This window comes from Acinetobacter gyllenbergii CIP 110306 = MTCC 11365, assembly GCF_000413855.1.
Lineage (GTDB): Bacteria > Pseudomonadota > Gammaproteobacteria > Pseudomonadales > Moraxellaceae > Acinetobacter > Acinetobacter gyllenbergii.
In genome coordinates, this window is record NZ_ATGG01000019.1 from 57,672 (window position 1) to 115,342 (window position 57,671).

42 protein-coding genes (1 of these 42 only partly in view) are annotated in these 57,671 nt (G+C 42.6%); 13 read left to right on the forward strand and 29 right to left on the reverse strand.

The window, feature by feature from the left end:
- A protein-coding gene (locus F957_RS08160; RefSeq protein WP_016541784.1) for a M15 family metallopeptidase crosses the window boundary here: on the forward strand, nucleotides 1-906 show its 3' portion. 63 nt of this gene lie to the left of the window's left edge; 906 of the gene's 969 nt are visible here — the last part of the coding sequence; the start codon falls outside the window, past its left edge; its stop codon occupies nucleotides 904-906.
- 115 nt (nucleotides 907-1,021) lie between these two features.
- Here the strand turns inward: F957_RS08160 and F957_RS08155 are convergent, their stop codons facing one another.
- A complete protein-coding gene (locus F957_RS08155) occupies nucleotides 1,022-1,582 on the reverse strand; it encodes an undecaprenyl-diphosphatase (RefSeq protein ID WP_016541785.1) in 561 nt (186 codons plus the stop codon).
- Nucleotides 1,583-1,741: 159 nt separating this feature from the next.
- On the opposite strand from F957_RS08155, the gene F957_RS08150 reads away from it, so the two are divergent.
- Nucleotides 1,742-2,506, forward strand: a complete 765-nt coding sequence (locus F957_RS08150) for a COG4705 family protein (RefSeq protein WP_016541786.1) — start codon at nucleotides 1,742-1,744, stop codon at nucleotides 2,504-2,506.
- 97 nt (nucleotides 2,507-2,603) lie between these two features.
- Here F957_RS08150 and posA read toward each other — a convergent pair whose 3' ends face one another.
- From posA to F957_RS08090, 12 genes are all read right to left on the reverse strand, one after another.
- The gene (posA, locus tag F957_RS08145) at nucleotides 2,604-6,602 is read right to left on the reverse strand and encodes a delta-poly-L-ornithine synthetase PosA (protein ID WP_016541787.1); all 3,999 of its coding nucleotides are present in this window, start codon (nucleotides 6,600-6,602) and stop codon (nucleotides 2,604-2,606) included.
- Nucleotides 6,603-6,770: 168 nt separating this feature from the next.
- Nucleotides 6,771-7,457: a PqiC family protein gene (locus F957_RS08140; RefSeq protein ID WP_016541788.1), complete on the reverse strand. Its 687-nt coding sequence runs from the start codon at nucleotides 7,455-7,457 to the stop codon at nucleotides 6,771-6,773.
- A complete protein-coding gene (locus F957_RS08135) occupies nucleotides 7,454-9,115 on the reverse strand; it encodes a PqiB family protein (RefSeq protein ID WP_167539948.1) in 1,662 nt (553 codons plus the stop codon). Before F957_RS08135 ends, F957_RS08140 begins: the two co-directional genes overlap by 4 nt.
- Nucleotides 9,116-9,154: 39 nt before the next feature.
- A complete protein-coding gene (locus F957_RS08130; protein WP_016541790.1) occupies nucleotides 9,155-9,934 on the reverse strand; it encodes a paraquat-inducible protein A in 780 nt (259 codons plus the stop codon).
- Nucleotides 9,931-10,581 carry a paraquat-inducible protein A gene (locus F957_RS08125; RefSeq protein WP_016541791.1) on the reverse strand — a complete coding sequence of 217 codons (651 nt, stop codon included), beginning with the start codon at nucleotides 10,579-10,581 and terminating at the stop codon, nucleotides 9,931-9,933. The genes F957_RS08130 and F957_RS08125 overlap by 4 nt, the downstream gene beginning before the upstream one ends.
- 304 nt (nucleotides 10,582-10,885) lie before the next feature.
- A complete protein-coding gene (locus F957_RS08120) occupies nucleotides 10,886-12,376 on the reverse strand; it encodes an amino acid permease (RefSeq protein ID WP_016541792.1) in 1,491 nt (496 codons plus the stop codon).
- Nucleotides 12,377-12,548: 172 nt separating this feature from the next.
- Nucleotides 12,549-13,523: a succinylglutamate desuccinylase gene (gene astE, locus F957_RS08115; RefSeq protein ID WP_016541793.1), complete on the reverse strand. Its 975-nt coding sequence runs from the start codon at nucleotides 13,521-13,523 to the stop codon at nucleotides 12,549-12,551.
- Nucleotides 13,524-13,555: 32 nt separating this feature from the next.
- Nucleotides 13,556-14,896, reverse strand: coding sequence for an N-succinylarginine dihydrolase (astB, locus tag F957_RS08110; protein WP_016541794.1), 1,341 nt, complete (start codon nucleotides 14,894-14,896; stop codon nucleotides 13,556-13,558).
- Between the two features lie 32 nt (nucleotides 14,897-14,928).
- On the reverse strand, nucleotides 14,929-16,398 hold the full coding sequence (astD, locus tag F957_RS08105) for a succinylglutamate-semialdehyde dehydrogenase (RefSeq protein WP_016541795.1): 1,470 nt from the start codon (nucleotides 16,396-16,398) through the stop codon (nucleotides 14,929-14,931).
- Nucleotides 16,398-17,441 (reverse strand): arginine N-succinyltransferase, encoded by a 1,044-nt coding sequence (astA, locus tag F957_RS08100; RefSeq protein ID WP_016541796.1) that lies wholly within the window; start codon nucleotides 17,439-17,441, stop codon nucleotides 16,398-16,400. The genes astD and astA overlap by 1 nt, the downstream gene beginning before the upstream one ends.
- A 21-nt stretch (nucleotides 17,442-17,462) precedes the next feature.
- A complete protein-coding gene (locus F957_RS08095) occupies nucleotides 17,463-18,668 on the reverse strand; it encodes an aspartate aminotransferase family protein (protein ID WP_016541797.1) in 1,206 nt (401 codons plus the stop codon).
- A gap of 79 nt (nucleotides 18,669-18,747) precedes the next feature.
- Nucleotides 18,748-20,022, reverse strand: coding sequence for a Glu/Leu/Phe/Val family dehydrogenase (locus F957_RS08090; protein ID WP_167539929.1), 1,275 nt, complete (start codon nucleotides 20,020-20,022; stop codon nucleotides 18,748-18,750).
- Nucleotides 20,023-20,247: 225 nt separating this feature from the next.
- Between F957_RS08090 and F957_RS08085 the strand changes: the two genes are divergently transcribed.
- Nucleotides 20,248-20,670: an Lrp/AsnC family transcriptional regulator gene (locus F957_RS08085; RefSeq protein WP_016541799.1), complete on the forward strand. Its 423-nt coding sequence runs from the start codon at nucleotides 20,248-20,250 to the stop codon at nucleotides 20,668-20,670.
- Between the two features lie 42 nt (nucleotides 20,671-20,712).
- Here F957_RS08085 and F957_RS08080 read toward each other — a convergent pair whose 3' ends face one another.
- Nucleotides 20,713-22,413: an NAD-dependent malic enzyme gene (locus tag F957_RS08080; protein ID WP_016541800.1), complete on the reverse strand. Its 1,701-nt coding sequence runs from the start codon at nucleotides 22,411-22,413 to the stop codon at nucleotides 20,713-20,715.
- Nucleotides 22,414-23,054: 641 nt separating this feature from the next.
- Between F957_RS08080 and trbK the strand changes: the two genes are divergently transcribed.
- Nucleotides 23,055-23,252 (forward strand): entry exclusion lipoprotein TrbK, encoded by a 198-nt coding sequence (gene trbK, locus F957_RS08075; RefSeq protein ID WP_016541801.1) that lies wholly within the window; start codon nucleotides 23,055-23,057, stop codon nucleotides 23,250-23,252.
- 220 nt (nucleotides 23,253-23,472) lie between these two features.
- On the opposite strand, the gene F957_RS08070 is transcribed toward trbK, so the two are convergent.
- Together F957_RS08070 and F957_RS08065 are read right to left on the reverse strand one after the other, a co-directional pair.
- Nucleotides 23,473-24,315, reverse strand: coding sequence for an SDR family NAD(P)-dependent oxidoreductase (locus F957_RS08070; RefSeq protein WP_016541803.1), 843 nt, complete (start codon nucleotides 24,313-24,315; stop codon nucleotides 23,473-23,475).
- A 13-nt stretch (nucleotides 24,316-24,328) separates the two neighbouring features.
- Complete coding sequence (locus F957_RS08065) at nucleotides 24,329-25,393, reverse strand: amidohydrolase family protein (protein ID WP_016541804.1); 1,065 nt, start codon at nucleotides 25,391-25,393, stop codon at nucleotides 24,329-24,331.
- Nucleotides 25,394-25,731: 338 nt separating this feature from the next.
- On the opposite strand from F957_RS08065, the gene F957_RS08060 reads away from it, so the two are divergent.
- Both F957_RS08060 and F957_RS08055 read left to right on the forward strand, forming a co-directional pair.
- The gene (locus F957_RS08060; RefSeq protein ID WP_016541805.1) at nucleotides 25,732-27,903 is read left to right on the forward strand and encodes a TonB-dependent siderophore receptor; all 2,172 of its coding nucleotides are present in this window, start codon (nucleotides 25,732-25,734) and stop codon (nucleotides 27,901-27,903) included.
- 50 nt (nucleotides 27,904-27,953) lie between these two features.
- Complete coding sequence (locus F957_RS08055; protein ID WP_016541806.1) at nucleotides 27,954-28,634, forward strand: OmpH/Skp family outer membrane protein; 681 nt, start codon at nucleotides 27,954-27,956, stop codon at nucleotides 28,632-28,634.
- An 82-nt stretch (nucleotides 28,635-28,716) separates the two neighbouring features.
- Here F957_RS08055 and F957_RS08050 read toward each other — a convergent pair whose 3' ends face one another.
- Nucleotides 28,717-29,610: an AraC family transcriptional regulator gene (locus F957_RS08050; RefSeq protein WP_016541807.1), complete on the reverse strand. Its 894-nt coding sequence runs from the start codon at nucleotides 29,608-29,610 to the stop codon at nucleotides 28,717-28,719.
- Nucleotides 29,611-29,813: 203 nt separating this feature from the next.
- Between F957_RS08050 and F957_RS08045 the strand changes: the two genes are divergently transcribed.
- Nucleotides 29,814-30,509, forward strand: a complete 696-nt coding sequence (locus F957_RS08045) for an alpha/beta hydrolase (RefSeq protein WP_016541808.1) — start codon at nucleotides 29,814-29,816, stop codon at nucleotides 30,507-30,509.
- 85 nt (nucleotides 30,510-30,594) lie between these two features.
- Here the strand turns inward: F957_RS08045 and F957_RS21645 are convergent, their stop codons facing one another.
- From F957_RS21645 to F957_RS08020, 6 genes are all read right to left on the reverse strand, one after another.
- Nucleotides 30,595-30,705 (reverse strand): hypothetical protein, encoded by a 111-nt coding sequence (locus F957_RS21645; protein ID WP_005151495.1) that lies wholly within the window; start codon nucleotides 30,703-30,705, stop codon nucleotides 30,595-30,597.
- Nucleotides 30,706-30,922: 217 nt separating this feature from the next.
- Nucleotides 30,923-33,388, reverse strand: coding sequence for an acyl-CoA dehydrogenase (locus F957_RS08040; RefSeq protein WP_016541810.1), 2,466 nt, complete (start codon nucleotides 33,386-33,388; stop codon nucleotides 30,923-30,925).
- Nucleotides 33,389-33,765: 377 nt separating this feature from the next.
- On the reverse strand, nucleotides 33,766-35,169 hold the full coding sequence (locus F957_RS08035; protein WP_016541811.1) for an efflux transporter outer membrane subunit: 1,404 nt from the start codon (nucleotides 35,167-35,169) through the stop codon (nucleotides 33,766-33,768).
- Nucleotides 35,170-35,178: 9 nt separating this feature from the next.
- The gene (locus F957_RS08030) at nucleotides 35,179-38,286 is read right to left on the reverse strand and encodes an efflux RND transporter permease subunit (RefSeq protein WP_016541812.1); all 3,108 of its coding nucleotides are present in this window, start codon (nucleotides 38,284-38,286) and stop codon (nucleotides 35,179-35,181) included.
- Nucleotides 38,283-41,372: a multidrug efflux RND transporter permease subunit gene (locus tag F957_RS08025; protein ID WP_016541813.1), complete on the reverse strand. Its 3,090-nt coding sequence runs from the start codon at nucleotides 41,370-41,372 to the stop codon at nucleotides 38,283-38,285. The genes F957_RS08030 and F957_RS08025 overlap by 4 nt, the downstream gene beginning before the upstream one ends.
- 4 nt (nucleotides 41,373-41,376) lie before the next feature.
- Nucleotides 41,377-42,588, reverse strand: coding sequence for an efflux RND transporter periplasmic adaptor subunit (locus F957_RS08020; protein ID WP_016541814.1), 1,212 nt, complete (start codon nucleotides 42,586-42,588; stop codon nucleotides 41,377-41,379).
- A gap of 232 nt (nucleotides 42,589-42,820) precedes the next feature.
- On the opposite strand from F957_RS08020, the gene F957_RS08015 reads away from it, so the two are divergent.
- The 3 genes from F957_RS08015 (at nucleotide 42,821) to F957_RS21925 (ending at nucleotide 46,889) form a co-directional block, all read left to right on the forward strand.
- On the forward strand, nucleotides 42,821-43,336 hold the full coding sequence (locus F957_RS08015; protein ID WP_016541815.1) for a sigma-70 family RNA polymerase sigma factor: 516 nt from the start codon (nucleotides 42,821-42,823) through the stop codon (nucleotides 43,334-43,336).
- A 22-nt stretch (nucleotides 43,337-43,358) separates the two neighbouring features.
- Complete coding sequence (locus tag F957_RS08010) at nucleotides 43,359-44,315, forward strand: FecR family protein (protein WP_016541816.1); 957 nt, start codon at nucleotides 43,359-43,361, stop codon at nucleotides 44,313-44,315.
- A gap of 66 nt (nucleotides 44,316-44,381) precedes the next feature.
- Nucleotides 44,382-46,889 carry a TonB-dependent siderophore receptor gene (locus F957_RS21925; RefSeq protein ID WP_016541817.1) on the forward strand — a complete coding sequence of 836 codons (2,508 nt, stop codon included), beginning with the start codon at nucleotides 44,382-44,384 and terminating at the stop codon, nucleotides 46,887-46,889.
- An 85-nt stretch (nucleotides 46,890-46,974) separates the two neighbouring features.
- Here F957_RS21925 and F957_RS08000 read toward each other — a convergent pair whose 3' ends face one another.
- The 6 genes from F957_RS08000 to catM all read right to left on the reverse strand — a co-directional run bounded on the left by F957_RS08000 (nucleotide 46,975) and on the right by catM (nucleotide 55,049).
- Nucleotides 46,975-47,310, reverse strand: a complete 336-nt coding sequence (locus tag F957_RS08000) for a DUF3325 domain-containing protein (protein ID WP_016541818.1) — start codon at nucleotides 47,308-47,310, stop codon at nucleotides 46,975-46,977.
- Nucleotides 47,310-49,007 (reverse strand): PepSY-associated TM helix domain-containing protein, encoded by a 1,698-nt coding sequence (locus F957_RS07995; protein ID WP_016541819.1) that lies wholly within the window; start codon nucleotides 49,005-49,007, stop codon nucleotides 47,310-47,312. The genes F957_RS08000 and F957_RS07995 overlap by 1 nt, the downstream gene beginning before the upstream one ends.
- A gap of 4 nt (nucleotides 49,008-49,011) precedes the next feature.
- Nucleotides 49,012-49,359, reverse strand: a complete 348-nt coding sequence (locus F957_RS07990; protein WP_016660421.1) for a DUF3649 domain-containing protein — start codon at nucleotides 49,357-49,359, stop codon at nucleotides 49,012-49,014.
- Nucleotides 49,360-49,419: 60 nt separating this feature from the next.
- On the reverse strand, nucleotides 49,420-52,254 hold the full coding sequence (locus F957_RS07985) for a TonB-dependent receptor domain-containing protein (protein WP_016541821.1): 2,835 nt from the start codon (nucleotides 52,252-52,254) through the stop codon (nucleotides 49,420-49,422).
- A 321-nt stretch (nucleotides 52,255-52,575) separates the two neighbouring features.
- A complete protein-coding gene (locus F957_RS07980) occupies nucleotides 52,576-53,841 on the reverse strand; it encodes an OprD family outer membrane porin (protein ID WP_016541822.1) in 1,266 nt (421 codons plus the stop codon).
- Between the two features lie 290 nt (nucleotides 53,842-54,131).
- Nucleotides 54,132-55,049, reverse strand: a complete 918-nt coding sequence (catM, locus tag F957_RS07975) for a cis,cis-muconate-binding transcription regulator CatM (RefSeq protein ID WP_004654826.1) — start codon at nucleotides 55,047-55,049, stop codon at nucleotides 54,132-54,134.
- A 104-nt stretch (nucleotides 55,050-55,153) separates the two neighbouring features.
- Between catM and F957_RS07970 the strand changes: the two genes are divergently transcribed.
- From F957_RS07970 to catA, 3 genes are all read left to right on the forward strand, one after another.
- Entirely contained in the window at nucleotides 55,154-56,263 is a 1,110-nt protein-coding gene (locus F957_RS07970) for a muconate/chloromuconate family cycloisomerase (RefSeq protein ID WP_016660422.1), read from the forward strand.
- Nucleotides 56,264-56,277: 14 nt separating this feature from the next.
- Nucleotides 56,278-56,568 carry a muconolactone Delta-isomerase gene (gene catC, locus F957_RS07965; protein ID WP_004654828.1) on the forward strand — a complete coding sequence of 97 codons (291 nt, stop codon included), beginning with the start codon at nucleotides 56,278-56,280 and terminating at the stop codon, nucleotides 56,566-56,568.
- Nucleotides 56,569-56,673: 105 nt separating this feature from the next.
- A complete protein-coding gene (catA, locus tag F957_RS07960) occupies nucleotides 56,674-57,594 on the forward strand; it encodes a catechol 1,2-dioxygenase (RefSeq protein ID WP_016541824.1) in 921 nt (306 codons plus the stop codon).
- The last annotated feature ends 77 nt before the right edge of the window (nucleotides 57,595-57,671 follow it).

Genomic DNA, 57,671 nt, shown 5'->3' on the forward strand with positions numbered 1-57,671 from the left:
TATGAGCTGCGTTATAAATGCAAACAGTTGTTGCAATCATTACTTCCAAGTAGCAAAAAGAAAATCGCCAATGCGATGCAGTTTGCAGAGAATATGCATCAGGCTGCTTCACCTGAAAAATTACAATCGCATTGGCACCTACAACAATGGTGGATTTTAATCGCTGGTTTCTTTTTATTTGCCAGTATCCTGATTTTTGCATTCACCCGTCCCATCAATTCCACACGCATTGAGGCCGAATATTTAAAAGAGACCGATCCTCAAATTTATACGCTACTGAATGGTGAAATGCTAAGTCCACCACCAGAAGTCGATGCCAACTTGATTGAAGATGCGATTGTCGAAGCGACTCGACTTGAACAAGCCTATCAAGCTCAGCATCCAACCGATCCAAGTATTAATGCCTCTCAAATTGAGATTCCACTTACACATTCACATGGTAGTTTTGATGTATCCATGGTCGATCGTAAATGGGACAAAATTAATCCTCGCTATAAGCAACGCCTACTGATGGTATTCAAAATCATGAAAGAACAACATGGTTATGAACTGGTCTTACTTGAAGGTTACCGCAGTCCAAGCCGTCAAAATATGCTTGCAGGTAATCCAAATACAACCCGTGCCAAAGGTTATCAAAGCTATCACCAATTTGGTTTAGCTGCCGATGTTGCTTTTAAACGCAACGGTAAAGTCGTTATCTCAGAACGTGACCCTTGGGCAATGCGTGGTTATCAACTCTATGGACAAGTTGCTGAATCCGTTGGTTTAACTTGGGGTGGTCGTTGGAAATCTATTCAAGATTATGGCCATACCGAATACCGTATGCCTGGTCTAAGAAAAACCAAGGAAATGGCAGAACAACTCACTGCTGAAGGACAGTTAAACGCAAGAACAGACGAATCTTAAATGCATCTAAAATTTAGTTAAATAAAATAAAACCTCTCGATATAGGGAGGTTTTATTTTAGCATCGGATTAAAATATATTAATTAAACACAAACCATCCTAAAATTAAAATAACCTTAATCAATAACGGATATAGCAACTGTTTTTTTAGTTTTAAATATAAATTCTTTAAAGATGATATTCATCCCAAATACAAGTATTAAAGCAATCACAAATGATCCAAGTACATCAAAAGGAAAATGAACACCAATATAAATTCTGGACCATCCAACAATTAAACCCAATAACAAAGCTGCGCTACCTATTTTTCGATATCCCGAAAGTAGATATGAAAAAGCAATGGTTGCCACCGTCAAGGTATGTTGGCTTGGAAATGAAGAAGATGAACCATGTCCCGTCAGGATGTGTCCGATTCCAAGGTCAAAAGGACGTGGATGATAATAGACAGCATGAATGAACTGAGTGACCAATAAGGAAACGACGATCGTGATAAGCATCTTGATAAACTGCACTCGGTATTTTTTATCCTTAAAAAACAATGAAGAAATTAAAAATATAAATAACACTGCAATTAAATTATGTGATGCGAATAAAGCAGCTTTGTCTAAAATCGGATTTTGCGTTGCCACTGAGTTAATCCAATTAAACAAACTAACATCTATCGTTTCAATTGACATTGCCAATCGTTCCATGATTATTTGACAATGAGAATATAAAAACATCAGCTTAAAATAAAATTAAAGCTTCTAAAAAACCAAACAAGATTACAATTTAATTTTAAGTCGCGATTAATAAAAAAATCCTAAATTTGATCTACCCTCAAATTGGAGTAAGTCATGGATAACAAGAACGCGTTAAGCGAAGCTCTCAGCAAAGTGCCTGAAGTGACACTGCTGTTCTGGATTATAAAAATTGCAGCAACAACACTCGGAGAAACTGCTGGTGACGCTTTATCAATGTCGCTCAATTTAGGCTATATCTTAAGCACTTGTATTTTTTCTATTATTTTTATTGGCTTTGTTTCACTGCAAATGAAAGCCAAACAATACAAACCCTTCTTATATTGGGCAACCATTATCTCAACCACAACACTGGGAACCACCATTGCTGATTATGTCGATCGCTCTCTAGGCATCGGTTATCTAGGGGGCAGTATTATTCTCTTGCTTCTTCTACTGAGTTCTTTGGCAATTTGGTATTGGAGCTGTGGCAATATTGCGATGAAGAGTGTCCGGTCTGCAAAAACCGAAGCCTTTTACTGGGTCACCATTATGTTCTCTCAAACCCTTGGAACAGCACTTGGTGACTGGACTGCAGACACTCAAGGTCTAGGTTATACAGGCGCAGCCCTGATCTTTGGAAGCTTACTGCTTATTCTGGTTGCCCTTTACTATTGGACCCAGATTTCTAGAACATTAATATTCTGGTCAGCTTTTGTTTTAACCAGACCCTTAGGTGCTGTCTTAGGCGATTTTCTTGATAAACCGCTGGATCACGGAGGTCTTGATTTAAGCCGATTCGGAGCATCTTTTGTGTTATTGGCTTTTATTGTTATTTGCTTAATTGTCTTTAAATCTAAACCTGCATCAACAGCACATTAAATTAACTCGTGCATCAACAAATTTCATAGACTGATAGAAAAAGGGATAAGAAACATCATGTTCTTATCCCTTTCCTTGCTTGATCAATTATCAAAACTTAAGCATGCTTCCAAGGTACTGCAGGTGAACCAATCCATGCTGATTTTGCAGGAATATTCTCTCCTTTCATCACCAAGGTCAGTGGCCCTAATACCGCGTGATTATTCACATTGGCATTGTATAGAATAATACTGCGAGCATTCACGACCACATCACTGCCCACATTCACTTGACCAATTTTCATAATCCGGTCTTCAAACAAATGGGTTTGCGGTCCAGAAAAACTATTAAACTCAGCACGATCACCAATCTTAACGCAGTCAAACTCGGTAATATCGGCAGTATCCAGATAGACATCTTTACCAATGTTTACTCCTAACAGGCGTAAAAAGAATGGCAACATCGGCGTCCCTCTTAAATAGTTTAAAAAGTTCGGAATCGCAACCGATTCATACAGACTGGTAATCCCTTCACTGAGCCAAACGAACATGGTCCACATCGGTGCCGAACGTGGTTGGTAACGTCCAATTAAAGCCCATTTCAAGAATGTCACGATGACAAAGCAACCAATACCGTACAATAAGCCCGCCAAGGTTAAAGCCAGCAAGCCCATCGCAATACTATAATCGTTGATTACATCAATCACTTCGAGAACGATCATATAACCGACTCCAATGGCGAGCGCTGTCGGTAATACAATGCGTAAACCCTCAATCAAACCACGCATGAAACGGCGCTTAATACTTGGTTTAAAGGTAAGATGATCGGGATACTGTTCCGCAGCTTCACGTGCAGGTAACAACAATGCTGGAGAACCAAACCAAGTTTGACCTGAATACATTTCTCGGTTATCTGGTGTTTTGGACTGTACCCCAATCAAAACATTGTCAGGTAATACCGTACCATCCGCGATATAAGCACTATTCCCAACAAAGCTACGATGACCAATTTGAGTGGACTTTAACGACATCCAGCCACCTTTAATCTCTTCATCACCAAGCATTACAGCATCCGCAATAAAGCTTTCCTCCCCTAAGGTCAGCATTTCAGGAATCACACCTGTGGCGGTCGAAATCTCTGTATTTTTACCCACCTTGGCACCCAACATACGGAACCATGTTGGAGCATAAATAGTGGCGAACAAGCCATGTAAGGTTTGCAAACTGGTTTCCAAAATTTGAGCAGCAAACCATTTACGATAATAGACCCCACCATGTACCGCATAAGTGCCCGTCTCTAAATGTGGCAACACCACTTTACGAATAGCCGATGAAATCAATGCGGTAATCACCATCATCATGGCACTGGCAGGAATCGCAAGGATGAAATAATACAGCGCTGTTTGAATATGGTTATTCGGATCGATATTAAAGACATTGATATCCAACCAATCCACTAACAAGAAGCTTGGGAAAATCGGAATAAAGAACAAGCAAGCAATGATTAAGGCACTGACACTGTAATAACCATATTCAGCAAATTTGCGCACTAAAGATAATTTTGGACGTGTCGCTAATGGCGCAAGTTGATCAATATGGCCGATTTTTCTAGCGGGTGTTCCATCCCAAATTTCACCTGCAGGTACCGTAGTCCCATATTCAATCGAGGTTAAAGCATTAACATGGGCTTTTGCTTCTAACACCGTATTTTCTTCCAATACCGCATAAGATCCCACATAACTGTCCTGTTTGAGCTGAATTGAACCCAACACCAAGTGACCATGTTCGACTTTGGCATTTTCCAGATTTACATTTGAACCAATACTGACGCCATCTTCAATCGTTAACAGTGACGGCATCCGAATATGCACCGAGCTAATGGTGACATCATGCCCAATCTTCGCTCCAAGTGCTTTAAGGTATAAATTCAGTAAGGTTGAACCAGAAAGTAAATATACTGGTGAAATACTACTAATACGATCTGCCAACCACCAACGGAAATAGGTCATGCCCCATAACGGGTAACGACCAGCACCAATTCCCAACATCAGGATGCGTTTAACACTCATTGAAACCGCAAAACTAGCAATGATGACACTGATATATACCAATAAAGACAGCAAAATTGCATAAGGAATACTATCTCGTGTTCCACCTGTAAAATAATGATAGGTAAAGAATGGTGCTAACCATTGCAAGATATTCACCGAGATCAAAACAGGAATGGTGACCGCCTGTGCAATCCCACAAAGCCATTTATAAGCTTGATTACGTGGATTATCTTGTTCGATTTGGCGGTCAAAGCTTGAAGGTTCGGGTTGCTCAAGCATCAAGGCCGCAATCGCCCCTACTTTTCTGGCCTGATATAAACTTTGAATGGTGAGATGGCTATATGCAGGGTGTTCACGCAGATTTGAGACTAAAACAGCAGCCAAGAGTGAATGACCGCCCAAATCATCAAAGAAATCTGAGTCTAACTTAATCGGAATATTGGGAAATAAACGAGCTAGAATCTCAAATAAAATCTCTTCGGCTGTATTCTGTGGTTGGTCTGATTCACTCCGATCAATCACGCTGGTTAATGGACGAGCCTTTAATGCCTTACGGTCAATTTTACCTGACAATAAACGTGGTACTTCCTCAATAATTTCAAAGCGATTGGGTACCATATAAGGCGGCAATCGCTGACTCAGATGATGCCGTAGCTGTTTGATTTCAATCGCTTGCTTGGCATCAATTTCAGGGGCAATAAAAGCAACCAACTGATCAATGCCATCTTCAGTGCGTAGCATCACCGCCGCGGTTCCAATCCCATCAAGATCACACAGTGCTGCTTCAATTTCACCCAGTTCAACCCGAAAACCACGGATTTTGACCTGATCATCAGCACGGCCCAAACAATGCACCTGACCAAATTCATCAATTTTGGCGAGATCTCCTGTGCGATATAAGCTGATTTCATCCTCATTATTTGCCCAAGGATTCTCAATAAATTTATCAGCGGTTAAATCAGGCCGCCCTAAATAACCTTGCGCTACGCTCGGCCCAAAAATACACAATTCACCTGTCTCGCCTTGTGCCAATAATTCTCTTTCTGCATTGATCACCAACATGCCATAGTTGGGTAAGGGCTTACCAATGGTGACAGGCTTACCTTGTTGTAATAACTCTAAACTGGCAGATACCGTGGTTTCAGTCGGACCATAGGTATTAAACATCTGATGGTGCGGCAATGCCCAACGTTCCACCAAAGAGTCTGGACACATCTCACCACCCAAGTTGATGATGCGTAGATTTGGAACATCTTCAGGAAATAAGGCCAGTAAAGTCGGCACAGCATGTAATACCGTAATCTGTTGCTGTTTCAGTGTTTGACAAAGCCGCTCTGGATCACTGACTAAAGATTTTGGTGCAATCCACAAGCTTGCACCCACCAGATAAGACAACCAGATTTCCTCAAAGGACATATCAAAAGCCACCGAGAACCCTTGATAGACCTTATCCTGTTCTTGAATACCTAAAATACTGTTTTCACTGCGCAGGAAATGACAGATATTCTTCTGGGTGATCACAATCCCTTTCGGCTTACCCGTTGAACCTGAAGTATAAATAATATAGGCAGGTTGTTCAGGCGAGGTTTTGGCCAATACCACCGTTTCATGTAGCGGTCGCTGTAATTCAGTATTGGTCCATTTTGTTTGCGGAACTTCATGCAGGTGTTCATACCATTCATCACTGCTAATCATCCCGACTGCAGCCGCATCCTCCAGACAAACAGCGATTCGATCTGCTGGAGTATCCATATCAAACGGTAGCCAAGCCGCACCACTTAAACAAATCGCCAACTGAGATTTTAATAGTTCGATGCCGCGCGGCAGCCATAAACCAACAATGTCACCCGCTTTGACTCCTTTCAGGGTCAGATGCTGTGCCATTAATAATGCTTGCTGAAATAAATCGCCGTAGCTCAACGTTCGTTCAGCTTCAATCAGAGCTACTTTTTCAGGAAATTTTTGTGCCGTTTCAATAAAGATATCAGCAAGAACTTCATGCTGTAAAAATTCTAGGTGGTGCTTACCACGAATAATATTTTTTGCGCTCATCACACATTGATTCATTTTTATGCTCTCTTTAATGTTTTGATTTAGCCAAAGACGAAATGAGGTATTCGTATTGGTTGGTAAATTAAAGAGAGCAACTTAAAACAACATTAAAGCCTGATGTTCACATAAACAATAAAACCTGAATTAAACAAATATGATCAGTACACCCCAATTTCATCGAGATTAAGAACAAACCACCCCATTAATGTTGATTTGAGTTTTCGAGTCTGAGGCCACAATCGACAGTGCAATAGCATCAACAACTCGGCTCAATGAGCCACTGGCGGCACTCACAACATTTTGGATTGAATCATTATGCTCTTGTATCGGTTGGCTAAAGCTCATCCGACATGCCAACTGCTGATTTTGGTTTGAATTTTGGTCCAATGTGATAGTGGGATCATTCCGCTTGATAATCCAAGCCACAGAAACCTCTACATTTTTCTTGGCAGCATCAGCAGTAACCACATCGAAGTGAGAAAAATCAGTCGCAACTCGGTAAGACACCTTACCTCCCGCCATACCACTATTATAACGATCGACCGCGCCAAGCTTTTGCTGCAAACCTGCCGACAAATTGTCTCTTAACTCCGCACCCAGTGTTGAGGTCCAGCGTTCGTTCTCTAAAATTCGCGATTTACCTGCGGCATCCTGCACCACAATTGGCGCACGATTGATACGATCAGGCAAACCCACAGGAAGAACCTCGATCACACGCACTTTCGAGCTTGCCAAAGGTGTGGCTTTACTTGCCAAGGTATAATAGTTTGGCGTAGGCGTACTTGAACAAGCCCCTAACAATAAGACCATGGACAAGAGACTGAGTTTCAATGAAACCACTAATAGCGGTTTGGCTGTGCTGCTAATCATTTCTTGTCTGCCTCTGTTTTTTTACCACGAATCAATGATTCGGGATGTTGTTCAATATAGTCCGCCATTAATTGCAAGGACGCGGCTGCTCGGGTCATTTGTTGTAAAGCTTTACGCACATCTTGCTGCATCGGCGCATCACTAGATAGAATCGACTCACTAGATTGCATGGTTTTACGCACATCATTCAATGTCGCTTGCAAACCTGGTGCCACTTTGCCATCCAACTGTTTCACCAACTTATCTGTCGACTCAATGGTGGTATTCATATTATTCAGTGTTTTACGAACGTCTTTTCCAATTTCTTCGAGTGGGAACTTACTGACTTTATCGGCAATTTGTGACACTTGCGCCTGTAAGCCACTCAGCTCTGTTGCAGTGGTCGGTACTTCAACACGTCCATCTGGTCTGGTGATCAAAGAAGCAGCTTTGGCTTTTGGAAACTTATCAAAGGCAATGTAGTTCTGACCTGTTAATAAATTACCTGTCCGCATCTGCGCACGCCAGCCCTTCTCAATAAAGTATTTAAAAATTTCGCCATCTGGATCAAGCTCTTTGCCGTGAGCCAATCGCGATGGATAAATGACTGCATCCACACGCATTCTTAAATGGGTATAAGACTGATCAAATTCGACATTGATTGATTTAACATTACCGATCTCAATCCCCATAAAGTCAATCGGTGCACCCGCAGTTAAACCACGCAGCGAATGATCAAAATACATAATAATTGGACGTGGTTTACCATCAGGCTCTTTCATTGCTTCTTTGCGGGAATCAGACAAAGTAAAATAACTATTGTCAGGCGCAATAGCACCAGCCGAATTTTCAGGATAACCAAAGGCAATCCCGCCTGCCACAATACTGGCAAGCGATTGGGTATCTAAATTAAAACCAGATGCATTTAAGGTCACGTCCACACCACTGGCTTGCCAGAAACGGGCATCAGTGGTCACGAATTTATCGTAAGGTGATTGAATAAAGGTTTGAAGTTCTACACTTTTTCCATCGTCGGCTAATTTATAGGCAGTAATCTGCCCAACATTAATTCTGCGATAGTAAATCGGCACACCAATATCCAATGAACCTAAATCTTGTGCTTTGAGGAAAAAGACTTTACCGGGAATATCTGAAGAGACCACAGGCGGCACTTCAAGCCCCGTAAAGGTTTCCTGCTTTTGCTCCGCCTTACCACCATCGACTTCAATATAAGCCCCAGAGAGTAAGGTATCGATACCCGAGATCCCCCCCGTTCCCACTCTCGGTCTCACCACCCAAAAGCGTGAATCTTTGGCTGCAAAATTACTAGCATCTTTACGTAGCTCGATTTTGGCAATAATGTGTGAACGATCATCTGACAGATCAATTTGACGCACCAAACCGATATCCACCTGTTTATAACGGACTGTAGTCTTACCTGCGACTAAGCCTTCTGCAGTACGAAAAGACACTTCAATACTTGGGCCCGTATCAAGAACCGCTTTGGCTGCCAGTGAAATTCCAATCAGCAGCGCAACGAATGGTACCAGCCAAATCAATGCAGGTCGCCAACGCCCTTTCTTCTTTTCAGGTTCAGCGAGGATTGCATCATTCTGCGTTAACTCGGTTGAGTTCTCTGCAGAATCTTGGTTAGTCGGGGTATTTTCTGACATAGTGATCTTTCTTTTATAGGTCAAAAATAAGACGAATCTTCAATCTTAACTTTTTAATTGATGAATCGCCGTTCCTTTCATATGATTTGATTGCTGCTCATCCGCTTGATGTGCCTTGAAATAATTGTCCCAAATAATCCTTGGATCAAAACTCAAGGAAGCAAACATGGTCAACACCACAACGGCACCAAAAGCCACAGCTCCCGGCCCTGCCAATATGGTTGCCAATGATTGAATCTGAATCAATGCAGTGAGCAATGCAACCACAAAAACATCAATCATGGACCACCGTCCAATAAACTCAACAATACGATACATCAGCGCACATTGTTCAGGACTAAAATGCCATTTGGAAGATGACTGCATATAGACTGAAACCAATAAAAAAATCAGAATCAATAATTTTAAAATCGGGATAAAGATACTGGCCATAAAAATCACGACAGAGACCAGATAATCACCATTTTGCCAAAAATAGATCACGCCACTAATAATGGTGTCTTGCTGACGGCCCAATAAAGAATCGGTAATGGTCATCGGAAGGACATTGGCAGGAATATATAAAATTGCAGCAGCAACCACCAAGGCTAGCGTACGATTTAAACTTTCTGGCTTGCGTGAATGCAATACACTTTTACATCGAGAGCAATGTGCATGCCCATGTTGATCAGCCTGAGCACCAACTTGGTTGAGTAATCCGCAACAATGGCATTGAATTAACCCGACATCTTTTGCCCTGACGTAATTTTTAATCTGTAAATCAACATCAGAAAGCTGTTCTATAATTGAAGAAGTTTCGGCGTTCTGAACTTTAGCCTGCTTCATCCCAGACTCCTATCAACTTCATTCCAAAGATCTTTGATTTTGAGTGAAGCAATATATACCAAAAGGACACTAAGCAAGGTAAAGGCCCACAATGCAACACCTGGAATCACGGTGACCATGCCAACCAGTTTAACCAATGTCACCAGTACACCAATTAAAAATACTTCCACCATTCCCCATGTCCGAAACAGAAACAATGCCCGCAGTGCAGGAATTAAATATGGAGGTCTACGTTTCCAGAGACTGATACATACAAGTACATAGCTGAGTAATAACAATTCAATCAAGGGTACGATAAAAGTTGTAATCAGAATCAGCACCCCGACCAAGGCACGATCAATATGAAACATGGTCCATGCCGCACCAATCAATGTGGTTTGCGAGGTGTTACCTTGAAGCTCAACAATCACAATGGGAAAACTATTGGCAATCACGAAGATAATCAATGCAGTAATAACCAACGCCAATAAGGATGAAAACGAATGGCTGCGACGATAAAGTTCAGCACCACAACAGGTACAATAAGCGCGTTCGCCCGACACCAACTCGACCTTACGGTAAATCGCGTCACATTCTTCACAACCAGCCAATTCGCTTAGCTTGACTTGCTGACCAATTGCTAAAGGCTGATTATTTTTATTCGCCATATAGTCATGCCTATGATCAAAATTCTGTTTCGTTTACATAATCGACTTAGCTTCTGTTATACCGTTATTTTTGATAAGCACAACGCATCACTGCCAATCTTACACAATATATAAACAAATCAGGGTTTAAAAGCCTGATTCATGGAATTGTGTCAGAATCTTTAGCAAAAATCAGGCCTATCTCTATAGAAAAGCGGCTTCTTTTATCTACACAAATTAGGTTTAAGCATTTCCCATAAAAAAAGTGGATCAGTTACAGTACATCTCTATAACTGATCCACCCTGTTTATTGTTCTTTGAAGTTTTAAATCGCCTTATCTTTATAGAAAAGGTTATAACTCACATAACAAGCAATAATAAATAATACACAGCAGATAAAACCGACTTGCATCGATGGATCGGTCACCATACTAATACAGGTAATCACACAGAATACCCCACCTAAAATCGGGGTCAGTGGAAATAAAGGTGCTGCAAATTTAAGATCTTTGACTGTTTTACCTGATTTAATCCATTGTCTGCGGAAGTTGAATTGGGAAACACAAATCGAAATCCACACTACCACCATGGTAAATGCAGCAACACCGAGTAGGTTTTTGAAAATCGTTTCAGGTGCAAAATGTTCAGATAATAATCCTGGAATTGCGCCAAACATGGTCACAATAATCGCAATAATCGGTGTACCTGAACGGGTTAATTTTGAAAATACTTTCGGTAATTGCTTCTTCTCAGACAATGACCACATCATACGTGATGCAGCAAATAAACCTGAGTTTGCCGCAGACAAAAGCGCAGTAATGATCACAAAACGAATAATGTCTTCTGCGTATGGAATACCAATGTAATTAAATACGGTCACGAATGGGCTATTGCTGACACTGTTAGCATTTAGACCCGCCATCTCATACGGCAGTAATGCACAAATCACTACAATGGTACCGACAAAGAAAATCAATAAACGCCAGATCGCAGCATTGATTGCTTTAGGTACCGTTTTCGCAGGCTCTTCTGCTTCACCTGCCGCCACACCGATCAACTCTGTACCCGAAAATGCAAAATTCACGATGAGCATGGTCGCAAAAATTGGGAAAATACCATTTGGAAACCAACCATGTTCCGTCAGCTTGCTAAACAACGGTGCCGACTCATGCCCATGATAAGAAATCATGCCAAAAATGGCCGCTAGGCCCAATCCAATAAAACAGATAATGGTCAACACTTTGACCAACGATAACCAAAATTCAGACTCGGCAAATAACCGTGTCGAACTGACATTCAGACTAAAGACCAAACCTGCAAATAATAAAGTCCAGGTCCACATGGAAATAGAAGGAAACCATTCTTGCATGAGTAATGCAGCGGCAGTAAATTCAGTGCCTAGCGTTGCAGTCCATGTCAGCCAATACAACCAAGTGATCATATAACCTGTGCCTGGTCCAATATAGGTTCTAGCATATTCACCAAAAGAACCTGAAACCGGCATCTGTACTGCCAATTCACCCAAGCACAGCATCACCATGTAGGCAATCACACCACCCAATAGGTAAGCGAGAATCGCTCCGACTGGGCCAGCCTGAGAAATGACATCACCAGAACCTAAAAACAGCCCTGTTCCAATTGCACCACCCAATGAAATCATCACCAGATGACGCTTGGTCATGGCACGTTTCAATGGTTTACCGATTTCAATCTCAGAGCTAGAAACTCCTGATAGACTGGCAACATCCTGCTGTGGCACATATTGCCCACCCAAGCCTTCACCTGATGGGAATGTCTTTTCGTTATTGTTACTCATACACGGTCACTCCAACTATATTCTTATGACAACCTGTCCTTGCTGTATTGCACTCATAAAAACGAATATCTAAACGATATTCTTTGACACGTTTTGTTCTATTGAACATCCATATTCAAACTCCATTTCATCCGTTTCTTGCCGATAATTAAGCTGTTAAATCGGCGACCGCTTACTTAATTTCTTTTAATATCAGTCCAGCCCGAAGCCCTGTTTTCACATTAGGATTCGGGAATAAAATCCAGACTTGCTGATCATGCGCGACATAATTCCCTGCTTGCTGAGTCGCAATCAACTCACCTTTCTGAAAAGTAGAGAAATTAGGAGCATCGGCACTTAAATTCAGCTGAAAATCATCACTTTGTTTTAATACTGAATCCACTACCTTAAATTGGCGAATCGGTCCTTTTAGTCGTGCAGGCAATGCTTGATCTGCAAGAACTGCACGTAACATCAGGTCAGTACTGGCAAACTCAGCTAAATCATTGGCCCCAAAAGGTTTAGCCTTACCTAGCTCCAAAGTACTACTGGCTGCCTGAAATTTTTCAGCCGTAAAGTGAGTAAAGGTTTTGCCTGCAGCATTGTGATAGACCAAAGCATCCAGATCAGCCGCCTTTAAACTTTGAATCAGGAATTCATCATAGGCATGTGTTTGATATGGAAATAAGGCAAAAACAGGCAGTAATGAAGCACGAATAGCGGTATGTAAATCATAATGATAACGCTGTGCCTGTGGCTGACTCTGTTCAAAAAACTGTGTTGTCACTTGCTCTAAATGCGCCGCCCGTTCAGTCTCTTGATCTTGAATTAAATTTTGGTAAGCACCACAGAACATGCGGTTCATATCATTTTCAAGATAACGTGCACCATGACGAATCGCTTCAGGATTGCCCAATACAAACAGTACACGTACCGCCAGTACCAACCGTTCAGTAAATAAATCATGAATGATCTGTGACAATAATTCGATCGGTGCCGTTTCATTGCCATGAATGCCAGCAGAAAGTACCATGGTTTTTACATAGCTTGTCTTGGGTGTACATTGCAATAGCCCTTCACCTAGCCATTGCCATGTAAATCCAGCGCTTTCCCCTTGCATTTGCACTGGGACTTGTTGTTCTAAAGTCAACGTTAGTAAATCAACCATGTACTTTCATCCTTAAAAGCCGTTATTTGTGTTTATCTTTGGAAGTGATAAACCGAACCTAAAGCCAAAATCTTGGTCAGTTCATCGAGTGCAGTACGGCTCTCGATCAATAAACTTGGATCGGCCAAATCATCTTGTGTTAACTCATCACGATAATGCTGATCCACCCACTGATTCAGGGTTTTGAACAGCGCATCATTCATAAACAAGTTTGGATTCACTGCAGCCAGTTCAGCCTCATTCACTGCAACACGTAATCTCAAACATGCAGGTCCACCGCCATTACGCATACTTTCACGCAGATCAAATACCTTGATGTCATCAATTGGCGTACCCATTTGAATCATGTCATTCAAGTAGCTCCATACCGCCTTGTTGTGACGTGATTCCTCAGGTACCACAATGCTCATGCCACCATCTGCACGGGTTAAAATCTGGCTGTTGAACAAATAAGTTGAGACTGCATCGTCAACACTGACTCGATTGTCGGGAACTTCAATTGAAATAAACTCTTGCTCGATCCCTGCCATCTTTTTACGGATTTCATCCAATGCCACCGCCTGATTTAAAAACGCCTGTTGATGATGGAACAACACTTGTTGATTACTTACGGCGATGACATCGTTATGAAATACACCTTGATCAATCACAGCTGGATTTTGCTGAATAAACACCGTGCGTTTCGCATCCAGACGATGCAAACGTGCAATCGCTTCACTTGCCTCGCGGGTTTGACGCGCAGGGAATTTCTGCGGTGCCACCGTTCCACCAAGCTGTTGCTGACCATACACAAACACCTGTACACCCGCTTGATCATACCCACCACCAAGACGGTTATGATTGGCTGCCCCTTCGTCACCAAATAAAGCGGCTTCAGGCAGTGCTTCATGGTGCGCGAAATATACATCATTATTGAACATGGCTTGAAGAATACGGGTAGTCGTATGATGCTCAATTGATCGATGGAACTTATTATTCAGGTTTGCCGCTGTAAAATGCATGCGTTTGTCAGCACTATCTGCCGATGGCGACACTGTACAAGAGTTGGCTGTCCACATCGAAGAAGCTGAACTCAACGATGATAATAAGGCTGGTGCAGTACGCATCGCCTGAGTAATCACGTCAATATCACTGCCAGTAAAGCCCAAACGGCGCAACGTTGGCACATGCGGACGCTCTTGCGGTGCGAACACACCTTGCTTTAATCCTAAATCTGCAAGGGCTTTCATTTTCTTTAAGCCTTGCTTAGCTGCGAGTTTAGGATTTGACGCATTATTACGGTTTTTGGTTGAAGCAACATTCCCAAAAGATAAGCCCGCATAATGATGCGTCGGCCCCACTAAACCATCAAAATTGATTTCATAACCTGACATTTTTTTCTCCCTGTGTCCCGATGCGTTCCGTCTTAGAGCACAATGCCCGGTGATAGTTTTGAAGGTAAAGTAACGCTGTCACTTTCCAGCGATGCCATTGGCCATGCACTATAGTCTGCGGCGTAAAAAGCACTAGCACGATGGTTCCCAGACGCTCCAACCCCACCAAATGGTGCAGCACTTGAAGCGCCTGTTAATGGCTTATTCCAGTTCACAATGCCTGCACGTGCTTCAATCAGTACACGATCAAATAAATCACGCTCAGGTGAAACCAGACCAACAGCCAAACCAAAACGGGTGTTATTGGCAATGTTCAAAGCTTGATCGAAACTGTTGTAGCGATAGATCGTAGTGAGTGGACCAAAGTATTCATCATCAGGAATATCAGTTACCTGAGTAACATCTAAAATACCCGCGGTAAGCAATGAGCTATCCGCTTGTGGACGGGTCATTTCTAACAATGGTTTTGCGCCCAAGGCAATCAGTTTGTTATGGGCTGCCAACATCTGTTCCGCTGCATGCGCAGAAATTACTCCCCCCATAAACGGTTGAGGTTCAGCATTCCAGTGACCTACGACCAAACTCTTCGCCACTTCAACAAAACGTTGAATAAAGGCATCACCATTGGCACCCTGCTTGACAATAATACGACGTGCACAAGTACAACGTTGCCCCGCAGAAACGAAAGCGGATTGAATGGCTAAATTCACCACAGCATCAATATCGGTTACTTCATCAATGATCAGGGCATTATTACCGCCCATTTCCAAAGCAAGGATTTTTTCAGGTGCACCTGCCATTTGTTTATGTAGGTGATAGCCTGTATTGGCACTGCCCGTAAACAGTAAACCATCAATCTGCTCAGCCACAGCAAGTGCTTCACCCGTGCTGCGTCCACCTTGTACGATATTCAACACACCGTTTGGTAGACCCGCTTGCTGCCACAATTTTGCAGTTTCTTCGGCCGTCCAAGGCGTGAGTTCACTCGGTTTAAACACCACGGTATTGCCTGCAATCAATGCAGGAACAATATGACCATTTGGCAAATGACCAGGGAAGTTATAAGGGCCAAATACGGCGAGAACGCCATGTGGACGGTGACGTAATGAAGCCACACCATCTGGCATTTCAGTTTCGCTAAAACCCGTGCGTTGATGATAAGCACGAATCGAAATTGCCACTTTACCGATCATCGACTGCACTTCAGTCAAGGTTTCCCAAAGTGGTTTACTGGTTTCTTGGCTAATCACTTCAGCCAATTGAGTTTTATGCTGTTCAAGTAAGCCTGCAAAGCGCTCAATGATTGCAATACGCTCTTCCAATGGCAAACGTGCCCATGCTGGAAAAGCCTGACGCGCTGCATGGCACGCCTGTTCAACATCGACTGGGCTTGCCTCATGCCCCGCCCAAATGTGCTGATTGCTCACTGGATTAGTTTTATTGAAGGTAGTGCCTTGTCCTTGAACCCAAGCACCATCAATTAATAATGCACCTTGTGACATTAGTTGTTCTCCATTTTTTCTAATGCTAAAACACGGACTTGATCGTGTTCAGCAATATTCAGTGCCTGTGCTTGTGCTGCGGTCATATGCAGATTCTCACTTTCATCAACTTTGTTATTGATCAGCAACACGGCGTAATCTTGGTATTGGTCATTGGCAACCAAAAAGTGTGTCTCCGTACTTTCGACTTGCTCAGTGAGTATGACTTTAAGCAAGCGGCTTTCTTTCACCGCCCGTAACTCAGCAGTATTGGCTTCCAGTGTCGGTCCAGCATCAAAGATATCAACATGACCTTGATACTTAAGACCTTCTGACATCAGCACTTTGGCTGCTGGCAAGGTATGTGGATGCACTTCTGCAATCACTTCACGCGCCTCGGAGGTCAACAAGTCAACATAAACTGGAAATCTCGGCATCAATTCTGCGATAAAGGCTTTTTGCCCAACACCACTGAGATAATCCGCTGCGGCAAAATCCATATTAAAAAATAGATAACCCAGTGAATCCCAAAAAGGTGATCGTCCGTTTTGGTCTGAAAAACCACGCATTTCTGCAATCAGTCGCTCTTCAAAGAAAGAACGAAAAGCTGCGATAAACAGAAAACGGACTTTGGATAAAAATTTGCCGTTTTGGTTTTTGCGATATTCAGGATCAAGGAACAAGGTACATAGTTCACTACAACCCGTATGGTCATTACTTAAAAACAAAGTGTCTAAAGTTTTATAGACATTCAAAGCTTTAGAAGCATGTACCTGTTTGGCCACACGGAAGTTGTAAAACGGTTCATTCAATCCGACCGCAACTTCAATCGCACTCACACCCACAATTTTGTGAATGCTGGTGTCTTCCAATACAAACAGATAACTTGCCTCGCACTTTTCGGTTAAACCCTCTAAAGTGCGAGTGGTACGTGTAATACGCTCTGCCAAGATGTCTTTATTTTGGGGTAAGGAGGTCAGGCCAATGCCCGACTCCCCAGCTCGTTGCGCTAAACGATAAATATCATCTAAGTCCCGATGCGCTGCATGTCGAACAATCATCATGGTTAGATGCTCACAGCAGACTTAGAGACGTGCTAGAGCACGAACAAAACGGCTTAAACCTTCATCAATATCGTGTTGAGGAATGATCAGTGAAGGGGTAAAGCGAACCACATCAGCACCGGCTACCAAGGCCAATAGCCCTTCTTCACCTGCCAGAGTGACGATATTTTTGGCTTTACCTGCGTGTTCATCTTTGAGTACGCAACCGATCAATAAACCTTGACCACGAATTTCTTTGAACAGACCATATTCAGCATTGATTTTGTTTAAGGCATCAATGAAATATTGGTGACGTTGTTTAACGCCGTCTAGAACTTCTGCTGTATTGATAAATTCAAATACTGCACCCGCAACCGCACAAGCCAATGGGTTACCACCATAAGTTGTACCGTGATCGCCAACTGCATACATATTGGCATAATGATCTGTCGTGATCATTGCACCAATCGGGAAACCACCACCCAATGCTTTTGCAGTGGTCAAAATGTCAGGTGTTACCCCTGTATTCATATAGGCATATAAAGAACCTGTACGACCCACACCCGTTTGTACTTCATCAAAAATCAGCACAGCACCTTTTTCATCGCATAATGCACGTAAGCCTTTCAGGAATTCGATATCCGCTGGCAGAACGCCACCTTCACCTTGAATCGGCTCGACAATCACGGCACAAGTATTTTCAGTGATCGCTGCTTTTGCTGCTTCAAGGTCATTAAACGCAGTGTGTTCAATCCCACCCGGTAAAGGTGCAAAGTCTTGAGAATATTTTGGCTGACCACCAGCTGTTACGGTAAACAAAGTACGACCGTGGAAAGCATTCTTAAATGCAACAATCTGGTTCTTGTTTGCATTGCCACTGAGCAAACCGACTTTACGTGCCAGTTTTAATGCAGCTTCGTTGGCTTCTGCGCCCGAGTTACAGAAAAAGACTTTGTCCGCAAAAGTACTATCCACCAATTGCTTGGCAAGGCGTAATACAGGCTCATTGGTATAACCATTGCCGATATGCCACAATTTTTGCGCTTGTTCAGTTAAGGCTTTTACTGCAACAGGATGTGCATGACCCAAGGCATTTACCGCGATCCCACCTGCAAAATCAATATATTCTTTATCGTTTTGATCCCACAAACGTGATCCTTCGCCACGCACTAAAATGAAGTTTGCTGGGGCAAAAACGGGAACCATCCAATCATTAAAATTGCTACGTGTAATTGCGACTTCGCTCATTCTATTTACTCACTTCCTGTTTAATCTTCAGGCTTGTTGAATGCTCAACAAGCCCTTTCACTTTAATTTTATAAATGACTTAACCTGGGAAAATACCGCGTTCTTTACGCGCTTTCAGAATACGTTCACAGGCCAAAATATAAGCGGCTGTACGTAAGCTACATTCCTTCTGTGCTGCCGTGTTCCAAACATCAGCAATCGCTTGGATCATCAACTTATCAAGACGTTCATTGATTTCATCCTCGGTCCAAAAGTAACTCGCCATATCTTGAACCCATTCAAAATAACTGACAGTTACACCACCCGCGTTACAGATCACGTCAGGCACAACGGTAATGTCGCGACTGATAAATACATCATCTGCTTCTGGATAGGTTGGGCCGTTGGCGCCTTCAAGTACAATTTTCGCTTTCAACTTCTGTGCACGCTCAACCGTAATCTGACCTTCCAATGCCGCTGGAATCAGAATATCCATATCGACTGTCCAGAATTCTTCATCTGAAATCACAGTTGAATCAACAAAGCCCATCACGCCACCAGTTTCAACGACATGCTTTTGCAATGCTTTGACATCCAAGCCTTCTGCATTGAAAATGGTACCAGTATGATCTTGTACAGCAACGATTTTTGCGCCTGCATGGCTAAACAAATAAGCGGCTTCATTCCCGACGTTACCGAAGCCTTGTACCGCAACTTTGCTGCCTTCGACTGGTAATTTAATGCGTTCTGCAACCTGCATACCCGTTACGAATACGCCACGACCTGTGGCACGAACACGACCCAGTGAACCGCCTAAATGAACAGGCTTACCTGTTACCACACCTGTTACGGTATGACCTTTGATACTTGAATAGGTATCCATCATCCAACCCATAATATTGGCATTGGTACCGACATCTGGCGCAGGAATATCAATTTGAGGACCGATAATTGGGCTGATTTCACTGGTGAAACGACGGGTTAAACGCTCTAATTCACGCGGTGACAATTCTTTTGGATTGACACGGATACCACCTTTGGCACCACCAAACGGCAGGTTCAACACTGCAGTTTTAATGGTCATCCATGCAGACAGCGCCATTACCTCATTCAATTCAACATCTTGGTGATAACGAATACCGCCTTTACCTGGACCACGTGATAAATTGTGTTGTACGCGGTAACCTTCAAAATGGCGAATTGAGCCATCATCCATGACGATTGGTACATCGACAATCAGAGTACGTTTTGGCGTTTTCAGTGTGTTAACAAAGTTACTGAGATCAGCATCCAAATAAGGTGCCACTCGATCGACTTGAGTGAGAAAAGTTTGCCAAGCACTGCCATTTTGAGCCGCATATGATAAAGACATCATCTATTCCTTAATTAATCAATTGTCCCTGTTATTCACAGATTCCCTTTGTTTAAGGGCGTCCTACCCCCATCCTCCCTGATGCGCATTCAGCTTCTTTCGTGCCGAAGTGAAAATGCTTGGGGTGTTGTATTGTTATTATTATTAAGAATCAAATTGATTCACAAAATTCGTTATAATGATTAAAATGAATTATTTTTTATCAATTTGCTAATAGAAAGAATCAAAATGAACAATATCGATCATATTATATTAGGCTTACTCAAAGACAATGCACGGATGTCGATTACCGACTTGGCTGCAAAAGCACGTGTGTCCCGTGCTACAGTACAGAAGCGAATTGAATATATGGAATCAACGGGGATTATCACGGGTTATACCGTGCGTTTCCGTCCCAATGCTGAAAAAAACATCATTCGAGCATGGATGAATATCATGGTGGAAGGTACTCGAGCACAGGCGGTAATTCGAGAGTTACGCCTAGAATCAGCCGTTGAACGTCTGCATACCACCAATGGTAAATGGGATATTCTGGTTGAGTTGCAATCTGATAGTCTGGAAAATTTTGATAAAGCCTTGGAGCGAATCCGAAATATTTCAGGGATTTACAATAGTGAAACCAGTATCCTGCTCTCCACCTATAAGACCTAAAAAAAGGGACTCTAGCTAGAGTCCCTTTTTAAATGAAATGGCTTAATAACTAACACGACGGTAGTTACGATACTCTGGCGTCCAGAAATTATCTTCAATCGCTTGTTTCAACACATCATTACTTAATGGTACCGCCAAGCCATCAGCCATTGCTGCTTTTGCCACTTTAAAGGCAATAAACTTAGACACCTGTTGAATATCATTAATATTCGGTAATAAATCCGCTGCGGCATTTTTCAAACGTGGTGAACAATCTGCTAAGGCGGTACTTGCAGCCATCAACATTGAGTCACTGATATGGGTTGCACCACATGCAATCACGCCCAAACCAATCCCAGGGAAAATATAGGAGTTATTACACTGCGCAATGCTATAGACCTTACCTTGATAATAGACGGGTGCAAATGGACTACCTGTTGCCACAATTGCAGCGCCTTGCGTCCACTCAATAATATCTTTCGGCTGCGCTTCCACTTGTGACGTCGGGTTCGACAATGGCAATACAATCGGATGCTTATAATATTTAGCTAAGGTTTTAATCACTTCTTCACTAAATAAGCCAGCCTGCCCTGACACCCCGATCAAGATACTCGGTTTAGCATTCTTGACCACATCCAACAAAGCGACATTCTCACCTGTATATTCCCAAGTACTGATTGCATTGACTGGTGTGGCAAGTTTTTGCTGAAAATCGAGTAAGTTAGGTTGTTGATCGGTCATCAAGCCGAAACGATCCACCATAAAGATGCGTGAACGCGCTTCATGGTCACTCAGACCTTCGTCCATCATCTGTCTAACGATCTGTTCAGCAATACCACATCCTGCTGAGCCTGCGCCGACAAAGGTAACGGTTTGGTCTTTCAGTTGTTTTCCTTGTGCGCGTGAGGCTGCAATCAAAGTCGCAACTGTCACTGCTGCCGTGCCTTGAATATCATCATTAAAACAACAGATCTTATCGCGGTACTGAGTCAATAACGGCATGGCATTGGTTTGCGCAAAATCTTCAAACTGAATCAACACATCTGGCCAGCGTTGACGCACTGCCTTAATAATTTGCTCAACAAATTCATAATATTGCTCACCACGGATACGCGGCTGTTTCCACCCCATATAAATTGGATCATCAAGCAATTCTTGGTTATTGGTGCCGACATCAATGGTGATCGGTAAGGTATAGGCAGGGCTAATACCACCACAGGCGGTATACAGCGACAATTTACCAATTGGAATACCCATGCCACCAATGCCCTGATCGCCGAGACCCAAAATGCGTTCACCATCGGTAATCACAATCACCTTAACGTTTTTCTTATTCACATTATGGATAATTTGATCAATGTACTGACGCTCTGGATAGGAAATAAAAATACCGCGATGGCGACGATAGATGTCTGAGAAGCGCTGACAGGCTTCCCCAACCGTTGGAGTATAAATAATCGGTAGCATTTCATCTAAATGCTGACTCAACAAGTTATAGAACAAGGTTTCATTAGTATCTTGAATATTTCGCAAATAAATATGCTTATTCAAGTCACTATCAAAGGAAAGGTACTGCTGATATGAACGTTGCGTCTGCTCTTCAATATTCTCGATATTGTATGGAACTAGCCCATGTAAGTTAAAATTCTCTCGTTCTTCTTCAGAAAAAGCAGAGCCTTTATTTAACAGAGGTAGTTCTAAAAGAGCGTTTCCAGCATAGTGAATATATAAAGGTTTTTTGATTTTACTAAGGCTCACAGACATACTTTACTCTTTAGACTCTCTCTCGAATGTACAAAAAATGGATTCGCTGAAGTACTTTAAAAAAGCGCTTTGGCATCGGCAATAATTTACACTAATCAGAGCTCGAAACCGAATAATCTAACTGTATGTAAACCGATTCAATATTTAGTAAATAAATAGTAGTCCCTATTTTGGATCGTTTTTTAAGCTTTCATGCAACATTTTGAATTATTTTTGCATTCAGGAGACTTTAGAATTGTAGTGATATCGTTCTAGCTGCTTTTTAATAGGCATTCCTCTCGGACATTGTGCTTGGCGATCAGATATTGTCTTGGTTCGAAGTAGCCAATCTTTGCTGTTTTAAAATCATATGACATGCATCATCTGACTTTAGTTTTCAAATCCTTTTCTTCTTATCATTCACCGCACTACGACTAAACCCTTTAAAACCGACAAGATGGGACAATTTAGCCCTATCTCTTGCAAATGATCGCCAGTTTTATATGATCTAAGTGAAAGCATTGCTCACCCTATAACGCTCCTTGTTTGACCATGAGCAATGCCTTCATCCATAAAAATTAAACATAGATGGTGATACCCCCAAAAATCAATTTCACCCAACCCAGAAACGAATAGACAGTTAAAATATAAAGGTTGTTTATATGAAAAAATTAGGCCTTATTCTTCTTTTTACATTCTTTGTCTCGGCTTGTTCAGAAAAGATGCCTGAGGTGAATGATGAAAACTGCAAACATGAAAACATTGCAAAGATCAAGGATGATTTCGCCCGTGCAAATTTCAGCGATAAGTGTTTTAGTTATGCAAAACCACAAAATACTAACCGTGATAAAGGGCTCTAGAATGTAATAAAGGGTATCGCTTGTCTTTTATAATTTTAAATAAGAACTGTCTAAAATCAAAACTTTAATATGATGCTGAGGTAATGATCCGTATTTTAGAAAGTCTGGAATAAACGCAATATGCATAAAAGAAAGTTTACTTTTATGCACGTTCAAATCATTCAGTTGTCTTGTTAAAACTGAATATAATCTTAATGATTTCAATACCCATCTGAATGCTTTAAGCCTTATTTTTCTTGGATTTCTTGCTAAAAAAACTTAAGGCATGCGAATAATGCGTCGGTGTAATACGCTGAATCAGATCCAGTACTTTGGCATCATTACCAATCAAGATCCGTGCTTTATCCGCTTTCACCGCATCTAAAATAACTTTAGCCGCCTGCTCTGGTGGTGTTTTTAAAACCTTATTAAATGCCTGACTCGCCTTGACAGGATTCATGCCTAAACTGCGAATACTGTCACTCATGCGCGCACTGTTGGCGATATTGGTGCGGATTCCTCCTGGATGTACACAGGTTGCACTCACGCCATCATTCTGAAGTTTGAGCTCTTGTCGTAAAGCTTCAGTAAAACCACGAACCGCAAATTTAGTGGCATTGTAAGCACTTTGAGTTGGTTGTGCGGTTAAGCCAAACAGACTGGAAATATTAATAATATGCCCTTCTCCACTTTGCTTGAGATAAGGTAAAAACTCTTTGGTACCGTAGACCACGCCCCAAAAATTAATTCTGAAAATCCAGTCCAACTCTTCATAGCTCATACCTTCAACGGTACTGGCGAGCGCAACACCTGCATTATTAAAAATCAGATTGATTTTGCCATGTGCTTTGAAACTGTCTTCTGCCCAGTCACGAACAGCTTGCTGATTTGATACATCCAGTTTAGTCACCGTGACTTTGACTGGATACTGTTGTAGCAATGCCTGTGTTTCTACCAAGCCTTTTTCATTGATATCACTCAACGCCAAATGTGCACCTTGCTGTGCCAATAAAATTGCCAGTTGTTGTCCAATACCAGATCCCGCACCTGTAATGGCAGCGACTTTTTGATTAAAATTTTTCATTTGATGACTCTATTTAAAGTTGATAAAAATTGGCAGCGTTTTGTCTAAACATGGCATGCAAAGCCTGCTCACCATAAGGACTGAGCATTTGAATATAGGCATGGATTAAGTCATTTAAACGCGTGTTCGGCTTATCCATGGGAAAATTGGATGCAAACATGATCCGCTCGGTGCCAAATACAGTGATTGCATGTTGAATCATCGGCGTGAGTAAATTCACCATCTCACTTACACTTGCCGTTCGATCTTGCTGATAAAAACGGTGTCCTAATACGGGCATCATCAAACCTGAGATTTTGGCATGGACATTTTTCTGCTCCGCCAGTCGTGCCAAATCCTGTTGCCATTGTTTAAAAATGGCATCACGCTGCGATTGTGTAATTCCCGTGTTCTTGCCCACTGCACCAAACAGACCAACAGGTGTCGCCAGATGATCAACCACAATCCGTGTTTCAGGAAATTGTTTCGCCAAGCTGGTGATTTCTGTTAACTGAGTAGAATAGCCCCATGCATCAAAAGATAGATCCAGTTTTGCCAGTTGTTCAAAACCTTTGAGAAAGCTCTTGTTCTGATATAAATGTGGCCGATCACACCAACGATAAACCCCCTTGTCTTGATGCCAAGCCGCCATTTTACGGATACCGCGAAAGCGTGGGCTCGCCTGCTGATGGGCTTTAAGAATATCTCTGAACTTTCGATCTCTTGGGTCAGCTGTTGCAACAATAGCACCGAGTTTTAAGCCTTGTGCTTTAAAGTCTAATTGCTGAATCCACTGGGTTTCTTCCACTACCCCAAAACCTGTGTGGTGATGCCAGTTGGCTTCGACATGAACCACACTCTCGACTGAGAATGGTGAAGTGTCTGCCTGATAATGCTCAGGTAAATAAGGACACAAGGCATATTCTGTTAAGCCTAAAGTACCCAATAGCGGTTTGGGTTTAACCCAGCGCACCACTCGATCCATCATCCTCGGATATTTCCCCAAAGCTTTGACCAACAAGGCTGCTGAATGCGGTGTGTGATAAGGATCCCACTGATGAATATGCGGGTCGATGATTGCAAAATCTAATCTTGTCATTGTTGTACTCGATATAAGCTCAGCGCATAAAATCTGAAATGATGTGCATCCATGACATCTCTAATATTTCTAAATACAGTGTTCGTGGTTTTAGCCTACTGAACAAAGCACTATGAATAAAATGATTTATTTAAATATTTAACTATGAATAGCATTCATTAGCAAAAATAATAAATGCATTATCAATACTTTAATTTTTATAAACCCTACCATTATTGTAAATGATTCCTATTTAACTATACTTAAGCCGCTTATTGCATGCTCAACTTCCCTTTCAGCCCAATACGTTGATGACGCTCCTGCATTAACCCGATTTTTTGTATCGCTCAGGTATCTCTATGTCTGCTTTCTCCCCACGCAAAAACCTCATTACTGTTGAAATTTTAAAACAAAGCAGCCCATTCCTTTTATCTTTAATACCCGTGCTGTCGTGGGCAGAAACGACCTCAATACAACCCACTCAACTCGCAACCATTAATGTTCAAGCTGAACAGTCCGCCAGTTATATCGCCTCACAAACAGCATCAACCTTACGTGGTAATCAAAACAATCTAGAAAGCCCACAAACAGTCAATGTGGTGTCTAAGCAGTATGTGAAGGATTATATGCCTGCAAACTTAGACAATGCACTGACTCAAGTGAGTGGTATTACCCAAGGCAATACATTAGGGGGCACTCAAGATACCGTGATGAAACGCGGATTCGGCGATAATCGTGACGGTTCAATTACCGTCAATGGTATGCCGATTGTACAAGGTCGCACCATGAATGCTGCGGTTGAACAGGTTGAAGTTTTGAAAGGCCCAGCTTCCTTACTCTATGGCATCATGGACCCAGGTGGTGTGGTCAATGTCATTACAAAAAAACCTGAAACAACACAAAAAACTGAATTTTCAGTTTATGGATCAAGTTTTGCTGCGGGTAAAAATGGTTTAGGTGCGAGTCTGGATACCACGGGTTCAATCAGCGACAGTAATTTTGCCTATCGTTTTATTGCCGATCATTCCGATGCAGACTACTGGCGTAATTTTGGCAATCTCAAACAGACCTTGATCGCCCCATCCTTAGCTTGGGATAATGGTCAAACCAAAGTCAATTTAAGTTACCAATATCGTGACTTTGACATGCCTTTTGATCGTTCCACCATTTTTGATCCTAAAACGAAACAAGCCTTACCGATCTCGAAATATCAACGCCTAGATGAAGCCTTTAACCAAATGAAAGGTGAAGCTCATTTGGCACAACTATTAGTGGATCATCAGCTTAATGATAACTGGTCAGCTCACTTGGGCTATAGCTATAATTACGAGACTTACGATGCCAATCAACTCCGTGTGACCAAGCTAAATACGGCCAACCATACGGTGACACGCCGTACCGATGCCACCTTAAATGCAGAAAGCATAGACAGTAATGCCCAAGCCTATCTCAATGGTTCGGTCAATTTACTGGGCTTAAAGCATGATATTCAAATCGGTTCAGATATCGAATACCGTAAATATTTCCGTCCAGATATGGTTCGTGGTGATAGCTCAACTTTAGATTATTTAAATCCCAAGTTTGGAACCGTTGAAGCGTCTCAGAATATCGTTGCATCCGATAGCGACCAAACTGATAAGTTGCATACCTATGGTTTTTATCTGCAAGATGCAATTCATTTAAATGAAAAATGGATTGCGGTACTGGGTGGTCGTTATCTGAATTATCAACAGACTGCTGGACGTGGACGACCATTTAAAGAAAATACCAATAGTAACGATGATGCTTGGCTCCCACATGTGGGCTTAGTCTATCAATGGAATGACCAACTTTCACTTTATGGCAGCTATACCGAATCCCTCAAACCCTCATCTTCAATCGCCCCATTAGGCGGCAATGCAGTCATTGATGCCGATGTCAAACCGGAGCAAGCCAAATCTTATGAAGTCGGTGCAAAATACGAGTTCAATGATCGCATCAAGGCTAACTTTGCGCTCTATGATATTAAGAAACGTAATGTTTTAGCCAAAGTGACCAATCCATCGAGCAATGAAGTCGAATTGCATACCACAGGCGCAGTTCGTTCCAAAGGCGCTGAACTCGACCTCACTGGTCGACTAACAGATCAGCTTGATGCGACATTGACCTATGCCTATACCGATGCCAAAGTCACTGAAGATGAGCTTGGTCTACAAGGCAACCGCTTGAATAATGTGGCACGAGATACAGCCTCATTAGCCTTGGCCTATAATTATGGTGAACTTTATCATGGCAAGTTACGTTTGGGTCTGAGTGGCAATTATGTCGGCAAGCGCGCAGGTGATTCAGAAAATAGCTTTGACCTGCCTGAGTATGCACTGGCCAATGCCTTTGTCAGTTATGACACCAGTATTGCCAAACAAGCGGTGAACTTTCAATTTAATTTAAATAATATTTTTGATAAGACCTATTACACGGCGAGTGTCAATAATTTAGCTGTGTCTCAAGGGGATTCTCGCCAAGCGGTATTACGTGCCACCTTTAAATTCTAATTATGGAAGCGAGGCAGTGAATTATTTACTGCCCCTTTTTTGGGATCAAAATGAAAAGGCTTATTTCTATCACGCTGATCGCACTTCTGTTTGCGTTAACATCGACTGTTTATGCACAGACAAAAATTGCGCTGATTTCACAGCTCAAAGGGTCTTCCTTTGCCAGCGATGTTGCGATTCAAAATTACTTACAACGCAAGGGCTATCAGGTTGAGCTACTCGATCAATCTGTTTCCCCCAACAGTTTAACAAACACCGATCTAGTGATTATCTCTTCAACGGTGGCATCCAAAAATCTGCAATCAGGTTGGCGACAACTCCCTATTCCATTGATGACATGGGAAAATGATTATCTGGATGATCTAGCCATGACTGGCAAACGGATTGATACTGACTTTGGTGAAGTGGAGAAAGAGCGTTACTTGTGGCTGGTCAATGCACCGCATCCCCTGTCGGCACATCTTTCTGCGGGGACACGCAACGTCTATAAAGCACAAGCACCAATGAGTTGGGGCAAACCCGGACTCGGTGCCACTATTATTGCAACCATTTATGGGCAACCTGAAAAAGTCGCAATCTGGGGTTATGAAAAAGGAGCAACGATGGATTATGAATCTTTAGCACCAGCAAAACGACTGATGTTTTTTCTCAATAATGAGACCTTTACGAATCTGTCTGAGGATGGCCTAAAACTGTTTGATGCCGCGATTCAATGGTCACTAAGCAAATAAAAGCCAAACTTAAATTTCAATGAACAGCTGTATTTCAAAATACATCCGTTTAAATTCCTAACAATACCGAGGCTCCAATGCGCTAAGACCTATGTTGTGTGATCATAATCCTAAAATTTTTAGGTGCACAACCAAAGTGCTGCACAAAAGCGCGGCTAAAAGCGGCTTGAGAGGCATAGCCAACTAATTCAGCGACTTGACCAATATTTTTATCTGTTTCTTTGAGCAATTGGCTGGCTAATTTCATCCGCCAATTTTTTAAATACAACATCGGTGGTACGCCAACCATTTCAACAAATTTTTTGGAAAAACTGGAGCGAGATTGTTTGCTAAGTTGAGCCAATGATTCAACATCCCATTCATAGGCAGGTTGTGCATGCATCAACGACAATGCCTTACTCATCCTCGGATCACGTAATGCAGAAATCCAGCCTTTATGCTCAATCTTGTCATTAGCCAACCAAAAGCGTATCGACCAAACCAGCAGTAAATCAATAATCCGAGACAACATGACTCGGCTACCCAATGTTGGATATTCAAGTTCGAGCTGAATGGCTGCCACCGTCATCGGCACCCATTCTGCGACTTTTTTGGCATCATGATATGAGGGTACATGAATGTAACTCGGCAATCCTTCTGCCATCGCCTCAGCATAAATACCATTCAACTGAAAAATGCAACTCATCACAGTCGCAACTGAATTTTGTTCCTTACACGCTTCGATCGAATGTTCCAGCTTGCTAGGCAATACCAGAATATCGCCTGGCTGCAAAATCAAATCAACCTGCATCCGTTTGATGCTCAAGCGACAGCTGGCCTGCTGAATAATATGGATATAGGCAGATTGGGCAGGAAAAGACAGCTTTTTTTGTGCTGAGAGATGTTCTACGCCATAGATTTCACCTGAAATATTAGCGAAACGATAAATATCAAAGAAAATATCGGTTAAAGCCTGATTATCGTACTCATCAATCATTGCGTGCTTTTGTCCTTAAAAGTGTTTCTGCAAAAACATTGGCGTTTCAGTTATTGTAGCGACCGAACAAATCACCAATAATCTTTCTCAGAAGATTTCGTTAGTATAAAAAACACCCGCCTTCACTCAGATCTTTATACCGTACAGATTTCATTATTAAACATCATAAATTCAATACCATAGCATATAGCTAGGAGATAAATATGAGTACTCAACCAACCATTATTCTGGTACACGGTTTTTGGGGCGGTGCCGCCCATTGGACCAAAGTCATTACCGAATTGTCCCATCAAGGTTATAAAGCCTTACGTGCAGTGGAACTTCCATTAACCTCTCTCGCAGATGACGTTGAACGCACTCAAAAAATGATTGCCCAAGTTGATGGTGATGTGCTTTTAGTGGGTCATTCTTACGGCGGAGCAGTCATTACCGAAGCAGGCAACCATCCGAATGTTGTGGGTTTGGTTTATATTGCCGCCTTTGCACCAGACAGCAATGAAAGCCCTGGGGCAATTACCCAACAACACTTACCTGTTGCTGCGCCGAATCTAGAACCAGATAGTGATGGTTATCTTTGGCTTAAAGTCGATAAATTTCACGAAAGTTTCTGTCAGGATCTCACTCAAGATGAAGGTTTTGCCATGGGTGTCACTCAAAAAGCACCTTTAGCCAGTACTTTTGGCGATAACATTAGCAACCCAGCGTGGAAAACCAAACCCTCTTGGTATCAAATCTCAACCCAAGACCGCATGATCAGCCCAGAAAACCAAGCGGTGATGTCTGATCGTTTAAATGCCAAAAAAGTGATCTCCTTAAACGCCAGCCATGCTTCATTGGCTTCACAGCCAAAAGAAGTGACTGCCTTAATTACTGAAGCTGTGACATTTCTAAGTAAGTAAAACAGACTGTGATATAGGGAATAATTTGATTCCCTATATCCTCTTTTCATTCCACTCAACTTCGACAAAACCAAGAAAACCCAGTTTATAGTAAGTATTCCCAGATAATGTAGCCTAGACCGAATCCGAGGAATGCATACAAAGTAATAATGAAGAATACAAAACTGGCATTATTCTTTTTTTTCAAAAAACTCATATCAGCACCTTTGGCTTTGCTCAATTCATGTAGTTATAGTGCAATAAGATACAGAATAAAAAAAGACACAGAGTTTTCTAAAAAAAATATAACAGATCTATCGATACAAACCACAACTGTTATGAAAAACAGTCCCAAATATAATTGGCGCATGGATATCACCATGCGCCAATCGCCTCAGGAAAGTACCATTACAATCTTAATTGATTAAAAATCATCACGTTTTAAGATGTGGATTTTCAAGCGGTAAATCATGCTCTAAATGCGCATCAAAAATATCTGTCAGCATACTGTCATAGCGCTGCGCATTGTAATGTAAAAGGGATTCAGCCTCTGCTGCCGTAATAAATCCAATTTCAATCGCATTGGCAATATGCGCCTCAAAGGTCAAACCACTAAACTGATCTTTCGACTCTGCTTTTTTAAATTTATTCCACAACGGTTGCAGCTTTAATAGACTCTGGAAAGTGGACTCCATTCGCCCCATCACATCGTTGCTATCTGTGCTGTAATAGACATGTTGTTTCAACTGATCTCGGAACGCATGTTCTTGCATGATCAATTGCGCCACCTCTTGTTTCAACTGATCCGATGGTGCTGCAATTGGGCGTCCAAATGGAAAACAGATCAATTTCACCATGCAGGCAGCAAGTTTCATTGGGAAATTAGCATAGAAGCTAAAAAAGGCTTCTTGCACTTGATATAAGGCTTTATTGAGGGCTAATGCTGCATGTTTCTGTTCAGCCTCAGTTCTTTGACCTTGTTCATAGTATTTCAAGATTGCCGTGGCAATAAATAAATTCGCATGGATATCGGCCAAACGTCCAGATAGCATTTCTTTACGTTTTAAATCACCGGCTAAAATCCCAAGTGCCATATCTGCAGTCAAGGCAAAATCGGCGCTGAAACGATTGATCTTACTGTAATACGCTTTGGAAAAATCATCGGCGTGTTTGGAACCATCATCAGAACCACCGCTAATCGAATATGCAAGCGCTTTGGCTGCACGATTAAAGGTATAAGCCAGATGTTTAAATAATAATGGCGCAAACGCCTTAAAAGCAGCAGCTTTATCTTCCGATTGCAACAGCTGCAATTCTTCAAACAAATAAGGATGACAACGCATTGAACCTTGACCAAAAATCATCAAAGAACGGGTCAGAATATTGGCGCCTTCTACCGTAATTGCCACAGGAATCGATTGATACGTCAGTGCAAGGAAGTTCCTTGGGCCCAACTGAATTGCGCGCCCTCCCACGACATCCATACCATGATTGACCACTTTGCGCATGGTTTCCGTGGCGTAGTATTTGGCCATCGCAGTCATCACTGCAGGCGTTCCACCTTGGTTTAAACCACAAGTCACTAAATAACGGAATGACTCCAACATATAGGCATCACTGGCAATATCACTGGTGGCTTCTTGTACGCCTTCAAAATGTCCCACGGAGATTTTGAATTGTTGACGCACACTGGCAAATGCACCGACCAGTAGATAACTCATTTCCCCTGCCGCGGTTGCTAAAGCAGGCAACGAAATACCCCGTCCCACACCGAGACATTCCATCAACATACGCCAGCCTTTACCTGCATTTTGCTGTCCGCCAATAATCCAGTCTAGCGGAATAAAGACATCGCTGCCCTCAACCGTACCATTCATAAACGGCGCACCCGGATTATGTCGTGGACCAATCTGAATACCTTCATGTTCAGCAGGAATCAAGGCACAGGTAATGCCATATTCCACTTTATTTTTATCACCAAGCAAACCTTCTGGATCGTATAACTTAAAAGCCAAACCAATCACGGTGGCAATCGGTGCTAACGTAATCCAGCGCTTGGAGAAATTCATTTTCAAGCCTAAGACTTCTTGACCTTGATACTGCCCATAACAGACCACACCCGTATCAGGAATTGCACCGGCATCCGAACCTGCTTCAGGACTGGTCAAACCAAAACAAGGGACTTCTGTACCATTTGCAAGGCCAGGTAAATAACGTTGTTTTTGCTCTTCTGTACCATAGTGCAGCAGTAATTCACCCGGCCCAAGCGAATTCGGCACCATACAACTGACGGCAGCAGTTAAGGAGCGAGACGCAATTTTGCTCATAATTCGACTTTGTGCAAACGGCGTAAATTGCTTACCGCCAAATGATTTTGGAATAATCAAACCAAGAAAGCCATTTTCCTTAATAAATTGCCAAACCTCTGGCGGTAGGTCTTTTTCTTGATGATGAATCTGCCATTCATCTAACATGGAACAGAGTTGTTGGACTTCATTGTCTAAAAATGCTTGTTCTTCTGTCGATAAAGTTGGATAAGGATATTGATCAAATTTTTCCCAATCAGGCGCCCCCATAAACAGTTCTTTTTCCCACCAACTGGTGCCCGCTTCTAAAGCTTCTCTTTCAGTGATACTCATGCTTGGCATCGCATTGGAAAGCAACTTAAATGCAGGTCGGCTAATCAAAGCATCGCGTAGCGGTGTGATTAGAAGAATAATACTGGCGAGAATGATCGGCACACCCAGTAACAAACTCCATGGTGTGATCAACACACTACACAGAATGGCGGCGACAATTGAAATAAGACAGCCAACTATTCGATTGGCTTCAAAATAAAAAACAGCCCATACCACAACTAACTGAATCAATAGGCCAAGCAATATCAATAATACAATCATATTTGCTCCTTTATCTCAGATTGGGATGAAGATGAAATGAGAAAGATCTAAATTAATTTATGATTTAAAGTCATTCTTCGACAAACAAAATGGCTATTTTTTATTCTACATATCGAAGTGCTATTTGCTTGATTAACTACTAAAATTTACACAAAGGCATTCAGATGACACTGAAAAATGAAAATTGTGATCTGGATAGAATACCGCGCTAACAAACTGGAATCTTTCCCCTCAACGATCCAAAAATAAAATCATCAATCACTGTTCCTTTTTCAGCCATAGGGCAAAAAAAGCATTCAAACCATCTAGTGATAACAGCGATCCAAGCACTATTCAGATTGAACATGAAACGCTGTCATTATGGATAGTCGCTTAATTTAAGATAAAGATGTCATCCCACCACCCAATGCAGCCACCAACTGTGCCGAGTTTTTAAGATGCAATTGCTGTAATTCCAATAAACGTTCTTCTGCACTTAAACGCAAATTCTGTGCTGTCGCGACTTCTAAATAACTGACCAATCCAGCTTGATAACGCTGTGTAGCTACCCGTTCATTTTCAGTAGATAACTTAAGAAGCTGTTGTTGCTCTATCATCTGTTTTTGAAACAGTGATGCTTGCAATAAACCATCTTCCACTTCTTTCCAACCCGTCAAAACTGAATGCTTATAGGCGGCAAGTTTTTCATCATAACTGGCCTGTGCCTGTTGAATATCAGCGCGCCGCTTTCCACCATCAAACACTGTACCTAGGACTTTTGCCCCAACTGTCCATGCGGTATTGGGTGATTGCAACAGCGTATGAAACACCTGACTATTGGCACTGCTCTCCAAACTGATGGTCAAGTCAGGTAACCATGCCGTTTGTGCTAAGCCTAATTGCGCATGCGTCATCGCCAGCTCTCGCTCAGTGCGAATCACATCGGGACGTTGTGCTAAAAGGCGGCTTGGAATTTGGTTCGGGATCGTTGGTGTGCTAAATCGATAAGGACTTTTGTTTAAATTAAAGGCAGCAACATGCTGTCCAACTAAAACAGCCAAAACATTTTCTTGCAAATCTCGGCTGCGTTGCAATTCTAACAATTGCACAGCAACTTGTTTCAGTTGGGTTTCAGCCTGAATCACATCCGCACGAGCAATCATGCCTGCTTGGTATTGCTGCTGTAAAATACGCACAGATCGTTGATAACTTTGCTGGGTCTGATTTAACACATCCAGTTTGGCGTCGAACAAACGAATGCTCCAATAGGCCTCTGCGGCAAGCAGTTGCTGACTCAGCTGAATAGCAGCTAAATCTGCAGCAGACGCTTGTAGATTAGCCTGTTGACCTTCCACTGCTTTAGCCACTCGACCCCATAAATCAGGAATCCAGCTGGCAGTTAAATTGGTACTAAATTGACGGCTTGATGCTAGATTTTTTGTCTCGTTATGATGAGCACCTCCTCCTATGTTTAAGGTGGGTGCATAATTGGCACGTTGCCCATCTAACAATGCCATGGCATGACGATACTTGGCTTGTGCCTGTTGGATGCTCAGGTTGTCCTGATCCAATTGTTGTAACAGTTTGGATAAAATCGGATCTTGATATATCTCCCACCATTGCGAAGAACTTGCTTCTACCTGAGAAACATCAATCCATTGCAGCTCAGCATATTTATACTGTGCTGCACTCGGAATAACGGGCTGCTGATAGGTTGCGGGCTTAAATGTATTCGACTGACATGCCGTAAGTAGCATGGCTGAGACAATCCCTATAGAAAATGTAAAAACTGTTTTTTTCATAGCGATTTCCTATTTACTCCAACGCAAGATGTTCAATCGCAGTTTGAAGCGATTCAGGAATTGAGCGAATTTTTCAAATATGAGATACATCACAGGGGTGGTATAGAGGGTTAATAACTGCCCTAGTGCCAATCCACCGACAATGGCAATCCCCAAAGGCTGACGCATTTCCGAGCCTTCTCCCCAACCCTGTGCTAAAGGAATGGCACCTAATAAAGCAGCAGTATTGGTCATTAAAATCGGTCTAAAACGCAATGTTGCCGCAGCGATAATGCTGTCTAAATCACTGTGACCTTGACGCCGTTGCTGCAAAGTAAAATCAATCAGCAAGATCGCATTTTTCACCACAATCCCGATGAGCAAAAAAATGCCTAACAAGGCTATCAGGCTAAACGGAATCTGAAATAGCCATAAACTGAGCAAAGCACCCAAAGCCGCTGTCGGAATGGTCGATAAAATGGTAAAAGGATGCACAATACTTTCATACGTGATCCCCAAGACAATAAAAATCAGCACGATCACCGCCGCGATCAAAGCAGGTGTGCTTATCCCAGCCTGTAGACTTTCAGCTTCGACATCACGATCGGTCATGACAAAGATTTCTTTGGGCAGCATAATCTCAGGCAAAACCTTGCGAATTGCAGCATCGGCCTGTTCATAGCTATAGCCTTTCTTCACCACATAACCCACACCCATCGCTGCATATTGATTACGGCGATAGACCCGATCATTGCTAATGCCATAGGTCCACGTGGCAAAATTGCTTAAAGGCACATAGGCCCCTTGTTGATTCGGTACTTTGATATCCGCCAAGGCTTCAGGATGTTCAGTAAAACGTTGGTCTACTTCCATCACCACATAAAACTGGTCATTACGGTCATAAATCGTAGAAATCTGCCGTTGTGAAAAGGAGTTATTTAAAACGCTGGAAATATTTTCAATATCAATGCCCAATCGTTTTGCGGCTTCACGGTCAATATCTAAAGTGACGTGTTGAGCGCCTTCATCTCCTTGTGTTTCGACCTCTTCAAACTCAGGCAATTTGCGCATGGCCTCGGCTACTTTAGGTGCCCATTCACGTAATAAGCTCACATTGTCAGATTGCAATAACAATAAATATTCTTGAGCATTGCCACTGGAAAAAGGATCGTCCAATTCCAAATCTTGTTCGACATCCGCAGAGAACACTGCCCCTGCTTGCCAAGGTGCATTTTTCTTTAAACGCTCGACTACTTGTTTAGAGGTTAATCCGTCGCGTTCAGCTTTTGGCTTGAGACTGACCATCAAAAATGAGTTGGTCATCCCACCACCGCCACCGGAAGTACCGACTACATCTTGTACTGCAGGATCTTTGAGTAAGGCTTGGTTAAATGCAGCAATCTTTGGTTGCATGATTTGAAAAGAAAAACCATCATCACCACGAATAAAAGCGCCGACTCGCCCCGTGTCTTGTTCAGGTAATACCCGTTTTGGTAATAAATTATAGAGATAAACCGAAGCAATGATTGCGGCCAGCCACAACACCACAATCAGATAAGCATGTTTCAGCACCCAATGCAGAGAGCGAATATAAGATTGGGTCAATCCCTGAATCAGATCATGGCTATAACGATACAGTCGTGGAGGGTGATTAAGAGATAGAGGTTTTAAACAGCGTGCTGATAAGCTGGGGGTTAAAATCAAGGAAACAAAGACCGATAGTAGCACCACAAAAACCAGCGTGAGCGAAAACTCTCTGAATAAGCGTTCTATCACACCGCCCATAAACAAGACCGAGAGGAAAATCACCATCAATGCCAGATTCATGGCAATCAAGGTAAAGCCAACTTCTTGAATGCCTTTTACCGCCGCTTGTGCAGGAGAATCACCTTGCTCAATATAGCGTTCAATATTTTCGAGTACCACAATGGCATCATCCACCACCAAACCAATCGCCACGATGATCGCCATAATCGACAGATTATTCAGCGAAAAACCAGCCAAATAAATCAGACTACAAACCCCAATTAAAGTGACCAGTAATGCCATTGTGGGAATCACTGCACTTTGCAATCGCCCTAACATCAGTACAACAACGATCACGACCAACAGCATGGATAGAAACAAGGTATCTCTTGCCTCTTCAAGACTGTTACGGACGATATTTGAACCATCCATTACCACCGTTAACTGCGCATCGCGTGGCATCAATTCACGTAAAGCAGGCAATTTGGCTTTGATCAGATCAATCGTCGCCACGGTATTGGCATTGGGCTGTCGGCTAATTTTTAATATCACCGCAGGCTGTCCATTGTGAAAACCACTGACATAGCGGTTTTCAACCGAATCACGCACTTCGGCAATATCTTTTAAGCGAATCACCCCTTGATCTGTGTGTCGGATGATCAGGTCGGCAAAATCTTGGGCGGTCTTTAATTCTGTAGAAAGCGCCACTTGCCAACGTAATTGCTGTTGTTCCACCACACCCAATGCCTGTACCACATTACTTTTCGCGACCACCTGCCGAACTTGCTCTAGTGACATCCCCGTTGAAACCAAAGCACTTGGATTGATGGTGATACGTACAGCTGGCATAGAAGCCCCATCAATCGACACTTCACCGACTCCACTGATCTGGGCCAAATTGGGTTGTAATTGATTGGATGCAATTTCGTATAGTTTTGCAGCAGAAAGCTGTTTAGAGCTCAGTGCCAAATAGAAAATTGGACTTTGGCTTGGGTTGATTTTAAAATATTCGGGTGGGCTCGGCATCCCTGCGGGTAACTGCGACATCGCCGCATTGATGGCAGCCTGAACCTCACGTGCCGCTTCATTGATATCGGTATTTAAATCAAAGTGCAAAACCACCTGCGTCGAACTTTGATTACTGGATGAGTTAATCGCTTTAACCCCAGACACCCCCATCATGGCGCGTTCTAAAGGTGTTGCCACCGTTGCAGACATACTTTCTGGACTGGCACCGGGTAGATTGGCACGCACCACAATGGTCGGAATATCCGCTTGTGGTAATGCAGCAACAGGCAAACGTAAATAAGCCAATATACCGAGTAGAACAATTGCAATCCCCAATAGCACACTGGCAACAGGTCGTTGCACAAACACCGACAGCAGCGTCATTGCGAGGCTCCTGTCTGCTCTGAAAACTGACTTGCATCAGTTCGGGTTGCTTGCAGACGATCAAAAAACAGATACACCACAGGTGTGGTAAACAAGGTCAGCACCTGACTCACCAATAGACCACCCACCATCACTAAGCCTAATGGTTGACGAAGTTCAGCCCCTGAACCTGAAGCCAGCATCAGCGGAATTGCTCCGACCACTGCGGCCAGTGTGGTCATCAGAATCGGGCGGAAACGTAATAAAGCAGCCTGATAAATGGCTTGCTCAGCCGACAAGCCCTGATGACGTTGCGCTGCAAGCGCAAAATCGACCATCATGATGCCGTTTTTCTTGACCAAGCCAATCAATAAAATAATCCCGATCAGCGCAATCATGTCCAATGGCCTCCCCACCATAAACAAGGCCAATAAAGCCCCAATTGCAGCAGAAGGTAAGGTTGAAAGAATAGTAACTGGATGAATAAAACTCTCGTACAGCATGCCCAGCACAATATACATGGTCACAATCGCAGCAATCACCAACCAAAAGGTATGTTGCTGTGAATTTTCAAAAGCGGCGGCTGCGCCTTGCAGTTGAACCTGTAGCTCTGGCGGTAGCTCGAGGCTTTGCTTCACTTGCTCAATCGCAGCAATCGCTTCGCCTAAAGACACATCCTTGGCTAAATTAAAGGAAATGCCAACCGCAGGAAATTGTGACTGCTGCTGTAAAAGAATCGGTGCATGTTTTTCGACAATGGTGGCGACAGAGCTTAATAAAATCGGCTGTCCCTGATTATTATGAATATAGGTTTGCTGTAAAGCATCAATGCCTTGGGTCAGTTGAGGATCTAACTCTAAAACAATGCGGTATTGATTGGATTGCGTGTATAAAGTTGCAATTTGCCGCTGCGCAAATAGATTTTGCAGCGCCAAACTAATGTCTTCTAGGGTCAACCCTAAACGTGCAGCCGCATCACGATTAACCTCAATATAGGCTTGTAAACCCTGCCCTGCATCTTCACTGCTCACTGCCGCAAATGCAGGCTGCTGGCGCAAGGCCTGAACCAATTTGGGTGTCCACTCTTCAACCACTTGATTTTTCGGTGCTGTCACACTGAGTTGATATTGGGTGCGGCTAATTTTGTCTTCAATACTGAGTTCTTGTACGGGTTGCATCCAACCTTTAATCCCATGTACCTGTGCAAAGTTTTCACTCAGCCGCGCCATCACATCCGTTGCGGGTTCACGTTCAGCATGCGGTTTTAAATTGACCAGAATACGTCCATTGCTTAACTTGGGATTATTGGCATCCACACCAATAAAAGAAGACAGGCTGGCAACCGCTGGATCTTTTGCAATCACTGCTGCCAAAGCTTGTTGGCGTTCGCTCATGGCCTGAAATGAAATCTGGTCAGGGGCTTCAGTGACCACTTGAATGACACCATTATCCTGTACAGGGAAAAAGCCTTTCGGAATCGACCAATATAGCAGTCCTGCCAGCAGCACTGTTGCCAACATTACCATCAAGGTCAGTACTTGGTGCCGAAGTACCCATTGCAACAACTTGGCATAATGCTGAATGACTCGATCCAGACGCCATCGACTCGGTTGCTGTGCATGCTTCGGTGCATCTTTGAGTAAATAGGCACACATCATTGGGGTTAAGGTCAGAGACACTAGCAAAGACAGTGCAATCGCGGCTGCCAGTGTCACGGCAAACTCATGGAACAGCCGCCCAACGACATCGCCCATAAAGAGCAAAGGAATCAAAACAGCAATCAGAGAAATCGTCAAAGAAATTAAGGTAAAGCCAATTTCTTTGGATCCTTTCAGTGCTGCCTGCAACATGCTTTCACCTGACTCGCGGTGTCGTGCAATATTTTCAAGCATCACAATGGCATCATCCACCACAAAGCCTGTGGCAATGGTTAATGCCATTAAAGTTAGGTTATTGACCGAGAAACCAAGGAAATACATCAGTACAAACGTACCAATAATCGACAGCGGTACAGCAATACTTGGAATCAGGGTCGCAGCAAAATTACGTAGAAACAGAAAGGTGACCAACACCACCAGACACACGGCGAAAACCAGTTCTTTTTGTACATCTTTAATCGAACTCCGAATACTTTCGGTTCGATCAGTGAGTACGCGAATGTGAACATTTTCAGGTAGATTTTGTTGTAATTCAGGTAGGATTTTTTTGATCTGATCGGCCACTTCAATCACATTGGCATTGGGTTGTCGCTGAATATTCACTAAAATGGCCGATTGGCTATCTGCCCAAGCTGCCATATAACGATCTTCACTGCCCTCAAGCACTTGTGCGACATCTTTTAGACGAATCGGTGCGCCATTATTCCAACGTAAAATCAGGTTTTCATAATCCGCAATCGAACGCATCTGATCATTGGCATCCAACATGGTCGAGCGAAAAGGCCCATCAAAACTCCCTTTCGGTTGATTGGCATTGGCAGCAGCAATCGCCGCACGCACATCTTCAGCACTGAGCTTAAATGCTGCAAGCGCAGTTGGATTCATCTGCACCCGGATCGCAGGACGTTGCCCCCCTGCCAGACTGACCATCCCCACGCCTGAAAGCTGCGACAGTTTTTGCGCCACTCGGGTATCAACCATGTCGTAGACCGTGGTCAATGGCAAACTGTCAGAACTGATCGCAAGGGTAATCACAGGCACATCGGCAGGATTCACTTTGCGATAAATCGGTGGCGTCGGTAAATCATTGGGCAATTTACTGCTTGCAGTACTCAAGGCCGATTGTACTTCTTGCTCGACAATGCCCAGTTCAGCAGACAACTCAAATTGCAGGGTGATCACCGAAGCACCAACCGAGCTATTTGAAGACATTTGCTTCAAGCCTGCAATCTTGCCCATCTCCCTTTCCAAAGGTGAGCTGATGGTTCGTTGCACCGTATCTGGATTTGCACCTGGCTGAAAGGTGTAAATCTGAATAATCGGATAATCGACTTGTGGCAATGCCGACACAGGTAACATGCGCCAAACCAGTAGACCACTGAAAAATAGCGCCAACATCAATAACGTGGTGGCGACGGGTCGTAAAATAAAAAATCTGGAAATATTCATGCGCTTATCCAGCGACCGTTTTTGCTGGGAGTGGCTTAGACACATCTTCCTGAATGACTTGTACTTCTTGCCCTTCGGAAAGCCGATCAATCCCCTCTAACACCACCCGTTCATTGCCTTGTAAACCCTCAACAATCTCGGTCTGTCCTTGTGAAACCGCCCCTAGTTTTAACATCCGTACTTCGGCTTTATCTTCTTTATTCACAATATAAACATAGGTGCCTTTTGCGCCATGTTGAATGGCATCACTCGGTAAATGCACCGCGTTTTGCAAAGTCTTGGCATTTAAACGAACATTAACAAATTGATTCGGAAATAACGCATCATCGAGATTGGCAAACACAGCTTTAACTTTGAGTGTGCCGGTATTCAGATCAATCTGGTTATCCAATGCTTGAACTGAGCCTGTGGCCAATTGTTTTTGTTCTGCACGATCCCAAGCACTGACTTGAATGCTTTGCTTATTTTTTGTGGCTTGGCGCACTGTGTCTAAATAATTTTCTGCAATCGCAAACTGAATATACACAGGATGGATTTGGGTAATGCTCAGTAAACCTGTTGCTTCATTGGCTTGGATTAAATTACCTGCATCCTTGAGACGAAAACCAACACGCCCCTCAATCGGTGCATATATTTTGGTATAAGACAGTTGTAACTTTGCCGTATCGACCTGTGCTTGGTTGGCTTGCATCTGTCCCTTGAGTTGATTAACCAAGGCTTGCTGTTGATCGACCTGCTGTTTGGCAATCGAGTCTTGTTTATACAGCAATTGATAACGATTCAATTCGGTTTGTGCATTTTGCAACTGCGCTAAATTTTGTTGCTGTGTGCCTTGTGCCTGCGCCAATGCCACCTGAAATGGGGTCGGGTCAATTTGTGCCAGCAACTGCCCTTTCTTGATATATTGTCCCTCTTCGAAATACAGCTTTTGTAGTACACCTGATACCTGACTTTGCACATTCACGGTATTGGCTGGCACGACCGTACCAATCGCCTTAATTTGTAATTGCAAGTCGCCCCGTTGTACCCCGACCACACGCACAGGCACGGGTTTGCTCCATTGGCTAAATGACTCTTGTTTATTTGCTTGCGACGTCTTCCAATAATTCCATCCCCATGCAATCAGCAATAGAAGCACCAATAATGTAATCAACCATTTGATTTTATTAGATCGAGAATGCTGTTGTGGTTTTAAATCAATCTGTTGTTCACTCATGACATACTCTACTTAATCAAACGAAAGGCATTAAAAAGATGGGAGAGGTAGAGAACAATAAAAGTTCCCTTACATTGGTTTAGTCGAACGAAAATCAAAATCAGCTCAATTTTTTCTGTAAAAGTATGTATACAATTTTATTGATATTAATAACAATTATCATTACTATTTGAAAATATTTTTTCATCCTCTTGTGATTGGCTTCTCCCCGCCAATATCTGGACTCCCCGTCATGAACCTAAATGTAGAAAAACAGTTATGGTTTAGCCAAGTTTATCAAGCCCAGCAAAGCACGCTGTTGTCATGGTTTAAGCATAAACTGCAACATCATCACCAATCTGAAGATTTGAGTCAGGAGGTGTTCTACCGTGCCTTAAAAAGTGATTATTGCTTTGAAAAGATTAAAGAACCCCAAGCTTGGCTGATGGGCATCGCCAAACACGTGATCATTGACCATTGGCGTCGCCAACATATTGAACATTTATATTTAGATGCACTTGCACAACTGCCAGAAGAATACTATCCCTCAGCTGAATACGAAGTCTGTATTCGTGAAACGCTTTATCAAGTGCATTTGATGCTGGAAAAGCTACCTCGGCGTACCGCACAGGTATTTTTATTATCGCAACTGGATGGACTAACTTATCGTACCATTAGTGAAAAACTGGATATTTCTGAAGCAACAGTCAAAAGAGAGATGAAACAGGCTTTCTTGGCCTGCATAAGTCTTTATAATCAGACTGATTAATTGCTGAGTTTTCTTTGTTGCTATGTCTCAAACCCCGAAAATCCCTGATCATGTATTGGATCAAGCCGCCGATTGGCTGGTGCTCTTACATTCAGGTGAAATGACTGAGTTACAGCAACAACAATTTGAACAATGGCAGGCAGAAAAACAAGAACATGCCTTCGCCATTCAGCACATCAATAGATTTACACAGGGCTTATCAGGTTTATCCAACCATTTTCCCTCAGAATCCTTAGTCCAGTCCAAGCAAAAATTTAATCTGAGCACGAAACGAAATATGCTGCTCAGCCTGTCAGGATTGATGGTTATCGGTTGCGGCATATATCTATTGCCTTGGGCAAAATGGCAGTCTGATGATCATACCAAGGTCGGTGAAATTAAAACTGTTGCACTGCAAGATGGTTCAACCTTGATCTTGGCCAGTGATAGTTATATCAAGGTGGATTTCTCCGAACAGACTCGGCAAATTCAACTGATCGAAGGTGAAATTTATATCCAAACCGCCAAAGATCCACAACACCGCCCCTTTATGGTCAACACCAAAGATGGTGCGATTGAAGCTTTAGGCACTCAATTTACGGTGCGCCAAGAACAAGATGATCAAACTCGGGTCAAAGTCTATCAACATGCAGTCGCTTTACAGCCGCAGGATTCTGGGCAACGGCAGATTTTACAGCAAGGTCAACGTGCATATTTCGACAGCCAACAGATCTCTAAACCGTTGCCATTGAATAATGAGCAACCTTACTGGACTCAACAATTACTGGTGGTAGAACAATGGCCACTAGAAAAGGTCATTGGTGAACTGTATCGTTATAAAAAGGGCACTTATTTCATCACACCTGAATTAAAAGACCTTCGCGTTTCAGGCGTGTTTTCATTAAAGAATCCTCAACAAAGCTTAGAGACACTGGCCTATACGCATCAACTTGAGCTGAGCTACTACACTCCATATGTATTAAAAATAAAAAAAAGATAAAAAGATGATCCTTTTTTCAATCTGATCCGACTTATAGAGAAATACACTCCCAGTTGAGAAGACCACATGAAGGATTATCAGGCGAAAACGACCTTAGCGCTGGCTGTACGCGCCGTTTTATGGGGCATGCCACTCAGTATTGCCAGCATTGCAACAACGTCTGCTTATGCTGCTAATGTTTATCAGATTTCAATTAGCTCAACCACACTCGACCAAGCATTGAAGCAACTCGCCATTCAAACTGGAACGACCATCAGTTATGACTCGACTGCGCTTGCAAAAATAAAAAGCGTTTCACTGAAAGGGAATTATTCAGTAGAAACTGCTTTAGAGACTTTGCTCAAACCACATGCATTTGAAGCAGTCAAAGTTGCCAATGCTGGATATAGCATTCAAGCCAAAGCAACTGTGGCTGCTATTGAACCTAAAGTGGTTCAATTAGAAGCAATTCACACCAAGGCAAATACAACTGAATTAAATCAAAATAGCGAAACTGGCGTCGCACAATTAGCAACGATTCATTTGAGTGCCGATAAAGGCAAAAATCTCACCACAGAAGGTTCTGGTTCCTATACAGCCAAAGCAACAACAGCATCGACAGGGTTGGCTCTTTCACTCAAAGAAACGCCACAATTGGTGAGTGTCATTACCCGCCAACAAATGGAAGATCAAAACCTGACGCAACTGACCGACGTTGTTTCACAGGCCGCAGGATTAAGCATTAACCAAAGCGGTAACATTGGCAGTGATAATTCGCCTATTTATGCACGTGGTCAAACGGTTGATAACTATTTGCTCGATGGCGTAAAGCTGATGAGTTCATATAGTAGTATTTTCCAAAGTCAGGACACCGCTTTATTTGACCGTGTTGAAGTCGTACGTGGTGCAAATGGTTTAATGACTGGTGCAGGCTCTGCCAGTGCCAGTATTAATATGGTACGAAAGAAACCTCTACAAGATTTTAAAGCCTCTGTCAGCACTAGTGCAGGTTCATGGGACACATATCGTACCGATGTCGATGTTTCAGCCCCATTAAACCAAGCTGGAACAATCCGCGGACGTACCGTTTTAGCCTATCAAACAGGTGACTCTTATATCGACCGCTATAGTGAAAAACGTAAAATTGCCTACGGTGTCGTTGAGGCAGACCTTACAGAAAGAACCAAAGCCAGTTTAGGAATCAGCTATCAACAGATGGATATTTCAGGTATTGCCCGCGGCGGTTTACCTTCATTTTATACCGATGGCACTTTAATTAATTGGTCACGTTCGGACTCAAACGCTGCAAGTTGGAGTAAGTCTGATCGAACAACAACAGCTTATTTTGCAGATGTGGAACACCAGTTTAACGAACGCTGGAAACTCAAAGGTATCATATCTCGTACGATCACAGCCTCTGATGAAATTGTCGGTTATGGTTACTCGCGTTCAGGAATTAATAAAGAAACTGGGGCTGGTACTTTACTTTATGGATCTCATTGGGACTACGAACCAACTCAGGACTTATTTAACTTAACCTTAAATGGTTCATTTGACTTATTTAAGCAAAGTCATGATCTGGTTTTAGGTACCACCTACACCAAAAGTAAAAATAAACGCCCAACCTATTCGGGTTGGAGTGTGAACACTTTAGATAATATTTTCGAATGGGATGGAAATACACCTACGCGTCCTGAAATGCCAATTGGTGGCTGGTACAGCAATGATGAAAAGAGCCAATCTGTATTTGGTGCGATACGTCTAAAACTTGCAGATCCACTGGCAGTGATTTTAGGAACACGTTTAGAAAATTGGCAACGCATAGATAAGGACTACACCAACTCTAATCAAGAACTCGTTCCTTCAAAACGTGAAGAAAAAAATAAATTCATTCCTTATGTTGGTATTACCTATGAATTAACAGAGCAATGGACAGGTTATGCAAGCTATACCAATATTTTCTTACCACAAGATAAGCAAACCACCACAGGTAGCTATATCGATCCACTGATCGGAAATAGCACAGAACTGGGGATTAAAGGTGAATTCTTTGATAACCAACTAAACTTTGGTGCTGCAATATACCAAACTCAAGAAGATAATAAAGACATTGCGATAGAAGGAGCAACGACACCAAATGGCTCTCAAGCATACCGTACCGAATCTGGTACAAAAAGCCGCGGCTTTGAGTTAGAAACCACAGGTAAACTCACTGATACTTGGCAGCTCTCTGCCAGTTTTTCTCGAAATCTATCTCAGGACAAAAATGGCAAAAACTTAAATACCAGCATTCCAAACAACACGGCTAAACTATTTACCACTTATACTCTGCCTTATCTCGATGAAGCACTAACAATTGGTGGTGGCGTTCGTTGGCAAAGTGAAATTTATCAAGATGGTGGACCAAATGGCGTTCGCTTCACTCAAGACAGCTATGCTTTAGTCGACTTAATGGCACGTTATAAAATCAACGAAAATCTGTTGGTAAATTTCAACCTAAATAACCTGTTTAATGAAAAATATCATTTGGCGACCACCAATAGTTATTATGGTGCGCCAACTAATTTCCGCGTGGGTTTGAAATATGACTGGTAAGCCAAACTAGCCTTATCTTTCATTCACAAATAAAAAGAGGAAACGAAAGTTTCCTCTTTTTATTTAACTACGATGCAGCCAAAGCTTAAATCAAGGTCACAATCAGCATTAGCCCAAATAAAACAGTCATAATCACATTGGCCTGCAAGAGTTTTTTAGGCTGATACGTTAGTAATAAGCCCACCGCCAAAGCAGCAAAGGTGATACACCCCAACCACTCAGATAAGCCGACAGAAGCCCCTTTTAAATAAATCATGACCAACGCAGATATAAGAAGAATTACCCAACCTGTAATTTCAAAACATCGGCTCGTTTGAGCTGAAATCTGAGAACTAAAAATATCACGCTGATGCTTACTCATCCCGCACGCAAGCGCCGATAAGGCCACCACAGCAACACACCACAACATCATTGCTGCCATTATGCTTGCTCCTGTACAGCTTGAACCTTAGGCTGTTTTTTCTGCTTCAGTGGCAGGCCTTGGTAACGCTTTAACTTGTAGTACGAATAGATAAAAATCAGACCTAAAATAATACACACCAGATCAAAACTGGCGATCATCCATTGTCCATGATAGATACTCATCCACAACGCCTGCCCGCCTGTAAGGAAATTCAGGATAGGCATAAACAGGAACAGTACGGCTGCTAAAGCCAGTTGTTCCAACCATGCGGGACGATGCGCTCGAATAGCCGCATGAATTAAACACAGCAGCCATACGATAAAGAACACATTAATCTCTAACGGAGAACGTTCTGCCAACTGAGCTGGGATAAAACGATTGGCAATAAAATAAGCCGCACAGGCAATTGGTAGACCTGTGATTGCAGCAATATTCAGAACCTCAACTACGCGATGACCAAACGGCTTATATCCCAGTTTCTGCACGTCTGGAATACGTTTCACCACCCACAAAATCAGACCTGAAGCCACCATCATGGTACCCAAGATACCCGATAAAAATAATAACCAACGTAGGACTGAATCCACACCATGTGCCATATGTAACCAAGTCACTAAGGTATAAATGGCTTTTGATGCCGAGTTAACAGGCTTGGCTTCATCAATCAGTTGTCCTGTCACCGCATTAAACTTCATTGAAGGAATGCTTTCTCGATCAAGCAATGTGGTGGTATGGGTTGCATTGAACTGAACGTCTGCTTCTACGGTATTCGGTTTATTCACACGAATTGAAGCAATCGGATTATCTGCCCAACCTTGTTGAACGTAATGACTTAATGTCAGCAAATTCACCATCGGTGCTGCTGCAAGTACAGGTGCTGCTTGTTCGGCCTCACCACGACGGCCCCCCCCTCGATTGCCACGCCCTTCCTCTGCTGCTTGTTTTTGTTTTTGCTCTGCCAATAACCGTGCTTGCTCAGGTGTTTTAGCAACAGGTTCATTCAGCATTTGATAGAAATTCTGACCGTTTCCATAATGGCTGTTCATCGCCCAAGGCATAAACATGAACATTAACAGCAGCAAACCACTAAAGGTGATCATGATATGAAAAGGTAAAGCAAACACAGCCGTTGCATTATGAGCATCGAGCCATGAACGCTGTCCTTTGGCTGGACGGAAAGTAAAGAAATCTTTGAAAATCTTTTTATGGGTGATAATACCGCTGATAATCGCCACAAACATGAATAAGGTTGCGATACCAACAATCCAACGCCCCCATATACGTGGCATACCATAAAGTTCAAAGTGGAAGCGATACAAGAAACCACCACCGCGCGTTTCTCGCGCTTTAATCTCTTGGCCCGTTTGAGCATCTAAATAGATTTCACCACCCCGACGGCGGCCTTCACCCGGCTTACGGATATTCAGCATAATGGCAGGTTGGCGTTCATTGGCAAAACGGATATTCCAACTTTCGGCAGGCTGCCCATTTTGCTGCAAATACTGTAGTGCATAACCCAATTGTTGCTGCTGTGAAGTATTATTCACAGACTGATGCAATTCAGGTTTCATCCACACCGTAATTTCATTTTGGAAAAAACTGAGCGTACCCGTCAGAAAAACTGCATAAAGCAACCATCCCAAGAGCAGGCTTGTCCATGTATGTAACCATGACATCGACTGGCGAGGGCCTTCATTTTTACCATCAACACGCATGACTTTACCCTTTTAAAAACCAATAAATCAACGTCATCAATACACTGGGAACAATAACGCCTAACCAGACTTTCGAGGTAGAGTTGACCAGAAACACCCAAATGAACACGGCACAATGAATCACAAATGCCAGCATGGTCGCCCCAAACACGGCATTGGCTTTGGAAGGTTCAGCTGAAAACAGGAAACCCATCAACATTGCAGCAATCGCAGCAAAGTAATAACCACCAAAAATGGCCAAGACAAAACGTGAAAAAATCATCAATCGATATTTAATCAATGATGATTGTTCCACCTTCTTTTTTGTGATCCTCTTGGCGGAGGCCAAGGGCACAGACGCTTCAATATTCATAAAAGATACCTAGTCTGGTGACGATGATGCAAAATAATCGCCACCAGCATTTCAGGAAGATTAGAAAGAAAACTTAAGGTTTAGATAATATTGGCGACCACGGACATCACTGTATTTACTGAGGTAAGACTGAGTTCCAGACATGTCGACCGTGTAATCGTTAAATAGATTTTGAATACCGAAACTCAATTCGCTTGAGCTGTGTTTTAGCAACTTACTGCTCGGCAATTTCACTTTGGCAAAAATGTCATGGTAGATTTGATCTTCGATTTTTAATTTTTGATCGGCACGACCCGTTTGATTCAAAATCGCAGTCGCATTAACCATGTCATAAGAACCATAATATTGGCTTGCCCAACCAAAGCCCCAATTGTCATTGGCTTGTAGATAAATCGAGGCATTGGCACGATGTTTTAGCGGTGCATCGGATACCGCGCCACCCACCACACTGACAAAATTCTTCTCTGGGTCAATCAAATTATGTTGTTGGCGATATTCATTGACATGGGTATAGCCCAAATTAAAGGTGGTTTCTCCAATCACGCTATCAAAACGATAATTTAAATTGGTATCGATCCCACTGGTTTTAAGGTTTAAAGCATTGAATGGCGTGATATCAATTGAAACCACATCGCCAGCTTGATTGCGTTGAATGCGGCTACCATATTTGCTTTGATTGTCTAAAATATATTGCGCACTGATCGAACTGATATTATTGGTTTTTTTGATGTTGTAATAATCAATGGATAAGCGCAAATCTGGAATCGCCTCAGGGGTTAATACAATCCCGGCATTAATACTTTTTGAGCTTTCTGGGGTCAGATCTGGATTACCGCCAGAAATGCTTTCATACGTGCTAATGATTTTACCCGTTGCTGGATCAGTTAATGTCGCTCCCGTCACTTGGGTCGACGTCGCTTGAGAAATCTGAGAGACTGATGGTGTCACAAAACCTTCGCTATAAGACGCACGGAACATCAATTGGTCATTCGGCGCGAAGCGAAAACCTACTGTTGGCGTGATCGCATCAAATTTTGATTTACCAGAATCACTATAATTTAAGAACTTGGAACGATAGCCCGTAGCAGGATCAATTTTACTGTCATATTGCGGTATCTTGGCTTGGACATTGAAATCCTCATAACGTGCAGCCAGTTGCACATCGAGTAATTTGGCGAAAGGTAAATTCAGCTCAGGTGAAATCAGAGGAATATTAAATTCCGTGTAAACACTGGATGCATTGCTCTTACGTTCAGTCTGCTTCACCCAAGGATTGTCGACATGTTGATGTTCCGCAAAGCCTTCACTTTCATAACGGCGATGCTCAATCCCCGTTGCCAATCGAATATCACCTGCATACCATTTTCCGATCGGACCTGTGGCTCGAATCGAGAAATCATTTAAAGTCTGCTGCGTATTATTTTTTGGATAGTTCCAGTATTTTGAAATTAAGTCCGTTGGTGTGGTGGTGAAATCTTGCAGAAAATCAATTGCATTATTAGCGGTATCTTTGTTCCATGCACTGGCTTTCGGATTTCTGCTACCTTGACGCGTATAACGTTGACGAATATCCGATTTACTCCATGCATAATCTGCCGAGAGTATCCATTCTGGTGTCAGGTCAAAGCTAAAGCCTGTTGCTATTTTCTTCTGGGTGGTTTCAAAGGTGTCCTTGGCAAAGCCACCTAGGCTATCCAAACGCATTGGATAATTCACCAGAATATCCTTGCCAAAAGGATTATGCGGACTATCTTTGCTCACTGTTACCACGTTATAACCGTGCGGTGAGGTATTAAATGACCAACCCTCTTCTTTTTCATAGCCCGCCTCAAGAAACACATTCAGACGATCAGTAAAATCACGATTTAAAGAAAGACCAAAGGCTTCGGTCTTAGTATCGTAAAGTAATCCCTCTTTACCTGACCAGCCACTCACTCCATCTGACAAACCCAATGCATAGCCTTGACCTAATTTGCTCAGATCGCCATTCCAACCTTTGGGAAGATGTGCCATAGATGAGCCCCATCCTGGCACTAATTCAGAACCATCTTTACTACGAATATTGGTTAAATTGCCTGCAGGCGGGTTGACCTTGTCCCCAATAAGACTATTCGGATTATTTTTTAAAATATTTTGGCGAGATTTATTTTTCCAGTCACGTTCACTCGCTAGCAAACTATCTTGATCTTTTTTGGAAGCAGTCAACATCACATGGGTACGGCCATCTTCCAGAGAAAAACCTGAAACCAAATTAAAAGATTTGGCGGGTTGTTGATTATCCACGGTATCGCTATAGCGCAGATTCACTTCGGTGCCAACATAGTCTTTACGCAAAATTACATTGATTACTCCACCAATCGCCCCACTGCCATAAATCGCAGCAGCGGATGTCGGTAATACTTCAATCCGTTCAATTGCAGCCAATGGAATATTATTTAAATTAGGCTGATCGGTAGATTCAGAAGTACCACGACTGCCTGTTCCCGCACTACGGCGACCATTAATTAACACCAAAGTTTGACTAGCACCAAGTCCACGTAAATTAATTTGACTCGATGTACCTGAGAAATAGCTGGAATTATTGGTTGAGGTCGCCATCGGCAATACTTTAGACAATAACTCGGTGACTGTGGTGGTACCTGAGCGCTCAATCTCTTCCCGCTCGATCATGGTGTAGGCTTGGACATCATCTTCGCTACGTGGAATATCCATATTGCCTGATTTATAGGCAACATCGGCCTTACTTGCCGTCACTGCAATGGTCGGCAGCGTCGAGGCTTTATCTGCACTATCTTGTGCAAATACCTGTGGAGATGACAACACCAATAGAACAGAAATGCAGAGTGTTGTTCTAATAAATTGAGATGATTTGAGAGAGTTATTTTGTTCTAACACGTAAGAACCTTAATTCATTATTAAAAATTTCGTGAATAATACACAAAACAAACAAAAATGACAATAATAATGATAATTATTATCAATAATAACATTAGCACCCCATATCTCTCCATGTTTTAAAGTCATCAATAACAACAACAGCTTATATGATGGGGTAAGGTGATCAATCCGTCTTAACAGCGGATAAAGTGCTCAACTTTAGAAAGATGCAGAGCTAGCTTTTTGTAGGTTTTAGTGATTATGATTAAAAAAAATAAGCCCATCTTATTCGCGAATTTGAATAAGATGGGCTGTTCAATTCTTGTATTGAATCGACAATTAAAACTTATGTGTATACGTCGTCATAATTCGATTTTCGACAAAATCTGTGCCTGGATTATTGCCCGCACCATATTTAATATCGGCTCGGATATGTCGCCATTCAAAGCCTAAACCTTTCAGTTTACCTTCAGGTACGGTGTAATTAACGATCACATTCTTCTCGGTTTCTTTATTATCCTTAAAACCTTCCCGATAGATTTCACTGCCATTTAAATAGCGTAATGTCAATTTTAACCCGGGGATACCTTGCTCTTTAAAGTCATAACTATATAAAACATGCCAAGTGAACTCTTTGGCTTTGTAGAAAGCAATTGCAGACCAACTCTGTAAATAAGCTTGTGGTACATAACCATTCAACAAGGGAATATTGTCCTCACCCATATGCTTTTGCAAACCTGTCAAAATGGTATGTGGTCCATTTTGCACACTGGCTTGCAGACCGATTGACTGGACATCAATATCGCCAAAATAAGCATCGCCATCTTCTTTATAGTTAAAGTAGCGGGCATCCACTTTAAGCTTGCTTTTGTTGACCGTTTCAGTAAAGGCCGCACTCAAATATTGTTGTTGATAAATATCTTCAAGCTGCCCAAACCAATATGAACCCGTCAACTGAGGGGTAAAATTATAATCGAGACCCAGAAAATTCAGCCCATCACTTCTTTTGTTTGGGTCTGTCGAGTTGCCTAAGGTAAATTTTCGATATTCATCATCATCTCGAGCATTCACATGGGTAAACCGCCCTGCTGACACTTTTAAATTTTTGATGTCTTTGCTTTCTAGCATTGCACCTGCATAAGTGGTGACCAATTGCCGAGAATCATCAATAAACAGTACTGGTGTTTTTGGGAAAAGCTCACCGACTTTCAGTTCGGTATTGTGATATTTAAATTTTAAAGTCGCGCCTAATTTTAAATAATCACGCTCCTGCCGACCTTCGTGCTGATCATATTTAAATACAGTATCCAAACGTTCATCATAGCGATCCGTTAAACGCAGTGCATATTCAAATCCCAGATCCAAACCGACTTGAATCGGTGTATCGGTATAGCCAGATTCAAAGCGTCCTGTCATCGCCTGAGACCAACTGCCCAGATCTTTATTGGTATTTTCAAAATCCCGTTCTAAGTAGAAATTACGTAGATAAATGCTTTTTTCGCTGTCTTCAAAAAAATCGGCATAAGCCGCATTGATGTTTAGACAACCAAAGAGTGTATATAAGGCTACGCGCTGTGCTTTATACAGCGTATCTGGTTTTAACATGGGAAATCCTTTCCTGAGTATTTGAAATTCTTATTCATTCACGCTGAGCGTTAAGACCGCCCTCACAACTGAGACTCTGCTTGCCGATACCTTTAAAACTGATATAAATTCAGAAAGATATATTTGAACAAATATTGGCCACACCTTATTATTTGAATTATTAATGTAATTTTCCATAGATAATGAAGTATATAGTTATACCTTTTAAGTCTAGTTTTAGGTCATTTTTACCACAATTTAAAAAGCGATCATGATGACCGCTGATAAATAAACTTTGTGCCTAGAATGGCTTAATCACCCTCTAGTTGGATCGGAATACCTTCCTCTTCAAATACCTGCTTAATGCATTCTAAAATCTGCGGTAGGTATGGACTCTGATCCATATTGCGCACCGCCAATGAAATTGGGGTATAGGCTTCCAAATCCAGAATGGGGATATACACCAGATTTTTCATGCCGATATCACTGGCACTTTCTGGAATCAGGCAAATCCCCTCACCTGATGACACCAAACCAAGCGCCATATGAATTTCACGTACCTCGACCATGTCTTTAGGCACCAGACCCAAGTCGGTAAAAATCGACTGAATCAAGGTGGAAAAGTTTGGCTTTTGCGTGGCAGGATAAGAAAAGATAGGTTCATCAATAATCTGGGACAGATAAATCCCCTGATCGATAAAGCGGGTTAAATGATGGTTTTTATGAATGGCTAATTTGAGTTTTTCTTTGCGCAATAAAATCCGTTTAATCGCAGGATCACTAATTCTTAAACGTCCAAAGCCTAAATCGATTTTACCCAGCTTCAACGCTTCGATCTGATCCTTGGTACCATGTTCAATCAACTCCACCTGAATATCAGGATGATTTTGACGGAATAAATAAATCACTTGCGGTAACAGTGCATAAAGTAGTGAACTGACGTAGCCAATACGCACAATCTTATTCACCGTGCTAATGCGTTTTGCCATGGAAGCCGCTTGGGCGGTATGGGTCAAAATCTGCACCGCATGCTGATAAAAGAACTGCCCCGCTTCTGTGGTTTTCACAGGTCGCGAACCACGTTCAAATAACAGGATACCCAGTTCCTCTTCTAGCTTTTGGATCTGCCGGCTTAATGGTGGTTGTGCAATGCATAACTTTTCTGCGGCTTTGGTAATGCTCTGTTCCTCGACCACTGTCACAAAATAACGAAGATGTCTTAATTCCATTTAATATACCTTTTAAGTATCTAAAAATACCAAATTCAGCCTAGTTATAGATATTACATTAATTTAGGGTATGTAAATAGCTCAGGACGAAAGAAATACCCAAGATGTATAAATCCATAGAAACCCTACTTGTCGAGATCCCAACTATCCGCCCACACAAGATGGCGGTTGCAACCATGCAAACCCAAACCTTAGTCCTCATCAAAGTGACAACAGAGGATGGTTTGATTGGTTGGGGTGAAGCAACGACCATTGGTGGTTTAGGTTATGGAGATGAAAGTCCTGAAAGTGTCAAAACCAATATCGAGCATTACTTTTCGCCATTGTTAAAAACTTTGGACAGTTTTAATGTGGCTCAGACACTTCAGGCCATTCAACACAGCATTAATGGGAACCGTTTTGCTAAATGTGCCATTCAAACAGCACTATTGGATATTCAGGCACAACGTTTAGGTCTACCGCTCAGTGAAGTGTTAGGTGGGCGCCTACGTGATAGCGTTCCTGTACTTTGGGTTTTGGCCTCAGGCAATACTGAAAAAGACATTGCTGAAGCAGAAAAAATGGTTGCGTTAAAACGCCACAATGTGTTCAAGCTCAAAATCGGCTCTCGCCCCGTTGAGCAAGATGTTGAACATGTACTGGCAATTAAACAAGCCTTAGGCTCAGACATTTCGATCCGTGTCGACGTTAACCGTGCATGGTCTGAGTTAAATGCGATTAAAGGGATTCAAATGCTTCAGGATGGCGGAGTCGATCTGATTGAGCAACCGTGTGCAATTCACAATATTGATGCCATGCAACGCCTAACGCGCAAGTTCGATATTGCCATTATGGCGGATGAATCTTTAACCGGTCCGCAAAGTGCGTATCAACTGGCAAAAAGCAATGCAGCCTCAGTGTTTGCAGTAAAAATTGCCCAATCTGGCGGTCTGATTGAAGCCTGTGAAGTCGGAAAAATTGCCAATCTGGCAGGGATCGATCTTTACGGTGGCACCATGTTAGAAGGTCCAGTTGGCACCATCGCTTCCGCACATGCCTTCTCTACCTTTAGCAATTTAGCCGCTGGTACGGAACTGTTTGGTCCACTGTTGCTTACGGAAGAAATTTTAAAAACACCGCTTCAATATGGCAATTTTGAACTCAAAATTCCAACTGGCCCTGGTCTCGGTATTGAACTGGATGAAGACAAAATCGACAACCTGCGTCGTCAATAATTCAAGGAGTTGCCATGCTTTTTCATGTACGAATGGATGTAAATATCCCGCTCGATATGCCAGTTGAACAGGCCAATCAAATTAAAGCTGTTGAAAAGGCCTATTCACAAGATTTACAGCGTCAAGGTAAATGGCGTCATATCTGGCGCATCACCGGACAATATTCAAACATCAGTATCTTTGATGTGGATAGCAATGAAGAACTGCACAATATTTTACAGGGATTACCGTTGTATCCCTACATGAATATTGAAGTGATGGCGATGAATCGTCATCCATCAGCCATCCGTGAAGACGATAGCTAAAGAAGATCAGAACAGAATTTAAACAAGGAATGTGGCAAGCCAAGCAAGCAGCAAAACAGCAAGTCCGCGAGCCACCAAAAATTATCATACTTCAGGAGATTATGTATGAACCGTCAAGAAATCGATGCACTGGTTAAAAAAATGAATGTGGATACCGCGACAGGTGAAGTCAATCCACGTGTACAACAAATCGTAGTTCGTCTGCTTGGTGATCTGTTTCAAGCGATTGAAGATTTAGACATCTCGCAAAGCGAACTATGGAAAGGTCTGGAATACTTTACCGATGCAGGTCAAGCCAATGAACTCGGTTTATTGGCAGCAGGCTTAGGCCTTGAGCATTATCTAGATTTACGTGCGGATGAAGCTGATGCCAAAGCAGGCATTACGGGTGGAACACCTCGTACCATTGAAGGTCCACTCTATGTGGCTGGTGCGCCTGAATCTGTCGGTTTTGCCCGTATGGATGACGGTTCTGAATCTGACAAAGTCGATACCTTATTCATCGAAGGTACAGTGACTGATCCTGAAGGTAATATTATCGAAGGTGCTAAAGTCGAAGTTTGGCATGCCAACAGCCTCGGTAACTATTCATTCTTTGATAAGTCCCAATCTGACTTTAACTTACGCCGTACCATTTTGTCTGATGCCGATGGTCACTATGTGGCACAGACTACTATGCCTGTCGGTTATGGCTGCCCGCCTGAAGGGACCACACAAGCCGTGCTGAACTTGCTCGGCCGTCATGGTAACCGCCCTTCTCATGTGCATTATTTTGTGTCTGCACCGGGCTATCGCAAATTAACCACACAGTTCAACATCGAAGGTGATCAATATCTATGGGATGACTTTGCATTTGCAACACGTGAAGGCTTGGTCGCTACTGCTGTTGATGTGACGGATGAAGCTGAACTTGCTCGTCGTGGTGTGAATAAGCCATTCAAACACATTACCTTTAATGTTGAATTGGTGGCAGAAAAAACAGGTGCACCAAGCACTGAAGTTGACCGTCGTCGTGTCGGTGCTTAACTTCCCAGAATCACTGTGAGCTAGACCTTAGCTCACAGTTTTTAAATTTCTATGCATACCCGTTTATACAGCAATCT

Excerpts from the sequence above, each read along its gene's own strand:
- F957_RS08155 (WP_016541785.1), bottom strand. The coding sequence starts at position 1,582 with ATGTCAATTGAAACGATAGATGTTAGTTTGTTTAATTGGATTAACTCA.
- F957_RS08150 (WP_016541786.1), top strand. The coding sequence starts at position 1,742 with ATGGATAACAAGAACGCGTTAAGCGAAGCTCTCAGCAAAGTGCCTGAA.
- posA (WP_016541787.1), bottom strand. The coding sequence starts at position 6,602 with ATGAATCAATGTGTGATGAGCGCAAAAAATATTATTCGTGGTAAGCAC.
- F957_RS08140 (WP_016541788.1), bottom strand. The coding sequence starts at position 7,457 with ATGATTAGCAGCACAGCCAAACCGCTATTAGTGGTTTCATTGAAACTC.
- F957_RS08130 (WP_016541790.1), bottom strand. The coding sequence starts at position 9,934 with ATGAAGCAGGCTAAAGTTCAGAACGCCGAAACTTCTTCAATTATAGAA.
- F957_RS08125 (WP_016541791.1), bottom strand. The coding sequence starts at position 10,581 with ATGGCGAATAAAAATAATCAGCCTTTAGCAATTGGTCAGCAAGTCAAG.
- F957_RS08120 (WP_016541792.1), bottom strand. The coding sequence starts at position 12,376 with ATGAGTAACAATAACGAAAAGACATTCCCATCAGGTGAAGGCTTGGGT.
- astE (WP_016541793.1), bottom strand. The coding sequence starts at position 13,523 with ATGGTTGATTTACTAACGTTGACTTTAGAACAACAAGTCCCAGTGCAA.
- astB (WP_016541794.1), bottom strand. The coding sequence starts at position 14,896 with ATGTCAGGTTATGAAATCAATTTTGATGGTTTAGTGGGGCCGACGCAT.
- astD (WP_016541795.1), bottom strand. The coding sequence starts at position 16,398 with ATGTCACAAGGTGCATTATTAATTGATGGTGCTTGGGTTCAAGGACAA.
- astA (WP_016541796.1), bottom strand. The coding sequence starts at position 17,441 with ATGATGATTGTTCGACATGCAGCGCATCGGGACTTAGATGATATTTAT.
- F957_RS08095 (WP_016541797.1), bottom strand. The coding sequence starts at position 18,668 with ATGAGCGAAGTCGCAATTACACGTAGCAATTTTAATGATTGGATGGTT.
- F957_RS08090 (WP_167539929.1), bottom strand. The coding sequence starts at position 20,022 with ATGATGTCTTTATCATATGCGGCTCAAAATGGCAGTGCTTGGCAAACT.
- F957_RS08085 (WP_016541799.1), top strand. The coding sequence starts at position 20,248 with ATGAACAATATCGATCATATTATATTAGGCTTACTCAAAGACAATGCA.
- F957_RS08080 (WP_016541800.1), bottom strand. The coding sequence starts at position 22,413 with ATGTCTGTGAGCCTTAGTAAAATCAAAAAACCTTTATATATTCACTAT.
- trbK (WP_016541801.1), top strand. The coding sequence starts at position 23,055 with ATGAAAAAATTAGGCCTTATTCTTCTTTTTACATTCTTTGTCTCGGCT.
- F957_RS08070 (WP_016541803.1), bottom strand. The coding sequence starts at position 24,315 with ATGAAAAATTTTAATCAAAAAGTCGCTGCCATTACAGGTGCGGGATCT.
- F957_RS08065 (WP_016541804.1), bottom strand. The coding sequence starts at position 25,393 with ATGACAAGATTAGATTTTGCAATCATCGACCCGCATATTCATCAGTGG.
- F957_RS08060 (WP_016541805.1), top strand. The coding sequence starts at position 25,732 with ATGTCTGCTTTCTCCCCACGCAAAAACCTCATTACTGTTGAAATTTTA.
- F957_RS08055 (WP_016541806.1), top strand. The coding sequence starts at position 27,954 with ATGAAAAGGCTTATTTCTATCACGCTGATCGCACTTCTGTTTGCGTTA.
- F957_RS08050 (WP_016541807.1), bottom strand. The coding sequence starts at position 29,610 with ATGATTGATGAGTACGATAATCAGGCTTTAACCGATATTTTCTTTGAT.
- F957_RS08045 (WP_016541808.1), top strand. The coding sequence starts at position 29,814 with ATGAGTACTCAACCAACCATTATTCTGGTACACGGTTTTTGGGGCGGT.
- F957_RS21645 (WP_005151495.1), bottom strand. The coding sequence starts at position 30,705 with ATGAGTTTTTTGAAAAAAAAGAATAATGCCAGTTTTGTATTCTTCATT.
- F957_RS08040 (WP_016541810.1), bottom strand. The coding sequence starts at position 33,388 with ATGATTGTATTATTGATATTGCTTGGCCTATTGATTCAGTTAGTTGTG.
- F957_RS08035 (WP_016541811.1), bottom strand. The coding sequence starts at position 35,169 with ATGAAAAAAACAGTTTTTACATTTTCTATAGGGATTGTCTCAGCCATG.
- F957_RS08030 (WP_016541812.1), bottom strand. The coding sequence starts at position 38,286 with ATGACGCTGCTGTCGGTGTTTGTGCAACGACCTGTTGCCAGTGTGCTA.
- F957_RS08025 (WP_016541813.1), bottom strand. The coding sequence starts at position 41,372 with ATGAATATTTCCAGATTTTTTATTTTACGACCCGTCGCCACCACGTTA.
- F957_RS08020 (WP_016541814.1), bottom strand. The coding sequence starts at position 42,588 with ATGAGTGAACAACAGATTGATTTAAAACCACAACAGCATTCTCGATCT.
- F957_RS08015 (WP_016541815.1), top strand. The coding sequence starts at position 42,821 with ATGAACCTAAATGTAGAAAAACAGTTATGGTTTAGCCAAGTTTATCAA.
- F957_RS08010 (WP_016541816.1), top strand. The coding sequence starts at position 43,359 with ATGTCTCAAACCCCGAAAATCCCTGATCATGTATTGGATCAAGCCGCC.
- F957_RS21925 (WP_016541817.1), top strand. The coding sequence starts at position 44,382 with ATGAAGGATTATCAGGCGAAAACGACCTTAGCGCTGGCTGTACGCGCC.
- F957_RS08000 (WP_016541818.1), bottom strand. The coding sequence starts at position 47,310 with ATGGCAGCAATGATGTTGTGGTGTGTTGCTGTGGTGGCCTTATCGGCG.
- F957_RS07995 (WP_016541819.1), bottom strand. The coding sequence starts at position 49,007 with ATGCGTGTTGATGGTAAAAATGAAGGCCCTCGCCAGTCGATGTCATGG.
- F957_RS07990 (WP_016660421.1), bottom strand. The coding sequence starts at position 49,359 with ATGAATATTGAAGCGTCTGTGCCCTTGGCCTCCGCCAAGAGGATCACA.
- F957_RS07980 (WP_016541822.1), bottom strand. The coding sequence starts at position 53,841 with ATGTTAAAACCAGATACGCTGTATAAAGCACAGCGCGTAGCCTTATAT.
- catM (WP_004654826.1), bottom strand. The coding sequence starts at position 55,049 with ATGGAATTAAGACATCTTCGTTATTTTGTGACAGTGGTCGAGGAACAG.
- F957_RS07970 (WP_016660422.1), top strand. The coding sequence starts at position 55,154 with ATGTATAAATCCATAGAAACCCTACTTGTCGAGATCCCAACTATCCGC.
- catC (WP_004654828.1), top strand. The coding sequence starts at position 56,278 with ATGCTTTTTCATGTACGAATGGATGTAAATATCCCGCTCGATATGCCA.
- catA (WP_016541824.1), top strand. The coding sequence starts at position 56,674 with ATGAACCGTCAAGAAATCGATGCACTGGTTAAAAAAATGAATGTGGAT.